At 39.8% G+C, this 57,671-nt stretch carries 52 protein-coding genes and 1 pseudogene (2 of these 53 running past the window's edge); 14 read left to right on the forward strand and 39 right to left on the reverse strand.

The features are described from left to right. Positions 1–725: the 5' end (the start) of a DNA gyrase subunit A gene (gene gyrA / locus IL355_RS11365; RefSeq protein WP_192462246.1), read on the reverse strand. Its footprint begins 1,813 nt before the window's first position; the window shows 725 of its 2,538 coding nt (coding positions 1–725); its start codon is at positions 723–725; the stop codon falls past the left edge of the window. A gap of 258 nt (positions 726–983) precedes the next feature. Here gyrA and IL355_RS11370 point away from each other — a divergent pair, with 258 nt between their 5' ends. Together IL355_RS11370 and IL355_RS11375 are read left to right on the forward strand one after the other, a co-directional pair. Next, entirely contained in the window at positions 984–3,539 is a 2,556-nt protein-coding gene (locus IL355_RS11370) for an ATP-dependent Clp protease ATP-binding subunit (protein ID WP_192462247.1), read from the forward strand. A 203-nt stretch (positions 3,540–3,742) separates the two neighbouring features. Then, positions 3,743–4,141, forward strand: coding sequence for an STAS/SEC14 domain-containing protein (locus IL355_RS11375; RefSeq protein ID WP_187459008.1), 399 nt, complete (start codon positions 3,743–3,745; stop codon positions 4,139–4,141). 57 nt (positions 4,142–4,198) lie between these two features. Here IL355_RS11375 and IL355_RS11380 read toward each other — a convergent pair whose 3' ends face one another. After that, positions 4,199–5,740: an NAD(P)H-hydrate dehydratase gene (locus tag IL355_RS11380; RefSeq protein ID WP_192462248.1), complete on the reverse strand. Its 1,542-nt coding sequence runs from the start codon at positions 5,738–5,740 to the stop codon at positions 4,199–4,201. Between the two features lie 265 nt (positions 5,741–6,005). Here IL355_RS11380 and thrA point away from each other — a divergent pair, with 265 nt between their 5' ends. The 3 genes from thrA to thrC are packed head-to-tail and all read left to right on the forward strand — an operon-like array spanning position 6,006 to position 10,679. Next, complete coding sequence (gene thrA, locus IL355_RS11385; RefSeq protein WP_192462249.1) at positions 6,006–8,450, forward strand: bifunctional aspartate kinase/homoserine dehydrogenase I; 2,445 nt, start codon at positions 6,006–6,008, stop codon at positions 8,448–8,450. Between the two features lie 3 nt (positions 8,451–8,453). Continuing rightward, on the forward strand, positions 8,454–9,383 hold the full coding sequence (locus tag IL355_RS11390) for a homoserine kinase (RefSeq protein ID WP_192462250.1): 930 nt from the start codon (positions 8,454–8,456) through the stop codon (positions 9,381–9,383). Then, entirely contained in the window at positions 9,384–10,679 is a 1,296-nt protein-coding gene (gene thrC / locus IL355_RS11395) for a threonine synthase (protein WP_192462251.1), read from the forward strand. Between the two features lie 296 nt (positions 10,680–10,975). On the opposite strand, the gene IL355_RS11400 is transcribed toward thrC, so the two are convergent. The 3 genes from IL355_RS11400 to IL355_RS11410 form a co-directional block, all read right to left on the reverse strand. After that, positions 10,976–11,215, reverse strand: coding sequence for a hypothetical protein (locus tag IL355_RS11400; protein ID WP_192462252.1), 240 nt, complete (start codon positions 11,213–11,215; stop codon positions 10,976–10,978). Positions 11,216–11,392: 177 nt separating this feature from the next. After that, on the reverse strand, positions 11,393–12,283 hold the full coding sequence (locus IL355_RS11405; protein WP_192462253.1) for a hypothetical protein: 891 nt from the start codon (positions 12,281–12,283) through the stop codon (positions 11,393–11,395). A 253-nt stretch (positions 12,284–12,536) separates the two neighbouring features. Continuing rightward, positions 12,537–14,156 carry an aminopeptidase P N-terminal domain-containing protein gene (locus IL355_RS11410; protein WP_192462254.1) on the reverse strand — a complete coding sequence of 540 codons (1,620 nt, stop codon included), beginning with the start codon at positions 14,154–14,156 and terminating at the stop codon, positions 12,537–12,539. 124 nt (positions 14,157–14,280) lie between these two features. On the opposite strand from IL355_RS11410, the gene gcvT reads away from it, so the two are divergent. The 6 genes from gcvT to IL355_RS11440 all read left to right on the forward strand — a co-directional run bounded on the left by gcvT (position 14,281) and on the right by IL355_RS11440 (position 19,606). Further along, the gene (gene gcvT, locus IL355_RS11415) at positions 14,281–15,366 is read left to right on the forward strand and encodes a glycine cleavage system aminomethyltransferase GcvT (protein ID WP_192462255.1); all 1,086 of its coding nucleotides are present in this window, start codon (positions 14,281–14,283) and stop codon (positions 15,364–15,366) included. After that, entirely contained in the window at positions 15,366–16,280 is a 915-nt protein-coding gene (locus IL355_RS11420; RefSeq protein ID WP_192462256.1) for a glutaminase, read from the forward strand. Before gcvT ends, IL355_RS11420 begins: the two co-directional genes overlap by 1 nt. A gap of 1 nt (position 16,281) precedes the next feature. Further along, the gene (locus IL355_RS11425) at positions 16,282–17,103 is read left to right on the forward strand and encodes a sugar nucleotide-binding protein (RefSeq protein WP_192462257.1); all 822 of its coding nucleotides are present in this window, start codon (positions 16,282–16,284) and stop codon (positions 17,101–17,103) included. Between the two features lie 91 nt (positions 17,104–17,194). Then, positions 17,195–17,482, forward strand: coding sequence for a 4a-hydroxytetrahydrobiopterin dehydratase (locus tag IL355_RS11430; protein WP_192462258.1), 288 nt, complete (start codon positions 17,195–17,197; stop codon positions 17,480–17,482). 100 nt (positions 17,483–17,582) lie between these two features. Beyond that, positions 17,583–18,293 carry a YebC/PmpR family DNA-binding transcriptional regulator gene (locus tag IL355_RS11435; protein WP_192462259.1) on the forward strand — a complete coding sequence of 237 codons (711 nt, stop codon included), beginning with the start codon at positions 17,583–17,585 and terminating at the stop codon, positions 18,291–18,293. Positions 18,294–18,415: 122 nt separating this feature from the next. Then, positions 18,416–19,606, forward strand: a complete 1,191-nt coding sequence (locus tag IL355_RS11440; RefSeq protein WP_192462260.1) for a site-specific integrase — start codon at positions 18,416–18,418, stop codon at positions 19,604–19,606. 46 nt (positions 19,607–19,652) lie between these two features. Here the strand turns inward: IL355_RS11440 and IL355_RS11445 are convergent, their stop codons facing one another. From IL355_RS11445 to IL355_RS11505, 13 genes are all read right to left on the reverse strand, one after another. Then, positions 19,653–20,231, reverse strand: coding sequence for a tetratricopeptide repeat protein (locus IL355_RS11445; protein WP_192462261.1), 579 nt, complete (start codon positions 20,229–20,231; stop codon positions 19,653–19,655). 700 nt (positions 20,232–20,931) lie between these two features. Further along, positions 20,932–21,654 carry a peptide arginase family protein gene (locus IL355_RS11450; RefSeq protein ID WP_192462262.1) on the reverse strand — a complete coding sequence of 241 codons (723 nt, stop codon included), beginning with the start codon at positions 21,652–21,654 and terminating at the stop codon, positions 20,932–20,934. A gap of 24 nt (positions 21,655–21,678) precedes the next feature. Next, positions 21,679–22,266, reverse strand: coding sequence for a hypothetical protein (locus IL355_RS11455; RefSeq protein ID WP_192462263.1), 588 nt, complete (start codon positions 22,264–22,266; stop codon positions 21,679–21,681). Positions 22,267–22,575: 309 nt separating this feature from the next. Further along, positions 22,576–23,697 carry an SIR2 family protein gene (locus tag IL355_RS11460; RefSeq protein ID WP_192462264.1) on the reverse strand — a complete coding sequence of 374 codons (1,122 nt, stop codon included), beginning with the start codon at positions 23,695–23,697 and terminating at the stop codon, positions 22,576–22,578. Further along, positions 23,687–25,573, reverse strand: a complete 1,887-nt coding sequence (locus tag IL355_RS11465; protein WP_192462265.1) for an ATP-binding protein — start codon at positions 25,571–25,573, stop codon at positions 23,687–23,689. The genes IL355_RS11460 and IL355_RS11465 overlap by 11 nt, the downstream gene beginning before the upstream one ends. Before the next feature lies 1 nt (position 25,574). Further along, the gene (locus tag IL355_RS11470) at positions 25,575–26,777 is read right to left on the reverse strand and encodes an SIR2 family protein (RefSeq protein WP_192462266.1); all 1,203 of its coding nucleotides are present in this window, start codon (positions 26,775–26,777) and stop codon (positions 25,575–25,577) included. A 785-nt stretch (positions 26,778–27,562) separates the two neighbouring features. Further along, positions 27,563–27,808: a hypothetical protein gene (locus IL355_RS11475; RefSeq protein WP_192462267.1), complete on the reverse strand. Its 246-nt coding sequence runs from the start codon at positions 27,806–27,808 to the stop codon at positions 27,563–27,565. Between the two features lie 26 nt (positions 27,809–27,834). Next, positions 27,835–28,863, reverse strand: coding sequence for a relaxase/mobilization nuclease domain-containing protein (locus tag IL355_RS11480; protein WP_192462268.1), 1,029 nt, complete (start codon positions 28,861–28,863; stop codon positions 27,835–27,837). Beyond that, on the reverse strand, positions 28,860–29,201 hold the full coding sequence (locus tag IL355_RS11485) for a plasmid mobilization protein (RefSeq protein ID WP_192462269.1): 342 nt from the start codon (positions 29,199–29,201) through the stop codon (positions 28,860–28,862). The genes IL355_RS11480 and IL355_RS11485 overlap by 4 nt, the downstream gene beginning before the upstream one ends. 172 nt (positions 29,202–29,373) lie before the next feature. After that, positions 29,374–29,859 carry a hypothetical protein gene (locus IL355_RS11490; protein WP_192462270.1) on the reverse strand — a complete coding sequence of 162 codons (486 nt, stop codon included), beginning with the start codon at positions 29,857–29,859 and terminating at the stop codon, positions 29,374–29,376. Next, complete coding sequence (locus IL355_RS11495) at positions 29,856–30,644, reverse strand: hypothetical protein (protein ID WP_192462271.1); 789 nt, start codon at positions 30,642–30,644, stop codon at positions 29,856–29,858. Before IL355_RS11495 ends, IL355_RS11490 begins: the two co-directional genes overlap by 4 nt. Before the next feature lie 526 nt (positions 30,645–31,170). Then, entirely contained in the window at positions 31,171–32,208 is a 1,038-nt protein-coding gene (locus IL355_RS11500; RefSeq protein WP_192462272.1) for a nucleotidyl transferase AbiEii/AbiGii toxin family protein, read from the reverse strand. Next, a complete protein-coding gene (locus tag IL355_RS11505; protein WP_192462273.1) occupies positions 32,201–32,803 on the reverse strand; it encodes a DUF6088 family protein in 603 nt (200 codons plus the stop codon). The genes IL355_RS11500 and IL355_RS11505 overlap by 8 nt, the downstream gene beginning before the upstream one ends. A 313-nt stretch (positions 32,804–33,116) precedes the next feature. Between IL355_RS11505 and IL355_RS11510 the strand changes: the two genes are divergently transcribed. Beyond that, positions 33,117–33,341, forward strand: coding sequence for a hypothetical protein (locus IL355_RS11510; RefSeq protein ID WP_192462274.1), 225 nt, complete (start codon positions 33,117–33,119; stop codon positions 33,339–33,341). A 58-nt stretch (positions 33,342–33,399) separates the two neighbouring features. On the opposite strand, the gene IL355_RS11515 is transcribed toward IL355_RS11510, so the two are convergent. Genes IL355_RS11515 through IL355_RS11535 form a run of 5 tightly spaced genes read right to left on the reverse strand, consistent with a single transcriptional unit; the run spans position 33,400 to position 36,663 of the window. Beyond that, on the reverse strand, positions 33,400–34,179 hold the full coding sequence (locus tag IL355_RS11515) for a PRTRC system ThiF family protein (protein WP_192462275.1): 780 nt from the start codon (positions 34,177–34,179) through the stop codon (positions 33,400–33,402). Beyond that, a complete protein-coding gene (locus IL355_RS11520; RefSeq protein ID WP_192462276.1) occupies positions 34,169–34,876 on the reverse strand; it encodes a hypothetical protein in 708 nt (235 codons plus the stop codon). The genes IL355_RS11515 and IL355_RS11520 overlap by 11 nt, the downstream gene beginning before the upstream one ends. 3 nt (positions 34,877–34,879) lie before the next feature. Next, a complete protein-coding gene (locus IL355_RS11525; RefSeq protein ID WP_192462277.1) occupies positions 34,880–35,920 on the reverse strand; it encodes a hypothetical protein in 1,041 nt (346 codons plus the stop codon). A 36-nt stretch (positions 35,921–35,956) separates the two neighbouring features. Beyond that, positions 35,957–36,175, reverse strand: a complete 219-nt coding sequence (locus tag IL355_RS11530) for a PRTRC system protein C (RefSeq protein WP_192462278.1) — start codon at positions 36,173–36,175, stop codon at positions 35,957–35,959. Then, positions 36,175–36,663: a PRTRC system protein E gene (locus IL355_RS11535; RefSeq protein ID WP_192462279.1), complete on the reverse strand. Its 489-nt coding sequence runs from the start codon at positions 36,661–36,663 to the stop codon at positions 36,175–36,177. The genes IL355_RS11530 and IL355_RS11535 overlap by 1 nt, the downstream gene beginning before the upstream one ends. Positions 36,664–37,275: 612 nt before the next feature. Between IL355_RS11535 and IL355_RS11540 the strand changes: the two are divergent. Both IL355_RS11540 and IL355_RS11545 read left to right on the forward strand, forming a co-directional pair. After that, positions 37,276–38,615: pseudogene (locus IL355_RS11540) on the forward strand (IS3 family transposase). A gap of 32 nt (positions 38,616–38,647) precedes the next feature. Beyond that, a complete protein-coding gene (locus IL355_RS11545; RefSeq protein WP_192462280.1) occupies positions 38,648–38,929 on the forward strand; it encodes a PQQ-binding-like beta-propeller repeat protein in 282 nt (93 codons plus the stop codon). Positions 38,930–38,964: 35 nt separating this feature from the next. On the opposite strand, the gene IL355_RS11550 is transcribed toward IL355_RS11545, so the two are convergent. From IL355_RS11550 to IL355_RS11625, 16 genes are all read right to left on the reverse strand, one after another. Then, positions 38,965–40,929 (reverse strand): heavy metal translocating P-type ATPase, encoded by a 1,965-nt coding sequence (locus tag IL355_RS11550; protein ID WP_192462281.1) that lies wholly within the window; start codon positions 40,927–40,929, stop codon positions 38,965–38,967. A 33-nt stretch (positions 40,930–40,962) separates the two neighbouring features. Further along, the gene (locus IL355_RS11555; RefSeq protein ID WP_192462282.1) at positions 40,963–41,754 is read right to left on the reverse strand and encodes a cation transporter; all 792 of its coding nucleotides are present in this window, start codon (positions 41,752–41,754) and stop codon (positions 40,963–40,965) included. 19 nt (positions 41,755–41,773) lie between these two features. Next, positions 41,774–42,196 (reverse strand): Fur family transcriptional regulator, encoded by a 423-nt coding sequence (locus tag IL355_RS11560; protein WP_116772171.1) that lies wholly within the window; start codon positions 42,194–42,196, stop codon positions 41,774–41,776. Next, positions 42,193–42,831, reverse strand: coding sequence for a cation diffusion facilitator family transporter (locus IL355_RS11565; RefSeq protein ID WP_192462283.1), 639 nt, complete (start codon positions 42,829–42,831; stop codon positions 42,193–42,195). The genes IL355_RS11560 and IL355_RS11565 overlap by 4 nt, the downstream gene beginning before the upstream one ends. A gap of 3 nt (positions 42,832–42,834) precedes the next feature. Then, the gene (locus IL355_RS11570; protein WP_192462284.1) at positions 42,835–44,034 is read right to left on the reverse strand and encodes an efflux RND transporter periplasmic adaptor subunit; all 1,200 of its coding nucleotides are present in this window, start codon (positions 44,032–44,034) and stop codon (positions 42,835–42,837) included. A gap of 4 nt (positions 44,035–44,038) precedes the next feature. Further along, positions 44,039–48,406: a CusA/CzcA family heavy metal efflux RND transporter gene (locus IL355_RS11575; RefSeq protein WP_192462285.1), complete on the reverse strand. Its 4,368-nt coding sequence runs from the start codon at positions 48,404–48,406 to the stop codon at positions 44,039–44,041. A 124-nt stretch (positions 48,407–48,530) separates the two neighbouring features. Next, the gene (locus IL355_RS11580) at positions 48,531–48,839 is read right to left on the reverse strand and encodes a DUF6660 family protein (RefSeq protein ID WP_192462286.1); all 309 of its coding nucleotides are present in this window, start codon (positions 48,837–48,839) and stop codon (positions 48,531–48,533) included. A 114-nt stretch (positions 48,840–48,953) separates the two neighbouring features. Continuing rightward, complete coding sequence (locus IL355_RS11585) at positions 48,954–50,225, reverse strand: PQQ-dependent sugar dehydrogenase (RefSeq protein WP_192462287.1); 1,272 nt, start codon at positions 50,223–50,225, stop codon at positions 48,954–48,956. Positions 50,226–50,297: 72 nt separating this feature from the next. After that, the gene (locus IL355_RS11590) at positions 50,298–50,861 is read right to left on the reverse strand and encodes a DUF305 domain-containing protein (RefSeq protein ID WP_192462288.1); all 564 of its coding nucleotides are present in this window, start codon (positions 50,859–50,861) and stop codon (positions 50,298–50,300) included. An 83-nt stretch (positions 50,862–50,944) separates the two neighbouring features. Further along, positions 50,945–51,175: a heavy-metal-associated domain-containing protein gene (locus IL355_RS11595; protein WP_317175496.1), complete on the reverse strand. Its 231-nt coding sequence runs from the start codon at positions 51,173–51,175 to the stop codon at positions 50,945–50,947. 127 nt (positions 51,176–51,302) lie between these two features. Beyond that, positions 51,303–51,668, reverse strand: a complete 366-nt coding sequence (locus IL355_RS11600; protein ID WP_192462289.1) for a four-helix bundle copper-binding protein — start codon at positions 51,666–51,668, stop codon at positions 51,303–51,305. Between the two features lie 339 nt (positions 51,669–52,007). Beyond that, the gene (locus IL355_RS11605; protein ID WP_192462290.1) at positions 52,008–53,339 is read right to left on the reverse strand and encodes an MBL fold metallo-hydrolase; all 1,332 of its coding nucleotides are present in this window, start codon (positions 53,337–53,339) and stop codon (positions 52,008–52,010) included. Positions 53,340–53,714: 375 nt separating this feature from the next. Continuing rightward, a complete protein-coding gene (locus IL355_RS11610) occupies positions 53,715–54,290 on the reverse strand; it encodes a ferredoxin reductase domain-containing protein (protein WP_317175494.1) in 576 nt (191 codons plus the stop codon). A 148-nt stretch (positions 54,291–54,438) separates the two neighbouring features. Next, entirely contained in the window at positions 54,439–54,657 is a 219-nt protein-coding gene (locus tag IL355_RS11615) for a heavy-metal-associated domain-containing protein (RefSeq protein ID WP_192462291.1), read from the reverse strand. 20 nt (positions 54,658–54,677) lie between these two features. Beyond that, a complete protein-coding gene (locus IL355_RS11620) occupies positions 54,678–56,936 on the reverse strand; it encodes a heavy metal translocating P-type ATPase (protein WP_192462292.1) in 2,259 nt (752 codons plus the stop codon). Positions 56,937–57,090: 154 nt separating this feature from the next. Next, on the reverse strand, positions 57,091–57,671 hold the 3' portion of the coding sequence (locus IL355_RS11625) for a mercuric transporter MerT family protein (RefSeq protein WP_192462293.1). 34 nt of this gene lie beyond the right edge of the window; only the last 581 of its 615 coding nucleotides appear in the window; its start codon lies beyond the right edge, outside the window; its stop codon occupies positions 57,091–57,093.

Below are 57,671 nucleotides of genomic sequence, written 5' to 3' on the forward strand. Positions count from 1 at the left end.
CGCATTTTTACGCGCCCTCTACCGGTATGAAAAGCCTCTTTTACACCTTCATAGCCATAGATAATTCCACCTGTTGGAAAATCCGGCGCTTTGATATGGGTCATGATTTCGTCAACCTCAATATCATTATTTTCAATGTAAGCCACCGTACCATCCACCACTTCGGATAAGTTGTGGGGCGGCATATTGGTAGCCATACCTACGGCAATCCCGGAAGCTCCGTTTACCAATAAATTGGGTATTCTGGTAGGTAGAACCGTTGGTTCCTCTATTGTATCATCGAAATTTAGTTGGTGATCGACCGTATCCTTATCGATATCGGCCAACATTTCTTCGGAAATCTTACGCATTCTGGCCTCGGTATAACGCATGGCCGCAGGGCTATCGCCATCCACGGAACCAAAGTTACCTTGACCATCTACCAACATATAGCGCAAACTCCACTCCTGCGCCATTCGCACCATGGTATCGTAAACAGAAGTATCCCCATGAGGGTGATACTTACCCAAAACCTCCCCTACAATACGGGCCGATTTCTTATGTGCACTACTGGCGCGTACTCCCAAATCATGCATACCGTAAAGAACCCTACGGTGTACGGGTTTTAGACCATCCCTGACATCTGGCAAAGCACGTGACACAATGACCGACATCGAATAATCGATGTAGGCAGATTTCATTTCCTCTTCTATGTTAATAGGAATCAATTTTTCTCCTTCCGCCATATTAAAATCCTAGTAAATTATTTTAGTTAAAAAACATGCCAATATACGTAAAATCATGGCTTTGAACGTACTCATACGCCACTTTATTAAACATTTTATCAACACTATGAACACCCATAAATTTCATCTACCAATTGTAAAAATGTTTGAAAACCAATCCTTTTTTCATTATTTCAATAAGGTAATTCTAATAATAGGTACACTATTTGCGTTAGATTACTATAGTTTTACTAATTTTATAGATGAAAGGATAAGTTTATGGATGATAATTTCTCACCACGAGTAAAAGACGTAATTGCTTATAGCAAGGAGGAAGCACTGCGTTTGGGGCACGATTTCATCGGCACTGAACACCTTATGCTTGGGCTTTTGCGCGATGGCAACGGTAAGGCTATTAGTATTTTGGATGCATTGGAGGTTGACTTGGACCACTTAAGAAGAAAAGTGGAAATTTTAAGCCCTTCCAACCCAAATCCAAACAATATACAAAAGGATAAGAAAAACTTGCATTTGACACGTCAAGCAGAGCGTGCCCTAAAAACAACATTTTTAGAGGCCAAACTTTTTCAAAGTTCTTCTATTAATACCGCTCACCTGTTGCTATGTATTTTAAGGAATGAAAATGACCCTACCACCATACTACTTCATAAGTTAAAAGTAGACTATGATGGGGTAAAAGAACAGTTTAAGTTCATGATCACAAGTGACGATGATATTGTAGATGCACCAACTTCGGAATCTTTTCCAAGTGACAATGACGATGCCAATGATGGAAAGGACTCCGGTTCTTTTGGGACCACTACAGGGCAAAAAGGAAGTAAGAAATCCAAAACCCCTGTGCTGGACAATTTTGGCCGAGATTTAACACGGCTTGCCGAGGAAAATAAATTGGATCCGGTTGTAGGAAGAGAAAAGGAAATTGAGCGTGTATCGCAAATTTTAAGTAGAAGAAAGAAAAACAACCCTCTTTTGATTGGGGAACCAGGTGTTGGTAAAAGCGCCATTGCGGAAGGTTTGGCTCTTAGAATCATCAACAAAAAGGTTTCTAGAATACTTTACAACAAAAGGGTTGTTACCTTGGATTTAGCTTCCTTGGTCGCAGGTACCAAGTACCGCGGTCAATTTGAAGAACGTATGAAAGCGGTCATGAACGAGTTGGAAAAGAATGATGATGTAATTCTTTTTATTGACGAGATTCATACCATTGTTGGTGCTGGTGGCGCAACTGGAAGTTTAGATGCTTCCAATATGTTTAAACCCGCCTTGGCAAGAGGCGAAATTCAATGTATTGGTGCTACCACTTTAGATGAGTATAGACAGTATATTGAGAAAGATGGTGCGTTGGAGAGACGATTCCAAAAAGTGATTGTTGAACCTACTTCAGTTGAGGAAACCATTGAAATTCTTCACAACATAAAAGGAAAATATGAAGACCATCACAACGTTAATTATACAGACGAGGCTATTGAGGCTTGTGTAAAATTAACGAACCGATATATGACCGATCGTTTTCTTCCGGACAAAGCTATTGACGCTTTGGATGAAGCTGGGTCTCGGGTCCATATTGTAAACATGGATGTTCCAAAACAAATTTTGGAACTCGAGAAAAAACTGGAAGACGTACGTGAGCTTAAAAACAGCGTTGTTAAAAAGCAGAAATACGAAGAGGCGGCCAAGTTACGTGATGATGAAAAACGTATAGAAAAAGAACTGGCTACAGCCCAAGAAAAATGGGAAGAAGACAGTAAAATGCATAAAGAAACCGTTTCTGAGGACAATGTAGCCGATGTTGTTTCAATGATGAGCGGTATTCCCGTTAACAGGATTGCACAAACGGAAAGTAATAAATTGGCCGGTTTACCAGACCTTATCAAATCTAATGTCATTGGGCAAGATGAGGCAGTTGCCAAGGTTGCCAAGGCAATCCAAAGAAACCGTGCAGGTCTTAAGGACCCCAACAAACCTATTGGTTCCTTTATTTTCTTGGGACAGACCGGTGTTGGTAAGACCCAATTGGCAAAAGTTCTTGCTAAAGAACTTTTTGATTCTGAAGATGCCCTCATTAGAATTGATATGAGCGAATACATGGAAAAATTCGCCATCTCAAGATTGGTTGGTGCACCTCCGGGATATGTTGGCTACGAAGAAGGCGGCCAACTTACGGAAAAAGTGAGACGTAAGCCTTATTCCGTAGTGCTTCTGGACGAGGTAGAAAAAGCTCACCCAGATGTGTTCAACATGCTGTTACAGGTGTTGGACGATGGTTATTTAACAGATAGTCTAGGAAGAAAAATTGATTTCCGAAATACGATTATCATTATGACCTCCAACATAGGTGCCCGTAAATTGAAAGATTTTGGACAAGGAGTTGGTTTCGGAACCTCGGCGATGAAAGCACAGGAAGAAAGCCATCAAAAAAGTGTCATTGAAGGAGCGCTTAAAAAGGCGTTTGCTCCAGAATTCTTGAATAGGATAGATGACGTTATCGTCTTCAATCCCTTGGAAAGAGAGGATATTCATAGAATTATTGATATTGAGCTTCGAAAGTTGTTCGCACGTATTAAAGATATAGGATACGACTTAAACCTCTCTGAAAAGGCAAAGGACTACATTGCGGATAAAGGCTTTGACAAACAATACGGAGCGAGACCTCTTAAAAGAGCCATTCAAAAGTATATTGAGGATGCTCTTGCGGAAGAAATCGTAAATTCAAAATTAGAGGAAGGCGATACCATTAACATGGACTTTGATGAAAAGAAGGAGGAATTGACCATAGAGATTAAAAAGCCGGAAGAATCTCCAAAAACGGAGTAATTTCGTAAGAATTTATAGATAAGGGAGTCGTAATAAACGACTCCCTTTTTTTGTTACTTGTAATCCTCTGGTAAGAAACAAGATACAACTAAACGGTAGGTACGGTAGATTAAACGATATTTTCGCCTTTAATCTAATAATTTTCCGAATCCTCAGCACTACATCTACTTTCGTTTTGAACACACTATATAATCTTATTGAAAATGAAAGTGAGGCGACCAAAAAAGACAGTCATTGTCCGGGAGTATCAGTTGGATGTTGGAAAAGTACAGGTATATGAGAACTACATGGTAGCATTATTTGATGAGGGAGCTACACTTACCCTTGAAAGAATGTACCAGATTATCGGTATCTCGGAAATTCACTTCAGAAACAAAAACTTTGGCTATATAAGTTTACGCAAACACTCTTTTGCCGTAGACCCTACTATTTACACCTATTTAAGGCAGTTAGATAATTTAAAGGCATTTGCCATTGTGAGCGTTAAGGAAATTGATATGCACAATTTTAAAATTGAAAAACTATTCTATAAGAAACCTATGAAATTCTTTATAGAATACGAGAACGCCCTTAAATGGGTAAAAAGAAGGGTTCTTGCTTAATGAGAAAAGTTAAAAGCCCACAATCGAAATGTAGTTTTGGTTGTAGGCTTTTTTGTTTTAATTCTCCTGAGCGTTCTCTCCTTGAGATGGCTCCTCTACCTTAAACAAGTCCATATACGCTGGTCCAATACCATTTATAACATCGGAAGCCAATAGAGACTGATATCCGGTATTATTGAGCATGATATCACCTGCACAACCGTGCAAATACACACCGAAAATGGAAGCCTCCAGAGGCTGATAGCCTTGGGCCATCAATCCGGCAATCAATCCTGTAAGCACATCACCTGTACCACCTGTGGCCATCCCAGGGTTACCTGTGGAATTTACATACCCTTTATTTTGATATACTGTAATGGTATTCGCTCCTTTGATGACCAAAATACAATCATATTCATTTGAAAATGTTTTTGCTTTCTCCAGCTTCTCAAAATCATCTTTCCATGAACCCACAAGCCTTTCCAATTCTTTGGGATGCGGTGTAAGTACCGACTTTGCCGGAAGCTTTTTTAACAAAGCCTTATTTTCAGCGAGTATATTAAGGGCATCGGCATCTAGAACCATCGGTACCTGAATTCGGTTCAAAAGATCTTCCAATGCTTTAACAGAAGCTTTTGCTTTTCCCATGCCAATACCAATTCCTATAACACTGGGCTCAATATCAAATTGAATATCAGTAAGTTGTTTCTCATTAGTATCGGTCAGAACCATGGCTTCCGGGATATTTACCTGTAACGGAAGGTATCCGCATTTTGGCACAAAGGCAGTAACCAATCCGCTCCCGGATTTTAAACAGGCTTTTGTTGCCAATTGTACTGCACCAATTTTCCCATAACTACCCCCAATAATCAAGCTATGACCGTAAGTGCCTTTATGCGAATATTTTTCCCGTGGTATGTAGATAGGCAGCACTTCGTTCTTGCCTATGAGCTCAAAATCGGCATCGGCATTCATTAAAAATTCCACATCCAGTCCAATATCCAATACTTCCCACTGCTCGGTGTAAATACCTGTTTGTGGCAAAAAGAATACCAATTTAGGCACCTGAAAACTTAGGGTGTAATTGGACATGATTGCTTTGCCTCTCTCCGGAACGGCATCCGTAAAAAGTCCGCTTGGGATGTCCACCGAAAGAATAAATGCCTTTGAGGTATGTAAATGTTCAAACAGCTGAACCACCCAATTATCAGGAGCTCTGTTAAGACCTATTCCAAAAATGGCGTCTACTATGATTTCTTCCTGTGAAATTTCGGGCCAGTCGCTGCCCTCCTCCAAAAAATCCGGCCAAATTTTTCGGTCTTTGAGTCTTTCAAGGTTGACCAAAAAGTCTTTGGAGCGCTTCTTACTGTAATTGACCACATATACTTCAATATTGTACCCATGTTCTTGCAAGTGCCTTGCCAAGGCAAGCCCATCTCCCCCATTATTACCGATACCACAGAACAAATGGATTTTTACCTGCGCCCCTTGCATGCGTAAATGCAGCCAATTAAACAATTGAATGGCAGCTCTTTCCATAAGTTCATCACTGGAAATATTTTGTTTTTTAATTGTGAATTTATCAGCGTCGTATACCTGCTGGGCCGTAAAAAGTTTCATTTATTAAGAATATTTACTAATTCGTGAAGATTACACAAAAATTGATCGTTTCATTTGATTAGGTTACCAAAAGTACTACTTTTGAGACTTTGATTTAAGTATGTTCTTGAGCAACACACATAGAATTAAAACCCTTACGCCATTTTACAATGGATTCACCGCAATTACCGGTACCACAACCCCTTTGGGGTAAGCAGCTATATTTTCTCCGTTTTCGCGCTTGTATGCGCCCATTTCAAAAAAGTTTCTTTTTAAAAACATGTAGATGAAAGTCTTAAAATTTGGTGGCACTTCTGTTGCCAACGCAAAAAATATCAATTTAGTCAAGAATATCGTTGCCAATACGGAAGCAGAAAAAATAGCCGTCGTAGTTTCCGCTTTAGGAGGGGTTACAGATTTATTGTTGAATGCCGCCTATTTGGCTTCGCAACAAAGTGAGGGTTACCGGTCCGTGTTACTGGATATTGAGGAAAGACACCTCAACACTGTTAAAGAACTCATCAACATCAACTCCCAGAGCAAAGTTCTGAGTAAGGTGAAAAGTGAACTGAACACCTTGGAAACTTTGGTGGAAGGAGCTTACCTCATTGGCGAAATTACCCCTAAACTCTCCGATAAGATTGTAAGTTTTGGCGAACTGTTATCCTCCTACATCATCAGTGATTTTTTTGCCCAAGAAGGCCTGGATGCCCAGTATGTGGACAGTAGAAAACTCATCATTACTGATGAACATAATGAAAAAGCGACCGTTAATTTCACCATCACCAATAGCAATTGCAAAGGCCATTTTGACAAAACCGATGCAAAAATTACGGTTATGGGCGGTTTTATTGCCAGTTCTGAAAAGGGCAACTCCACTACCCTAGGTCGCGGTGGTTCTGATTATACCGCTGCCATTGTGGCTGCTGCCGTTGATGCCGAAGTGTTGGAAATTTATACCGATGTAAGCGGAATGTATACTGCCAACCCTAAATTGGTGAAACAGGCCAAGGCTATACCGCATATTTCCTACGAAGAGGCCATGGAACTTTCGCATTTTGGCGCCAAAGTTCTATATCCTCCTACTATTCAACCGGTATTGAGCAAGGGTATTTCCATTCATATAAAAAATACTTTTGAACCGGAAAATGCCGGAACTCTTATAACCAAAAGCAAGAATCAAAAAGGAAGAACCGTACGAGGTATCACCCATGTTGGCAACACGGCCTTACTTTCTTTAGAAGGACCGGGAATGGTTGGTATTCCAGGAATTTCCAAACGTTTCTTTGAAATTCTTTCGCAGCACGGAATAAGTGTAGTTTTTATTACCCAAGCCTCTTCTGAGCACTCTATTTGTGTGGGTATTTCTGCCAACGACATTGAAAAGGCTGTTGAAATTGTGAACGAAGCTTTTGAGGTAGAAATAGAACGTGGAAAAATCAAGCCTGCACTTGCCGAAACCGATTTGGCTATCATTGCTTTGGTGGGCGACAATATGAAAAAGCACCAAGGCCTGAGCGGTAAAATGTTCAGCACCCTTGGTAAGAACAATGTAAATATCAGGGCCATTGCCCAAGGTGCTTCTGAAAGGAATATTTCTGCAGTCATCAATGAAAGTGATGTTAAAAAGGCGCTGAATGCCCTCCATGAAGAGTTTTTTGAAGAGAACGTAAAGCAGCTCAACCTATTTGTGATGGGCGTTGGTAACGTGGGTGCCAAGTTTTTGGAGCAGGTAAGACAACAACGTTCCTACCTGAAGGAAAAACTAAAACTCAACATACGGGTTATTGGTATGTCCAATTCAAGAACTATGATTTTTGATGATGGAGGGATCAATTTGGACCAATGGAACGAAAAATTGGCTTCGGGCGAAAAAGCCGACAAGGCCAAGTTCTTCGAGACTATTCAAAAACTCAATTACCGCAATAGTATTTTTGTGGACAATACCGCCAGTGGCGATGTAGCTTCTACCTATGCTTCCTACCTTGGAAATAGCATTTCAGTGGTTACCTGTAATAAAATAGCTTGTTCTTCGGAGTTTGAAAATTACCAGCACTTGAAAGATTTGGCAAGGGCCTATAATGCCCCTTTCCTGTTCGAGACCAACGTAGGCGCCGGTCTACCCATCATCGACACCCTCAAACATTTGATAGCTTCCGGAGATAAGGTTTTGAAAATTCAGGCGGTCCTTTCGGGGAGTCTCAATTTCGTTTTTAACAACTTTAACGACCAAACCACGTTTCATGATATCGTAAAACATGCACAGGAGGAAGGTTATACCGAACCTGATCCGAAAATTGATCTGAGCGGAATCGATGTGATGCGTAAAATTCTGATTTTAGCCCGTGAAAGTGGTAACCGATTGGAAATAGACGATATTGCCAACAACAGCTTCCTTCCGGAAGAGAGCCTGAAAACCGCCAATAACGAGGATTTCTTTGCTTCCCTAGTAAAATACGAGGATAGTTTTCAGGAAATGTACGCCAAAGCGGCCGCTAAGGATAGCAAGCTGAAATATGTGGCGCAATATGAAGATGGTAAGGCCAGTGTAGGACTTCAGGAAATTCCTAAAGGTCATGATTTTTATAATCTAGAAGGAAGCGACAACATTGTGCTTTTTTACACCGAGAGATACCCTAACCAGCCCATGATCATCAAGGGTGCCGGTGCCGGTGCGGATGTAACAGCCTCCGGAATTTTTGCGGATATTATTAGAATCGGAAACTTCTAAAAAATGAGCAAAAACGAAATCAGAATATTTTGCCCCGCTACCATTGCCAATGTTTCCTGCGGTTTTGATGTACTTGGAGTTGCCTTGGACAATGTGGGCGATGAAATGGTCATTAGAAAATCGGCCGAAAAAGGCATTCGCATTACCAAATTGGAGGGGCAAGACCTCCCTATGGATACCCATCAAAATGTGGCGGGCGTTGCCGGATTGGCCCTTTTGGCCGAAAGCGGCTCTCCAGAAGGTTTTGAAATTGAAATTTATAAGAAAATTAAGGCCGGAAGCGGTATCGGCAGTAGTGCCGCCAGCTCCACAGGTGCGGTTTGGGCCATGAACGAATTGCTAGGAAAGCCTTTTTCCACGTTAGATTTGGTAAAATTTGCAATGGAAGGCGAACGATTGGCCAGCGGGGTTGCCCATGCGGACAATGTGGCTCCCGCTCTATTCGGTGGTTTTACCTTGGTCCGCAGCTATGAACCTTTGGATGTTATTTCCATTCATTGTCCCAATGAACTGTACGCGACGGTAATCCATCCGCAGATAGAAATAAAGACTTCCGATTCCCGAAAAATATTGAAAACCCACCTCACCTTGGCCGATGGCATCAAGCAATGGGGCAATGTGGGCGGATTGGTTGCCGGACTTTTCACCGAAGATTATGATCTGATCGGTCGTTCCTTACAAGACCATATTGTGGAACCCATAAGATCTATTCTTATTCCGGGATTTGATAAGATAAAATCGGTTTCCAAGGAAGCCGGTGCCCTCGGTTGCGGAATTTCCGGGTCAGGCCCCAGTATTTTCGCCTTTAGCAAAGGAAAGGACACCGCCCAAAAAGTGGCCGAAGCCATGACCCATGTGTATCAAAAAATAGGTGTAGACTATGATGTACACGTCTCAAAAATAAATACAGAAGGAATTAAGATCATCGACTAAATGAAATTTTACAGCCTACATAAAGAAGCCCCAGCCGTATCTTTTAAAGAAGCCGTAGTGAGGGGAATTGCACCGGACAAGGGACTTTACTTTCCGGAAAGTTTTACGCGCCTGCCCGATTCCTTTTTTGAGCAGATCGAAGAATTGAGCAATCACGAAATTGCCTTTAACGCTATTCACCAGTTCGTAAGCGAGGAAATCCCTAATGAGGAACTCAAGGAAATTCTAAAGAACACCTTGGATTTTGATTTTCCCGTCGTAGAAATCGAGGACAAGGTGGGCACTTTGGAGCTTTTTCACGGACCTACCATGGCGTTTAAAGATGTGGGTGCCCGTTTTATGGCGCAATGCCTGGGTTATTTTTCGCGAGGCGAAAAAAATGAGGTGACCGTACTCGTAGCCACTTCAGGAGATACCGGGGGTGCCGTTGCCAATGGTTTTTTGGGCGTTGAAGGTGTCAACGTCGTTATTCTTTACCCAAGCGGTAAAGTGAGCGATATACAGGAAAGACAACTCACCACTTTAGGGCAGAACATTACCGCCTTGGAAGTGGACGGTACTTTTGATGATTGCCAGAAAATGGTAAAAACTGCCTTTTTGGACGAGGGTATTTTACAGCAAATGCAGCTGACCTCCGCTAATTCCATTAACGTGGCCCGTTGGCTACCGCAAATGTTCTACTTCCTATTCGCCTACAAGCAAGCGAAGAAAGCAGGCAAGGAAATTGTATTCTCCATTCCCTCAGGGAACTTTGGGAATATCTGTGCCGGCATGGTGGCCCAAAAATTGGGCATGCCCGTAAAGCACTTTGTGGCCGCTACCAACGTAAACGATACGGTACCGCAATTTATGCTTACCAAGGAATACTCCCCAAAACCCTCCACCGCCACTATTTCAAATGCCATGGATGTGGGGGATCCCAGTAATTTCATAAGGATTCGTCATTTGTACAATGACGATTTTGAGCTGTTGGAGAAAAATCTTTCTTCCTACGCTTTTGATGATGTGACCACCAAGGAAACCATGGCGCAATTGTACGAACAAAGTGGCTACATTGCGGATCCTCACGGTGCCGTTGGCTATTTGGGACTTAAAAAGTATTTAAAAGAACATCCGGACCACTATGGTATTTTCTTGGAAACGGCCCACCCGGTAAAGTTTTTAGATGTAGTAGAAGAAACCATTGATAAAAAAGTGGCCATTCCAGAGCAGATCAAAAAGGTGATGGACAAGGAGAAAAAATCCATCAAGATCAAAACCTATGATCAACTTAAAAGTTTTCTTTTAAACGAATAAAAAAGACCCCGTTTGGGGTCTTTTTTTGTATGAATTATTTAAAATTTTGTTTTTGATGTAGTATTCTCAATATCCTTACTTGTTGGTCGTAAATCGTAAAATGTAGGGAATAAAGAAATTCATTGAATTGCCCCCTTCACACATTTCGATAAAATATTTGAAATAAAAATAGGTTTGCCTTTAGGTAGCTTAATTGCTTGGCAAAATCGGATTTAAAACTCTCCTCAAGACCTGAGATTCTATAATGGCATATCGCATTCATTAAATCGATTTCAGCTTCTTTGGAGATGACTATATCATAAGCCATTTCTTGCCATTACCTCCTCCAGACCGGAAAATTCAACTTCTCCATTTTCAAGGCGCTTTAACATGCCATCCATCATGTCTCCATACTCCTTAGAGGGTGTTTCCAACTTTTTGGCTTGTTCAATGGCCAAATGTTCCAAGTAATTTTTCAGGCTTCGATTTTGCCTTTTGGCCTCAGCTTCAAGAGTTGAAATTACGTCCTTATCCAAATAAAGTTCTTTTATGACCATATCATCATTTTATATCGCAGGGCTGCACAGCCTTACCCTTTTTGTAGCCTACCAAATCAATCATACTGTATTACTTTGCCAAATATATTAACTCCGCAACTAGATCGATAAAGTCAAATTTTATATTTCCCATAAACTCTCATACAGCGCAAATCAACTAAACCCTCAATTCATAACCTATTTGAAATATCCAAAATTAACAACTGGTTTTTCTAGGTTTATTCTCTTTAAATGAATAAAGTCCTTAAACCCTACACCATTTTTAACAGCTTTACAAAAGTCCCTGAATATTAAATTTTGGCTTTCCTTAGTTTTCCGCAAGCCATAATATTGAATCGAACGTCTGATTTTATCCTTAAAAGACAATTCAAAAAAGCCTGTAAATTTCTTACCTTTTAATATGATATAATTTTCACATAAATGCTTTTTTAATTCTTCTAGCATCTTCGGAATCAATTTTTCATACCCAAATTGCCTATTTTTAATAAAGTCTTCTTTCATCGGGTACAAATCTCTAATTCCTCTTTCCCAAATGATAGTATTATTAAATTCAGGAATACTGACATTTTCGAAAAGTGGATGTATTATACTATAATAAATATGAAGGTAATCCTCGTCCCCTACTTTACTCTTATAATTAATACTTAATTTAATATCAAACTCGTCTAAATAGTTTGTTATGTCCAATTCTTCAACCTCAAAAAATCCCAGTTGTTTTAATTCCTTTATTTCACCATCAAAATTTTTACAAATATCATCTATATCTTGGTTATAAGAATCTTCAATGAATTTAAAACAATGGATTTTTAGATCCAAATCAAATTCATCAATATTACTTTCGTAAAAATTCTTATCCAAAAGTTTTATTTGACAGACTTTTGTTTTATTTCCCACCAATTTTGTTTTAAAAAACACAATGTCATCGGTTTTAAATAACAAACCCTCACATACTTGGGAATCATAATAGTATTCATTTTTTGCTAAATGGACATATGTATTGTCATATACAAAGCCAAAATTTTTCTTTTTCGAAAAGAATTTTACCTTACCTATTTGCCATCTATCCACGATTTTAATAATCACATGTTGGGTTAATACAATTTACAAAATTTGGCAAGGCTTCTAATTCGGATGAAGAAGTACTAATTGTATTACATTTTGGGCATTTCATAATGTGTATTTCTTCATTTAAGGTTATCTTTTTAAAAATTTTCATAGTATATATCCATCATTACCGTAAGTGATTCCTACGATTAATTCCGCAATTAAAATTACAAAACTTCCAAATACCTAAACCACTTGGTGATAAAACTTTACCCCCCTAATCCAACTCCGGCAATTTAAAATCATCCAAGGGGCTGGACAGGGCCATGGTTTTTTCAATATCGGCAACGGTTCTGGGTGCCATGGCCGATAGGTTCACCGGTCCGTTTTCGGTAATGAGGATATCGTCTTCAATACGAACGGCAATGCCCCACCATTTTTTATCACAATCACTGCCTTCCGGAATGTAAATTCCCGGCTCTACCGTAATTACCGTATTGGGTTGGAAAGCGCCGTAGGTACCCCTATCATGTACATCTAAACCTAAATAATGTGAAGTTCCGTGAGGGAAATAAATTCTGGAGTCCTCCTCTTTTTTAATAATGCCTAGTTTCATTAAACCTGCTGTCACTACTTTGCTCGCCGCCTGCCCAGGAGCTTGAAAAGGCGCTCCTACCACACTGGCTTTGATACCCGCTTCTTGGGCCTCGTATACGATTTCATAAATGAGCTTCTGCTCTTTGCTAAATTTTCCGTTTGCGGGAATAGTTCGAGTAACGTCCGCCGTATAACCGTGGTATTCGGCACCCAAATCCATCAACACCAAATCATTGCCCACCTTGGGCTTGTTGTTTTCAATGTAGTGAAGGATGCAACCGTTATGTCCTCCGCCCACAATGGAAGGATATCCTTCATATTCGGCATTGTACTTTTTGTACACGAACTCGTGAACGCCCTGAATTTCGGCTTCGGACATGTCTGGGTGCATGGCCTTCATCACCTCTATTTGTCCGACCGCCGATATTTCAATGGCCTTTTTTAGCAGCACCATTTCTTCCTCGGTCTTGGTTTCCCTGAGTTTGGCCATGATTTCCGTAAGGGAAGAAGAATCCAAATTATTTCCTTCCATCTTAAGTGCCACCCTATCCTTAATTTCCAATCGCGACTGTTCATCCGCGGCATTTACAAAACCTGATAGTAGCTCATCTTTCTGTAGGCTTTCGTCCCTCGTCAAATACCTACCTAACACTTGGGCCACATTGGCGCTATTTTCAACCTCGGTGGAGGTAATCATTTGGTACAACTGCTGTTTGTTGGCATTATAATCCGAAGGATAGTTTACCTTTTCCTTAAAAGAACCAATCAAACTAAAGAGATCGGACTCTTCCCTTGAATCGCGCACATCGTTCTTAAAATCGAAAAACAACACTTTATCAAAAGACTTAAAATCGATATCCGAAGAAAGAAAATCCTTCCCATTGAAAACGGTGGTAAAACCTAAATTGGCTTTTGCGCCTTCAATACCGAGTCGTTTTCCTGTCCATTGTTCTGCTCTCGGGTTCCTTTCCTGAACAAAAAGTATTTCATCATAAGCTTGATTGTCATCGGTATATTGCTTTTCGGAGAATACCAATAAAATGGCATGGGGTTCATGGTAACCGCTCAGGTAATAAAAATCGGGGTCTTGGTGGTACACATAATCCACATCGTTGGCACGATTACGAACGGGATTGGCAAATAATATAGCCACACTATTGGCCGGCATCATTTCCCTTACCATTTGCCTCCGCTCTTTATGAAAATCTGCCGGAAGAAAATCCGTTGGTTTATCCTGCGCCTGTAAAACGGCGATCATTAGTAAAAATAGTCCAAAAATCATTTTTTTGAAGGCTCCCATACGCTGCTGTGTTCACTAAGTTTGTTTTAATGCATCCCAAATATTATGCTAAACATAACTATTTGCCATTATACTTTCCCTATTAAATTCAATAGATTTGCAAAATCAATTATTCCAAATTTACATGAAAAACACAGCCTTGACCAGTGTACATAAAGATTTAGGTGCTAAAATGGTTGCCTATGCGGGGTATCAAATGCCGGTTAGCTATGCCGGTGTAAACATAGAACACGAAACCGTACGCAAAGGCGTAGGTGTTTTTGATGTTAGCCATATGGGCGAATTTTTGATTGAGGGGACCAAAGCATTGGAGCTGATCCAAAAGGTTACTTCAAACGATGCCGCTAAATTGTATGTGGGTAGGGCGCAATACAGCTATATGCCCAACGAGACGGGAGGAGTTGTTGATGATTTAATCGTTTACCGAGTAAAGGACGAAACTTATCTATTGGTTGTGAATGCGGCCAATATCGAAAAAGATTGGGCACACATCTCTAAATACAATGAAGAAATTGGTGCCGAGATGCGAAACATTTCAGACGGTTTTTCATTGTTGGCCATTCAAGGTCCCAAGGCGGTGGAGGCCATGCAAAGTTTGACTTCGATTGATTTGTCGGCCATCAAATTCTACCATTTTGAGGTGGCCGATTTTGCAGGCATCGAGCACGTAATTATTTCCGCTACCGGATATACAGGTTCTGGTGGATTTGAAATCTATTGTAAAAACAGTGAGGTGCACCAAATTTGGGAGAAGGTTTTTGAAGCCGGTAAAGATTTTGGTATTGAACCCATTGGCCTTGCGGCGCGCGATACTTTACGTTTAGAAATGGGCTACTGCCTGTACGGAAATGATATTACCGAAGAGACTTCGCCCATTGAGGCCGGATTGGGCTGGATCACCAAATTCACAAAAGACTTCGTGAACAGTGAAAATATACAAAAGGAGAAAGAGGCCGGACCCAAAAACAAACTGGTAGCCTTTGAAATGAACGATCGGGCTATTCCACGTCATGGGTATGACATAGTTGATGGTTCAGGAGAGAAAATAGGCAGTGTAACTTCGGGAACCATGTCTCCTTCTTTGAATAAAGGAATTGGCTTGGGGTATGTACCGTCCAACGTAGCGAAAGTAGGCTCCAACATAAAAATACAAATAAGAAAAAAAGCGGTAGATGCCACCGTGGTTAAACTACCGTTCTATAAAGGTTAATGATAGATTTTAAGAGCGTTCTACATAAAATCCACTATGAGATAGGCAGCCGTAAAGACCGCGGCACGGTGGCTACCTATATTCCAGAGTTGGCGAAGGTGGACATCAATAAGTTTGGGATCCATCTCTTGGATAAGGACAAGAACAGTTATTCCGCAGGAGATTCCACAACTCCATTCTCAATTCAAAGTATTTCTAAAGTGCTCTCGTTATCCTTGGCTTTGTCTCACATTGGAGAGAAACTTTGGGAGCGTGTGGATGTGGAGCCATCGGGCGATCCTTTCAACCATCTTTCACTCTTGGAGCAAGAAAACGGAATTCCCAGAAATCCACTTATTAATGCCGGTGCCATTGTAGTGGCCGATGTGTTGGTAAGTGTTTTGGATAATCCCAAGAAAGACTTTCTCGAGTTTATACGTAATATAGCCAACGATTCTTCCATAAATTATAATGAAGAGGTAGCCAAAAGTGAAAAAGCCACGGGCTTCAGAAATTATGCGGCCGCTAATCTTTTAAAATCCTACAAAAACCTTCATAATGAGGTGGAGGAAGTTCTCGATTTTTACTTTCATCAATGTGCTTTGGAAATGACCTGCCAGCAACTGGCGCGAACATTTTTTCTTTTTAGTAATCGTGGGCACTGTTTACAAAATCAAAAACACCTTAGCATCAACCAAGTCAAACGTATCAACGCATTGATGCTAACTTGTGGGTTTTATGATGAAGCGGGCGAATTTGCTTTTGAAGTAGGACTGCCCGGCAAGAGTGGCGTTGGTGGGGGAATCGTTGCCCTGTTACCCAATCATTTTACCGTAGCCACTTGGTCTCCCGGACTTAACAAAAAGGGAAATTCAAAATTGGGTATGGAGGTTTTGGAGAAATTTACGACTGAAACAGGATTATCTATTTTTTAATTTGGAGGGAAAGAAGATTTTAATCCTGGGAGGAAGCGGGTTTTTGGGCAATGCTATTTATAAAGAGCTTTGCAATTACTACGATACCTATGGCACCTACTTTTCTGCCAGGCGTTCTTTTGAGAACAATCAGCAATTTTATCGATACGATCTAGAACAAGACGATGTCTTTGAAATTCTAGAAAAAGTGCGACCACAAATCATTATTTCAGCCTTGCGGGGAAATTTTGCATCACAGATATTAGCACATCAGCATATTGTCGAGTACCTGATGACCAACAAGTGTACCCTGTATTTTTTGTCGTCTGCCAATGTTTTTGATGCCTACAGAAAATATCCCTCCTACGAATATGATAAAACTCTGTCGGAAAGCATTTATGGCAGGCTAAAAATTAAGATTGAGAATATGCTTATGCGTATTCCCCAAGAAAAAATGGGAATCCTAAGGCTTCCAATGGTTTTTGGCAACAGCTCGCCCCGTATCAAGGAAATAAAAAAGAACATTTGGGAAAACGAGCCGGTAGAGGTATTTCCTAATTTGGTGTTGAACGTAACCAACGACGATAAACTTACACAACAGATCCATTACCTCATCAACCGAAATAGAAAAGGTATTTTTCATTTGGGAAGTAAGGATTTGGTTCACCACGAAGATTTTATAAAGGAAACTATAAGTCGGATTGGTAACTTCAATCCAATATATAAAAGAGTTTTCACTTCCAACGAGGAACGTTATTTGGCCGTTCTGCCCAGGGACAATAAACTGCCCAAAAACTTACAGGTAGGCTATCAAGAAATAATAGATCACCATATTTCTAAATAGGTCGATACCGACAACATCTTTGGAGAAATGACACTTTAAATACCCTACATTTGGATAACATTAGATTTTTAACTTGTTAAAAGACATACCGATGAAAAAATTAAGCGAAGCTGAAATATCCAAAGAATTAGAACAATTAGACGGTTGGGAATATGTAGATGGGGCCATTGAGACCACTTTTGAGTTCAAAAATTTTAAGGAAGCTTTTTCCGTAATGACGCGAATAGCCTTTGAATGTGAAGCCCAAGAACACCACCCGGATTGGCAAAATGTTTACAACACCCTAAGCATTCGCCTTAATACCCACGATGCGGACGGGGTAACCCAAAAAGATTTTCAATTGGCCAAAAGTATCGAAGACATCATTGAAAGCGAATAAGCCTTTCTTTTTGCGCTATAATAAAGTACAAATTAGAAAATTGCGACAATGGCAAAACATTTTTAAATTTGCCACCACTTAAACATTAGCATTTTAAACTATGGGAAGAGCTTTTGAATTTAGAAAAGCCAGAAAAATGAAGCGCTGGGCCGCAATGAGCAAAGCATTCACCAGAATTGGCAAAGACATTGTAATGGCCGTAAAGGAAGGTGGTCCCGACCCCGATTCCAATGCGAGGCTAAGAGCGGTGATTCAAAATGCCAAGTCTGTAAACATGCCCAAAGACAATATAGAAAGGGCCATTAAAAGAGCTAGTGACAAGAGTTTGGGCGATTTTAAGGAAGTGCTTTTTGAAGGGTATGCTCCCCATGGTATTGCCATTTTAATTGAAACGGCCACTGACAATAATACCAGGACCGTCGCCAATATTCGTAGTTACTTTAACAAGTGCAACGGTAGTTTAGGAACATCTGGATCGGTAGAATTTATGTTCGACCACACTTGTAACTTCCGAATCAATGCCGAAGGATTAGATCCAGAAGAACTGGAATTGGAAATGATTGATTTTGGTGCCGAGGAGGTTTTTGTGGATGAAGACGGAATTTTAATCTATGCCCCTTTTGAGAGCTTCGGAGATATTCAGAAAGAGTTGGAATCAAGAGAAATAGAAATATTGTCCTCCGGCTTTGAAAGAATTCCGCAAGTAACTAAAGAGCTTAATGAAGAGCAAATTGCCGATGTAGAAAAACTTTTGGAAAAAATTGAGGAGGATGATGACGTACAGAACGTATACCACACTATGCAGGAATAATCAACCATAAACCTTACACTTGTTGCTATAACACTGTTTTTCAATAACTAATAAAAAGTTTATATTCCTTTATTTTTGTTTATATTTGATTAGATTTCGAACTAATATCGAACTAATTAAAAATGAACCTTAATTTCTATCTTTCTTCTTACGTCAAGAAAAATGGCACGCAATTGATAAGGCTCAAGATGGAGACCTCGAACAGGGATGTGCAATATTTGGATTCGGGAATCTCCGTTAAAAGTACTCAATGGGACGATAAAAGAAAAAAAATCAAACGTCATCCCATAGAGGAAAAACTCAACGCTAGTTTGAACACCCTTTTGCTTTCACTTCAGAAACTGTATTATGAAAATGAGGGCATTTCAGCTAAAAGACTTCTTTTTCTTTACAAAAATTCCCAAAAGTACGACTCCAGTTCATTCTTGGATTTCTATCAACAAATAGTGAATGAGGCCAGGCTAAAAGGAAAAATACGCACGGCCAATACACAGCAGAAATACATAAAAAAACTGAAGAAGTTTGCAAGTCACGTTTCATTTTCAGATTTATCAGTTCAGTTTGCTAAGGATTATGAGCAATGGATGCTGGAAAAAGGAAATAAGGTAAATACTGTTGCCTCCAACTTTAAATCATTTTATGCAGTTCTGAACAAGGCCGTTGCCATTGGTATCATTAAAACAAATCCAATAAAAGGCTACCAAATTGTTACCGAGAATACAGAAAAGGAATCCCTTACATTCGATGAAATCAGCAGGCTATCTGACTTAGAAATTCCAGCGCATCACAAAGGAATGTCTAAGGCGAGGGATATGTTTTTATTTTCTTTCTTTACCGCTGGCATGCGCTTCTCCGACGTATGCCGACTCAAATGGGAAAATATCATCGGTAACGAGATTGTCTACACCATGGGAAAATCTAAAACTCGTGCCGGTGCAAAAAGAACTTTACCAGTTGCCCCTAAGGCAATCGATATAATAGAGAAATACAGAGGAAAGGATGAAACGTTCGTCTTCCCCCCACTCTATGGTATGGCAGACAAATCAGTAGAAGAAATTGAACATCGGCTCTATATTTCAAACAATGCCGCCAATAGGTCGCTCAGAATTGCATGCGAAAAAGCGGGCATTAAAAAATGGGTAAGTATGCACATGGCCAAACACTCGTTTGCAGATTTCGCAGTAAAATCCAATACCGGAATATTAATGATTTCCAAACTTTTGGGACATACCAAATTATCAACAACCCAGCATTATTTAAAAGACTTCTATCACAAGGAAGAGGCTGAAGAAATGAATCGATTGTTCGGATAGCATGGCTCAACTAAAAAGCCTCTGCATAATCATAATACCCCATTCCTTAAAGAATTCTATCCTCCCAACTAAAGACTTCTAATAAAAGGTCTTCCCCAGAATATTCTTTTTCAAGAGCTTTAAGTTTCCTTTTCTCCTTAGTATATTGGTAAATTTCGGCTAATAAATAGCGTATGCCTTGATTGTCGTTTGGGTTATATAAGATTAATTTTAGAAAAAGACTTTCGGCTCTTACTAAATCACGGCGTCTCATGAACTCTAAACCAAGTATCTGAAGTGTCCTAAGAAAAGGACGGTTTTCAAGAATTAGCCATATCAATTTATCTTCATCATGATTAAATGAAATGGGGAAGGAATCCATACCAATCATATATGCTGTTATAGCATACTGTAGCGCTTGTTCTGTTTTGCTCTGGTTTCTATTGCTGATACTCAAATGATTATAAGCATCAATATGACATTCTGGAAATATTTTAATTATTTTATTCAGACCGACTTGAGCTAAGTCCTCATCATGGTCAATTTGCTCCACGCTTTCATAATAATCATCCATAACGGAAACCATTTCTTCCGGAAAATAAAACCTCCAATCCCCTGAGAAATCTTTATGCACATCGGGTTTCATATCAATCGATTAGTATAGCATTTTGAGAAAGTTACTAAAATTTGTTTCATAAAATAAACTCTTTACAAAAGGTGCGATTTGTAAAGAGTTGATTTTCATAATTATAAAAGTCCAATTATACATACGAAAAATTATAGTACAAATATGTTTGTAGCGTAAAACGGCGCATACCGTGTATTTGATATAATTGTAGATATAGCGACACGCCAGTGTTCTATATCGTCAACAATTATGTCAAAGCCGTTTTACAGGAAAGTTTGTTCATATTCATAAGCTATAATTCTATTATATCAAATATCCCTCAACGTTTCGTCAATTAAGCGAATTATGAACAGGGTCATTAAACTTGTTCAGCGGTATGCTGCGCATGGCGAAATAATTTATTTGTAGCCATAATTTGTCGTTATGTAAAATAGCCGCTACCAACCGCTTGATTGTAATGTATAAATAAAATGCTCAGGCATTTTTTTCTACCCACAATTATCCATCGCTTGCCAACGCCATTTGAAAGCTAGCCTTTTAGGTTTGTTTAAAATTCGAATATTCGAGGAAATTTGTAAAAGATCTTTTTCTACGACATTCTTGTCAGCTTTCCGCAACAGCTAAAAATTACTCTGCGAGATAATTTCTTAGCCCTTGCTAACCTCTCGTCTTGTTTGAAGATTTTCTTTAGGCGCATATAACATTATGTCAAATAGAATTATTTTGACTCCTCTATTAGCTTCATTAATTTATCTAATAAAAATCTAACACTTATAGTTTCGTCATAATCTCTTTTCCAAATATTAACCCATTTACTTTCTTTTGCTATTGTAATTGTAACAGCTTTGTGAAGCAAAAACTTAAAAAAAACATTATTGCTTGTTTCTATTGATTTTCTAGTTTTGAAAAAATCCAAATCAATATCTAGAACGAAATTATTAATCCAAGAATCTCTAGGCATGCATAAATCAAATTTCCTAAAGTGATTTTTTAGATTCTCATCAGAAATACCTAAATCATATTCATCTTCGAGTCTAGAGTTAACTATTATTGGTTCATCGTCATAATCTACATCTCCATTTATACAATATATCCTATTGGGTTTAGAGTTATACGAGTCATCACAGAATACCAAAGCTTTTTTAAAGAACCCAGCTTTTATAGCAGCATCAATATGTTCGTCATGTTTTAATTTTAAAATAGTATCAATATCATTTGCTTTTATTTTCTCTATTAATTGAAATTTTTCTTCGTCATATTTATCTTGCCTTGCATTATAATATAGAAAATTCTGAAAACAATTATGTAAATCTGTATGATGGTCGAAGGTCAGTAAATAAGGTTCTATATCCTTATATTTATACCAATGAATTAAAACATGGTGATGCTCTTCACAAACAAAAATCTCTTTTTTATTAATTACTAAATTTTGTATATCCATTACTTAACTAAGACTATTTAATAATTATTTTGAATTGAACTTTTCCAGCTTATATCCTTTTTTCTCCCCAGTACTTTTTCTGTAGTAGTTCATTCTTACTTTGAATAACTTCGAAAGTTTATTGATTTTTTCCTTCAGGTTATCATATTTCATTTTATCATCTTCCATAATTAAATGATAGAATGATGCCCAAAATATTGCCGCATCACCAAAATAGATTCCTTTTTTGGGACCAATAATTGAGTAGCATTTCTTGTTTAGAAAAATTTGAGAAGCTAAGGCTTCGTTAACTGTTGAACAAGCGGATATAAATAGTCTTTTGTAGTCTAGATATGGATTTAGAATTTCGCCTAATCTTTTAAATTTAATATCATCTAGAGCCAAATCAAGACTTTTTTTACATCCATGAGAAGATATATGTAAATATCTATATTCTGATTTTTCAAAAAGGTCCAATACTTCAATTAGTTCTTTTTCGGTTCTAATGAAATAATATTTTGATGGAATATTACCTAAATGGAGAATTTGGGAAATAAACTCACCCTCTAACTGTTTCTCTTCTTCGTCTTCAAAGGTTACGCTCTCTATTATAAAAACCCCTCTTTTTGGCATATTTAAGTATTATCAAAGTTTAAAACTCTCTTCTTTTTTTCTTGATAAAAAAAGAAACAAAAAGATACTCATTACTATCTATTGTTTTTTAATGGTATTCGTGAATCTGCGATTTCAAGGCTTACAGACAATTTTAGAAACAATGTACGGCTCAGTCGCTATATTCTAGAAAGCATTCTAACTATTAAGACAGCTTTAAATTTCTTGTATCGTTATATCGTTCAACAAACTGTATTGCGAGCCCTCTAGAATATGGCCACGCCTCTCGCCTATTGTTTAGCTAAAATTCTCTTAGGCCAAAAAAAACGACTAGCTTAATCCTTGTATTTTCAATTCTTCAATATAGGGTTCCACGCCATTTCCAAGTGGATTAAGTTGTCGTTTACCGAAGAAATCTTTATATCTTTTAAAAGTTGGATTTTCTTCTAAATTATCCTTTTCTCGCAAAACGACATCTATTACTGCATCATGTCTTACCATTCTTGATAGTAATTGACGTAACTCAAAGTCTGCATACGGTAGAGAGTAACCAATGAAAACTATTTTATTCGCTTCTGAAAGTTCAATACCAGCATTTTGCCATATTAATTTCACTTGAAAATTGTTTAGGTCTTTTAGAAAAGTTGGCATGATTAAGTTGCTTTCTAAAGCATAGTTGTTACCATTATAATTTTTTCTGCAATGTCTACACTTAGAATTTCCAAACCTTCTATAATCAACTAACTTATTGTTAAACTTAATATATAATCTTTGACAATTAGTGCATTGTAACCAGTTCATTGAACCATGAAGTTTAAGTAATTTAACATTATACTTGCCCTCCCCCAAAGCTTGTAAGCCAGGTTTTATTTTATGATCATGCTCATCATATGAACTGACATGGCAACAATAATCCACTACTCCATCTATAAGACTATCTTTTTTATATAGTGTCCTAATAGCCGAGTTTAATGAATTATCCAATAGGATATCCCAATTAGTAGATAATATTGAAATTGTATCTCTTTTTATGTTGCTTACTCTTTTTTGGGCTTCACTAACGATAATTTTAGCAAAATCGTCAATATATCCTTTGTTGTCATTTTTATCTAATCTCTCTTTAAGCGCCACGACTATTAAATTATAAATGTCTTCTCTTAATGATTTAAGCTTCTTTGGTAATATTCCTCTATAAGATACATTGTCAATGATACATCTGTCTAGAGGTGTGAATACATCTTCTAGAGTGACTTTTTTAAAATTAGCTTTATCTATAAACAACTGATTTTCTAAAAAGTTTTCAAACTTGTTTAATTTGTTAATTATTGTGTCCTGTTGACTAAAATTCTCATTTCGCAAGTTTATTATATCTTCTACTAATTCGTTTTGTAATGGTGCCCCAGCAGGTTTAGAAAACCCTGCTCCCAGTACATAGACAGTTTTATTGTTCATTATCATTTATATTATCAGACCATTTACTTACTAAATCAATGGTCTTATTATTAGGTTCGTGCTTTTTAGCTATTTGATTGACTTTAATAATAACTGGTATTTGAGCAGCTAGACCAGCAACAACGCACGTACCAGTAGCTAAAACTGGTAAAGCTTCAAATGAAACTTTATCTAAGTACGATACAGTTTTTTCAATTGCATTTATGTCTTTACTATTAATCAACCTATGCAGGAAATAATTGTGCAATTGGGAAATAATTGTCGAGGAAATATCAGAAGGCCTTTGGCTTGCAATTGTTAAGAAAACTCCGAACTTTCTACCTTCTTTAATTATTTCTTCAAATGTTTCTAAACGATAGTCCTTCCACGTTTCGCTTTCTCTTTGAGATGCGTATGACAAGATATTATGCGCTTCATCTATTATTATATTCAACGAACTGTTGGTCTGTTTAATTTTCTTTTTTTTATGTTCTGAATATAGTTTGTAGGATACCAGCAAAGGGACAAGTTTCTTAATATTTAAATTCGCATTGTTTAAATTAATTATGGTAAAAAACTTATCATTCCAGAAATCTGAAGTTTCATCCTTAACAACTCGAATTACTTTACCAATATCCTTTTGAAAACTCTTTAATTTATTGATAGCTGGTGCTATATGCTCATTTTGAGCTCGGTTACTTATAACATCATAGATTAATTGTAAATAAAGGAAATCAATGATTTTTGATATGAAATTATCTCTAAACTCATAGCTATCAACATGTCGATATATTAAAGTATTCTCTATTTCATTAGGATAAGACCTTAAAAAAACTCCATCCAACATAAACTCTGCCGACTTGTTATGAAAATCTAAATCGTCGGTTAAATCTCTTTCAATACCATTGTCATCATAAGATTTCGGTAGTATCTCCTTTAAGTAATCGAGTAATAATAATGCTCTAACTTTATCAGACATTTTAAGTATGTCAACGACTCTTTTACGAAGCATGTTTTTAAAGAATCTCAATGCATCATCAGATCTTGAAACAGTTTTATAAAAATTTAATGTTCTTGCCAAAAAGGGACGTTGTGTTTTTTCCGTTGCACTTGCCATGATAGAAAATAGTTCAACATCTAATAAATCAGCCTCACTAAATTCTAATTTCTCATTACCCTCCTGTGTTTTGGTTGAAAGATTAATTACGTGCTTTTCTTCAATTATAGCATCATCGTCATTGTACTCACCGTTAAAATCAAATAAGAGGAATTTTGCATTTTTCCGAAACTTTTTTTCGCTTTCAAACCGCGTAAATAAAGTACGATAAAGTTTTGCTAACGTATACGATTTACCACTTCCTGTGTTACCAAAAATGCCTATATGACTGGCAAATAGGGCATTTACTCCCAAATTAATTGTCTGGCCAGTCTCTAAAGCAAGCGTTCCTAATTCAAGTGGAACATCCTCTTCTGGAACAAAGTTGTGAATACTTTGAGCTTCTTCTTTATCAAGTAAATAACATTCATTATCTATTAACGGTAATTCATTAATACCTCCTATAAACTTGTTATTTTCAATATAGCCCAGGAGTTTTACAACCAAAATTCTATGAATTTTGTTTTCTGCTTTAGAATATTTCCCGTTAAATATTTGGTCTTCCCTGATTTGCTCGCTTTCTACTTTAGCTATTATTGCAATAAAACCTTTAACTATTTTTAAATTACTACCAACACTTACATTTTTTAATAATTCACCTTTATATAGTAAATGAGATGCATTTTTTTGTTTATCAACGCTTACCTTAATTACTCTTCCTTCTACAGAAAAAACCTTACCTATTCTAAAAATAGAATCCTTTAATAGAGTCTGTTCTGTAACCCCAGTTTTCTTCGACATTTTAGATGATTTTTGGAGTTACTTTATTTTTAATATGAGAAAAAATCATTTCATTAATTTCCGAGAAACCAAATTCGGTAAAACTTTTTATATCCATATCTTCTTTATTATTAGTATAAAAATCAACCGGGTCAATAATTTTTAAATTATTATTATGCAAGTGATTTTTACTAATTCCTAGAGTTTCGGATATATCTTTTTTAGAATTTTCACTATATGCTACAACATAAACTTGTAAAGTTGGATTGGAATTTGCTGCTCTTATCGTAATTTCTCTAATGTGCTCATCAGCAAATGAAAATCCAAGTACAAATAAGACTGAATTTTCTTTTTCCATTTCATTTGCAAACAACCTTAACAGTTCATAGTAGTAATTATTTAAAATAGTAGTTTTGAATTTTTCTTTAGTTGGATTTACAATTTGAAGCTCGTCATATGTACTAAAAAAATCCATTATTTTATTCAATACATCATCCTTTTGAGTCTTGCCTAATCCCTTAATTTTCGTCTTTGCTTTTGGGACAAGATTAGATAAACCATCTTTTTTATCTATGGCTATAAAACAGTTAGTATTGAACTTTGCAAGAGAGTTACGAACATCTATAAACTCCTTTTGATTAGAAAAAATTATTTGCTTTTTTTCTTGTTTCCAACTTAAAGAACCATGTAATTTATTTAAGTTAAAAACAGGAATTTCGGAAGTGTTTTTATAGTGCAGACTTGTTTTATTGTAGGATTTTTGAAAGTTGCTTAAATTAAAAATAGGTTTTAGTCTGCCTTTAAAGCCATCATTGAATTCAACCATCGTAATTTCTAATGCTTTCTCAAAAAATAAATCAATATTAGTTGTAAATAGATTAACCTGTTTGTTTAAAATTGGTGTATATCTATTCAATAAAATCACATTAATATTTAGTAAAAAATCTTCATAATTTCCAATAACTTCTTTGTAAAGAATTTCCTCATCTTTTGTTTTTACGTAGTCGTCAAGACACTTATTCATCACTTGTTCAAAGTAAACTTTATAAATTGAGGCTTTTATCAAATAACATTCGAGGGTATCTAAAGTATCATCTTTATCGAGTTCTTCAAGTAATGATTCAATATTGCCAAGAGTAATAAGATAAGGTCTTGACAATCCTGAACCAATTAAAAAATTAATATTGCTTGACTGTATTGTATTTTTAATTATTTCTAGTTTCATTATTTTATTTTATAAATTTTTTGCTCAATAAGAGTATAACAAATTCTCTCTATGAAACATTGATTAGTGTTTAAGTCAAGTATTAAATTCAATCCAGGGAGGAATTAAATATACTGATTTTTAACAAGTAACTAATTACGTATATCTGTCAGGACAATAAATATTTGTAGTAAAATACCATTCCACACACATTACACTCCCCTCCTACCGTCGGGTCGCATAATAAGTGTTCCATTACTCTTTAGAGAAAGTTTTTAGAAAGAAAAAAATCAATGAAGATGGTAACAACTTTCGCTTTTAATCAAAGCTCAAGTTACATAACGCGGAACATTATGATTCTAAAAAGAATCATAATTTGACGTTATATCAAATAGCGAAAAGTTATTGAGAATTTAACCCAATTCAAAGACTAATTGTATGCAAGGTATTTTCGTTTCGGATATCTTGTTTTTTTCAAGCTTCCAAAAGGTTTTCATTTAAGAATCGCTCAGGTATTCCTTCCCCTTTTCATGGGAGTTCTTGGTCCCTTTTTCGGAACTCTTTACATTATGCCTCTTAACCATGGTTTCAGGATTGCAAATGAACTCCCTAGAATATAATCAAAAATAGTCGCACTCTATACAAAATCCGCTTTTTGTAAAGAGTCTAAATCTATCAACAGTCATGAAATAAATGATCTTCAAGTCAGAACTAATGGAGAGTTTAGATAATTGAAATCGGTAAAAAATTCCAAAAAATCATTTTTGCGAAATATTCCCTAAACAATCCTGAAACCGCCTTACCCACTATTCATTCAAAGTGATATAGTAGCCATTATTAACCTTTATGGAAATTTCCCCTTTCCTGAGTTTTTGATTGACGGCATCAATATCCTCATAGGCATACAAGTATTTTTTACCCACTTTGAAAAAACTGACCAATCCCAGTTCCCTCAAAGCCTGCATAATTTGGCCATTGTAAGATACGCCAAGCCTTTCGCAAAATGCCTTTCCAGTTAGGTTAAGTGGTTGTATGTTTATCTGATTGCCCATTGAATCCAATAGTGCCCAACGCCAGTTTATCTCTTTTTTAGTTTCCTTTTCTTCCTTCGCTTCCAACGGTCGAAATCCTCCAGCTCCATCTTGAAAGGAGTGAAAGGTTCGTCATCTAGGCCATCTTTTTGAGTGCCTCCCAAATCGTATTTTGGTTTTTCACTAATTTGGATTGTCCCTCCCTCAGCATCTTTTGTTTCTCCGCTAACGTTCCTTGATGAGCCTGTATCTTGAGCAACAGCTCCTTTATTTCCTTGTTCTGGATAATTATTTTCGAGAATAACTGTACGGTCTCTGATTTGTTCATAATCGATTTGTTTTATGATGTTGTTCCATGAATATTTTCGGCCCAGACTGCTCCCCTTATAAATAATCCCCTCATATTTGAAGGAGATGCCTGAGACCCTTCCCGTTGTTTTGCTGATATTGAACTTTGGGCGAATATCCCTAGACCGCGATTGATGGATGAACTCCGCTGTATTATTCGAGCGTTTCAATGCTTCCCTCAGTTGCTGTTGAAGTATACTTTTGATTGGTGCGTTACCCGTCCGAAGCGATTTTTCGATTTCTTTTTGAGTGAGTGCCGCCCTTCGCTCCAAAGTTGTGTCCGGTAGCTCGGAAAGACCATATTTCTTTTCCAGTTTTCGTACCAAACGTTCACTACGCTCATAATCCTTGCTATCGCTGACCAGCGCGCCGGATAGTTTTACCCTGTTGGCAACGATATGGATGTGTTGGTGGCTTTGGTCGTTATGGCGGTACATGATATACTGGTTGTCATCGAATCCCATTCCTTGGAGATAATCCAGTCCCATCGAAACGAATCCCTTATCGCTCATTTTTTCATCCGGCGGAAGATTCAAGGAAACATGATATACCGCTTTGCCCAACCTAGGGCGTAGCTGCCGGACCAAATTGAACTCTTTGGTCATCTCGACCGTAGTATCCAAATCTATGTTGGCATCCAGCACAACGGCCTGGCCCATCTCCACCTTTTTTTGATTGTAGGCCAACAGTCCGTAAAAATCCTTTCCTTTAATCTGTTTGGCTATCATTTGTTTTTAATATTCGATTTTAATTCTTGCAAAAGATGCCGTAGCTCTGCCAATTGCCCGTGCAGAATTTTTGGCGAGTGCATCCGCAAATGGGAATTTCTCGTAAGCTGGTTAATGTTGTTACCGATCCGGCTTAGTTCGACGAACAATCTTCTATCCTCCGGTGTCACTTTGGTCCTTGGTAGCGGTCTGCCCGCTACCTTTTTCCGGATGTAATCCGGTATGCCCATGCCCAATGTTGCCGCATTTCCGGAAACGATCAAATATTCGTTGACCGTCATGCGCACATTGACACGTATCGCCTTTAGTGATTCAATATCTTTTTTTGGCCGTGCCATAATTCCGGGGTTTGGGGAGGATCCCCAACAAGCCTCGCGAACGAAGTGAGCGGTTTTTGCTTGCAAAAACATGGCTTGCTACGTGACCTCCGATTAACTTAGGCCAAACCTAAAACATATCGCAAGTCAAGAGGGGCTTTGGCGTACATGGAGTGTTGTACGGTAAATGGATTCAGCAGAGTTTTACGTCCTCGAACAGGACTTTAAGGGAAGTTTCAGCTTCGGGAACTTCAAAGTACCTGTGCGATTCCAATACAAGGTGTTGCAATGCGGACCTGTAGCGTGCCTTGGCATGGGCATTGTCCTCATAATAGGTGCAGGGGTCTTTGGGGTGCACCTCCGTGGGGGTGGCAAAGGATTTTACATCCCTGTTCATGTACTCGAACCGTTGGGAAGCCCTTCTATGGATACCATCAAGGGTTAGGTCATCGGGATATTTCGGGACATCGTAATAAAGTTCTTCCAAGATTACGATAAAAGCCCTTCTACGGGAAAGTTTCGGCTTTTGTGAAGCGATGCCGATTGCTTTTTCAAGATCTCGCACCAAACGTTCGGCCAATATTATCTGTGATCGAGAATACTGTTTCCCATTGATTTCCGGATGTTCTTCCTTGGCCAGATATTCCAGATACTTGAGCAGTTTTTCGGATGGAATCACAACTTTGGACCGCCCCTGCGTTTGTTTATGGTTGGGACATTCTCCAAAGCATTTTTCAAGGTCGAGGCAAGTTTTTCAGACCGTAAGGAAAGACCCAATAGGTGTTGTTGCGTTATCGAACCCGCCAACAAATAATCTGTTAGGGAAGTTTTATCTGGCCACAGCTTGGACTTTACGATAAGATGCAGCAATAATTGTTCATGTGCATCGAGATTATAGCGGGAATTTTCTAATTCCTTGCCAAAATTTTTGAGATAAACCTCGGGACGTGGTTTCTTTTCTTTCACGGTTTTCTCCATATTTTCCAATACGACCTGTATTGATAAATGCGCGGCCAAATAAGCCACGGAGAATCGGCCATATTCCCATTTTCGGTACGATGTGGTCTGATCCAACAGTTCTTCCTCTACAAAATCTACAAGCGGTTCATTGGACAATGGACGTTTCAGATCATATTCGCTATTTTGGAGTGCTTCCAACTGTGATTTCGCGTCACCATCCAAATTGTTTATCAGATGTCTTGCAAATGTTTGGGACAGGTCGAACAGCGGTTGTTTACCTTCCAGAATTGCCTTTAAAAGCAGCTCCCTTTGTTTTTCAGGGACTTCATCATAATGAAGCCCATAAGTAAAGATGACAGCGATGAGGGTCTTCAGTTGATCCTCCGAAAGTGTAAATCTATTGTGGGAAGGGGAAGTATTATCCAGCTCTCTGATGACCCCCTTAAATGACTGTCGGCCGATGGGCCGACCGAAATCCAATACTTTGTACATGGTTTCAGACATAGTATAAAATTAATCAATGAAACGGGATAGATTCAAAAATTCGATCACATTATATTCGATCTTCTCTAAATTGCCTTTTTCTTTTTTTCGGCAAATAAGATACCAATAATAGAAAGGTGGTCTTATATATCCTAATTACTTCCGAGACGTAATTTATCTCCTCCCTAGTTAATTTTGGCATCGTTTACTTAGACTTGGGTTTTTCAATAGAGAATAGAATTAATGGAACAATGGTCATTAATGTAAAAATAACCAGAGTGAATATTCTTATCACAAAAACCACTTTAGTCTCTTGAACGTCCAATTTTGCAAAAAGCGGCACTATGAACGAAAACAGAGATATAGACAGTAGTAAAGCCATTACGCTTAAATACTTCTTCGAACTGACCTTCATAATTTTTCCCATTTTGTTTACAAATTGATTATTGTCAGATAAACCCGGTAACCTCACAAAAATTAATCATGTGATTCTTTGTTATTACTTTTTAATATATAAAGTTATGACCAAAACCTTTCCTGACTATTCTCAACTTTTAGGTTTTGGAAATTCCAGTTTCATTCTCCAATCCAAGGCGTTCATTCTTTGTAAAAAGGCTTGGATTCCCTTGACCAAATCTTCATAGGCTGGGGAATCTCCATAAATCATCTGCTCCTGCATTGTTCTATAATCCGACTTCCATGCTTCGTCAAAATCTTGAGATGGAATGGGCAGTATGTGCTGGGGCTGATGCAGATTATAATCGACTCCACCAAGTTTTGTAAAAACAAACCTATGATTTACAATTATCTCATATAACCCTTTATCGCGGATGGCATTGTTCGCAAATTCCGTTTTCGATAATTGGAAAATATCATAAAGATGACGGCTTAACCTATCAACTCTTATCTTTTCCTTTGGACGTTGGAATTCCTCGTGCAACAAGAACAGTTTTTCCAAAAAAGTCCTTTCGGGAGTTACGGAAGGAACGGATACGGGAGGTTCGACAAATTTTGCATCAGGATATTGTTCGTCTACAAAAGAGTATATCGGTTTAAAATCAAAAGGTTCTCTTAGGGAGCGGCAACCGATCTCGACCTGCACCCTCGGCTGGATATATCCGGGAGATTTCGTGATATAAGGATAGTAGATTTCAATAATGCGCGGATCTTGGTCGCTTGATTCAGCGGGAATGATGTTGAAATCGACATCCTTAAATCCTCTTTGCTTAAATCGCTCTTGTAGCTCCAGATAAAATTCCCCAGAAATATAGGAGCTTGTTTCTTTCCTCAGCTTGGTGAGCTGTTTTTTTGATAATTCCCCGGAATATCCAAAAAATCCACGGTCAACAGCAAGGTCAATGTCCTCGGAGAACCGCTCGATAAGTTTCCATGCCTTGCTTAGCGAGGTCCCGCCCTTAAAGACTAGGTGTTGCGCTATCCCCATTTCAAAGATGATCTTCAATGTCTGAACGACCCACCAGTCCTTTTCAACGGCAAAATCAGGTATTCCCGTTTTGTTCTCAACATTTTTATAAATGGCAAGCCTATCTTCTTCGGGTATATTATAAAATTTCGTTTTATCCATTGTTCAAGCCCTTTTCCATAATCTTCCTAATCCATACCGGTGCCAGAGCAATATCGTGAAGCAGGTCTTTTCGGTCTTCTTTTTTCAAAAGGGCCACGATTTTTGCTTCTTCATCATCGGTCAGTCGTCCTTTTCCGATTTCACGCAGGGCCTGTATCACCAATCCACTTATCTCTCCCCTGGCAGATAAATTCTTTGGGGTGGTCTTCTTTAATTTTATGCTCCGTTTTCCCAGCTTTATCTCGCGGGGAGCTCCGTCGGTTAGAAAGACAAGCTTCATGGGGACTTGCGTGCTAAGCCCCAAAGCACTTAGGGCATATACCCCAGTAGGCACCAATCTGATCTTGTCCCTTTTGGCTATGGCCATAGCGATTTCCTCTGCAGTTGGCAACACCTCTCCCGCGTATTCGCTTATCTTTGGGCGAACATAGATTCCTTGGGCCACTCTTTTTATAAAGCCTTCTTTTTCGATTCTATGAAGGGCCAAACGTATGGCTTCAGGCGAACCCAATGCCCTAAAATCATCGGGAAACAATAGTTCCCCCCGCTTCTTTTTGGAAACGACCTTTTTTATTTTGGATTCAACACTCTCCATACACGCAAATCTATTTTGTAACAAATTTAGTAAATATTTGTTACAATTTTAATGCCACAATTATGAAAACAGGGTCGAACAGAATAGCATAAACCATTTGAACCGATAATACGAAAGGAAATGTATGGAATCCCTGTAGGGGGACTTCCATACGTTTCCGTTACGTTTCGAGGGGGTTGTGCGAAAGCAAACCGCTCGGCCCCGACATCCCGTAGGGATTTCGGAAGGCCGATAAGGTGCGGTTTTTGTACAACTCCCGCAGAAACCATGGGAAGGGAGAGAAAAAGATGGGTCAATAAAAATAGAGGTTACTATGAACTGTCAAGAATACAATATCGGCCATCGTTTGGCAATAAGATATCCCCATGCGGATAATTCCAATGCCCCGAAGAGCCACACCAAATCTTTGATAAAGGGAATACCGACCAATATGAAAAGAAAAAGCAATAACGGTATTCCAAAAAAACGTTTGATCCTTTGCATGCCCCTGAAAATTATGACCATGAAAATGATAAAACCTAAAAAGGGCAATTTTTGATATAGAATTTCAATAGATAGCATATAGGCTTGGTTTTACTTTCGCTTGGTAATTTATTTCAGACATTAATCGAGTTTACCTTACCGCTCTCCAAATTCACAAATGCCCCGTGCTTCTGTATTTGCTTATGATACAACAACCGAAACAGACAGTCGGACGCATGGGCGACCAATACATCGTTGATAAACAATGACTGTTCTTGCAATTTGTCAGAATAGGCGCATCCCGCCCCCTGTAAGTTCGGGGTATCGTGCGCATCCAAATCGGGGAAAAAGTCGATTATGTTTTTCAGTTTATCCACCATTTCAAAATCTTCCCGTTCCATTTTTCGCTTCTCATCGAACAATGTTCCCAGAACAAACTGCCCTGTATTCCAACTGTTCCCCAAATCCAACCAGTAGTATCTATTGGCGTAATCGGAATCTTTGTGGTGGTGTTGAATCGATTGCGCCAATTGCACCCGAAAACGGGCATTGTCAACGCAAGTGATGATGATATTCGCCCGTACATCCTCTCCTTCGGGCAGGGCATCCATCGGAATCCCCTGCCATTGTAGACCAAAAGCCATATTGACTTTGCACACGGCATTGACCACTTTGTATTCCCCGATATCCGATAGGGTATAAAGTTGCCGTCCTACATTGTTCGGCTCTACCTTGTCGGAATCATAGGCAATGACATGCAACCCTGGGTGTCCCACTTGCCGTAGGGCATAATCTATCCTTGCCAATCTTGCGAGCATCAATGAGCCTGTACCACCCACCCCTATCAACGCAACCTTAATGGGATGTGTCGGGTTATAAAAATAGTTGGGGGCAAAGTGTATCCTAGTTTTCATACAATTGGTTTAAGGTCAATTTGTTGGCTATCAATACTTCATCGTCAAATAACGGTTTTTCAAAATTTTGCTTCATTACGTTCACTATGTTGCCATCTACCAATTGGTTATGGTGCGTTTCGGTGAAAACGGAGCGAAAAAACTGTTGTTCCACAAATCCCATAACGTCCTCGTAGTATTCAAATCCATCATAATCCATCGAAACGTTGCCCATACAAACATTGCCCTGCCTACCTATATTCAGCAACGGGGCATGATATAGTGGGGTGTCCTCCGTTAGGGATTCCTTTCGGTTCAGGGCGAATACCTTTAAGGCGTTGCCCTCCAACTTGAAAATCAATTTGGGCAAGGGATATTTTCCCGATGGGATGCCCGTTTTGGTATCGAAGTAAAGCATCCGTTGTTTGGGATGTACGTACCATATCAGTTGAAAATTACCCTTAAAATCGAAGTGTATCAGGTTCTTTGGAAGCATTCCCTTGAAGCTGAACTTTATCAAATCGCCCTCTAGGCAGGTAAAGATGTTTCGGGCGGTGTCCTTTGTCAATGGCATCCCTGCGGTCAATTTTGTTCCTGCTACCTCGTGATACGAAAAGTAGTGGTCGTTACGATAGTTCTCGTCCTCCCGTTCATATCCGATGATCGCGAATTTTGGCAAGAAGTGATCTTTGGCGTTCATTACTGTTGTTCGTTCCATGTGCTAGAGTTTATTTAAGAGTTCGTTCAGGTCGTTGATAAATTCTTCCAATTGGTTCAATCGATGGGGGATGCCATCATCGAAGGGTTCTATATTTCCGTTTTCGGCAACGGTATGTTGATAGGCGGAAATAATATCGTAATCGTTCGAGCAGTCGTTGAGCATTTGAATGTACCCATTGGCGAATGCGCTATCTTCCCTATCGACTACAAGAAACGATTCCCAATGCTCGAACATACAGTCATACCCGTCCTTTATACTTAAAAGGAACGGCACCTGAAAATCGATGTTTTCCGCCTTTAGCAACAATTCCTTGATTTGTTTGTAAATCGGTTTTTGAGGTTGGTATTTGTCCAATAGGGTTTTCCAATCCCTGATTTCGTAGGATTCCAAAAAGGTCTTATACCGTGCGTAGAACTTGGTCGAATGGTTCTTCATGACATTCTTGTTATCCTTGTAGTACGCTACATCCTCAAAAAGAAATTCCCATAGCCAGTCGATTCTCGATTCACAGCTTGGGAACAGACCGCCATAAGGCAGGCTTTTGACGAAGGACAGCAGAATGTGGAAGAGTGGTCGGTTTCGATGCCTTAGTTGGATAATAGGACGGACGGGAATGAAATATACCGTACTGCGATTGCCGATGAACTTTTTCAAAATCAACCTTAAATTTCTATCGCCTTGAAGCACCTCTATATGGTCGATACTGCCCCTTGTCCTCAATCTATCGGCACACCGAAGCACTACATCGTTCAAACTATCGGATGGCGTAAATTCCCAATGGTCGATGCTGCCCGTAAACTTTCTGGTTATAACCACCATCAATCGGGCAAGCTCCATAATGTCTGTATAGGAATCCTCTTCTATTAATGGATGGGATAGAACGGGCAACAGGTTTATGTCAGAAATGGAAAAACCTTTGGTTGAAGTACCTTCGGTCTTTGCGTTCCCCGTTGGTAGTGTTTCTGCTGTACCGCTCGAAACAATCGGTCGTGAAATGTTGTTAAATCTTTTGGGGGGTTCAATCTGTATTTCGGCTTGCATCGGTCTTGTTTTAAAAAATCGTCTATGTTCATCGTTCTATCCCTTTGTTCCCGCCAAGGTCTTGAAGTGGATTTCATGGAAGCCGTTTACGATACCCTTGTCCATGATGTTAGCGTTGGTCAGTTCTGCATATAACTGTGCATAGTGTTCCATAATCTGCTCATGGGTCAAGTTGTAATCGATGTCATCCAATTCTATGGAGTTGTTGTTACCATTTTGATAAACGTACTTTCGTGTTATAGTAGCTACTTCCATTAGTTGAAAAGTTGAGGGTTGTCGTATGCTTTCATATCGTCAATGACCTTTTTGGCTTCCTTGTGTTCAGGGTCTATCTTCAAAATTGCCGTGGCAAGGTCCGTAGCTTTTTTGTGGTCTTGCATCGGGTTAAAGCCCTTCTCCTTTAAGAGTTGCTTAAGCTCGGTCGCTTTCTTGGCGGTCGATTCCTTTTTCTTTTTCGCCTGTTGGGTCTTTTGTTCGGTTTCCTTTAAGGATTTTTCAAAGGCCACTGTATTCCTAAAAAGGGCTTTGGTCTGCTCCAAGGGTTTTTGGAGTATTTGAAAGAATTTCTCGTCCACTTCCGTAACGTTTCCCCGTAGGGTAAGTGGTTTGAGGGATTGGAGTGCCTTGTCCTTGGCGTTCGATTTGGGAAGTACGGATACACTGACCGTCTCATCATCGAACAGTATACTGATGCCGTACTGTTCGACACCTATCTGTTTCAAGGTCGAAAAAAAATTGCTCATCTTGAAGAGTTATTTATCTGTTATACAATCACTTAACTACCTTAAAGATACGCCCAAACCTTTGGGAATACCCGTAAAATCGGACCAAATGTCACCCTTGACTTCTTCTTTCCCTAACCACAAAATACGCCCCGAAGGGGCGTTGGAACAGGTGTTTGTATGTTGGGATTGGGCGGGGCTAATTTAACTCTTTAGATGAACTCTAGGCGGCCTCACAACTATTTATTGGATTAGTTGGCTATAACTTCCAAGATAGGAGAAGTGATATAGTGATTGGTTTATTAAGAAGTGCATTAATTTAAAAGTCCAATTTTGTATACACACAATGTTCTATAAAATGTCAATCAACGAAACAACTAAAAAGGACCATATTTGCGCCACCCTTGCCAAGGATTCTCATGTCTATTGGTATGTACATTAAATGGACGCTTTTATAGTCCTAGCTAAATTTATGAGAGTATATATAATTGATTGTCCTTAAAGTATCCTTAATCATTCAGTGTAAATCTTCAACTAAAAGTGGACTGAACTTGGTCTAAAGATAAGTGATGGTTTTGTTATCTTCAAGGCTAGCCTTGAAGATGGATTCATTAACCATTTAAATCACTTAAAATGACAAAGAAGAAGAACACGGAATCAATCGTAAAGGACATCAAGAGAAAGACAAGGCGCAAGTTCTCCGCCGAGGAAAAGATCAGTATCGTACTGGAAGGCCTCAAGGGCGAGGAATCGGTATCCGGCATATGCAGGCGAGAGGGAATCGCCCCGGCACTGTACTACCGTTGGAGCAAGGACTTTTTGGAGGCTGGGAAGAAACGCCTGATGGGCGACACCATGCGTGAGGCCAATACCAGTGAGGTAAAGGAACTGCGTGGGGAGAACTCCCAGCTCAAGGAAACGGTGGCCGAGCTTCTGCTCCAGAACCGGGTGCTCAAAAAAAGTACGAATGGCTTAGGGTAAAATGGAGGAAGTACATGCGATTTACCCAACAGGAGAAATATGAGATCATACGGCTCGTGGAGACATCCGAGATAGGCGTGAACAGGACGTTGAAGGAAATAGGCATCAACAAGAGCACCTTCTACAACTGGTATGGTAAGTACCTCGAAGGCGGCTTTGACGGACTTGCGCCCAACCATAGGGCACGCAATACCTATTGGAACAGGATACCCGACAAAATAAGGTCGGAGGTCGTGGAGATGGCCCTGGACTTCCCGGAGGAATCCTGCCGTGGACTTGCCTGCAAGATGACCGATGAACGGGAGTACTATATCTCGGAGAGCAGTGTCTACCGCATACTGAAGTCCCGTGGACTGGTGACATCCCCTGCCTTTGATACCATGGCCGCCTCACAGGAGTACAGGGACAAGACCACAAGGGTTCACCAGATGTGGCAGACGGACTTCACCTATCTGAAGATCGTGGGATGGGGATGGTACTATCTCTCGACCATCCTGGACGATTACAGCCGTTATATCGTCCATTGGGAACTCTGCCCCTCGATGAACGCGGGGGACGTGAAGAAAACAGTGGGAAGGGCACTGGAAAAAGTGTCGCTGCCCAAGGGGAAAATGCCAAGGCTCCTGTCCGACAACGGGCCCTGTTACATCAGTGGCGAACTGAAGGAGTTCATAAAGGAAAGGGAAATGGAGCACATCCGGGGAAAGCCCAACCACCCACAGACACAGGGCAAGATAGAGCGTTACCACCGTTCGATGAAGAACATCATCAAACTGGACAACTATTATCTGCCGGGTGAGCTCAAGGAAAGGTTGGAAGAGTTCGTGGACTATTACAACAACAGGAGATACCACGAATCATTGGAAAACCTGACCCCTTCAACCGTATATTTTGGATTGGACAAAAAGATATTGGAAAACCGTAAATCGATAAAGAAAAGAACGATGCTCAAAAGAAGGAAAGAGCACCAAATTCAAAAGTTGAAACTATGACTTAACTTTGGACCGGGTCAGTTCAGATTCGTTTGAAGACGTACACGAACGAATCGCAACCGGCATCCCTTGTGACAGGATATTTGGCAAACGATGTTTATATTGTCGGGTCTGTCGAAGGAACTATACAGGCCTACCATGCCAAAGACGGAAAAAAGATATGGTCGCACAAAAATCCCGCTCCAATTATTTCTTGGCTGATTTTAGATGATGACTCGCTCTTTTTGGGGGGTGGCATTCCTAAAATGTTCGGGGAATGGGCTGGCTCAAACAAGAAAGGACATGGCCTATATGCCTATTCGCTAAATCACTAAAAATCACAGTTCATTCTGTTTGTAATAGAATCGAATTAATCCCACTTCATTCTTTGCAGTCTCACTGCGTTGAAAATTGCCAAAAGCGCCACACCCACATCAGCAAAAACAGCTTCCCACATCGTCGCAAGACCACCTGCACCGAGAATGAGGACTATAACCTTTACACCAAAGGCAAGCCCAATATTTTGCCAGACAATCCTGCGGGTAGAACGACCAATTTTAATCGCTCTCGCAATCTTGCTTGGCTGGTCGGTCTGTATAATGACATCGGCTGTTTCGATGGCGACATCGCTTCCTAAGCCACCCATCGCAATTCCTACACCACTTGCTGCCAAAACGGGTGCGTCGTTTATGCCATCGCCGATAAATGCGACTTTCATATCAGGTTGTTTTTTGAGTTCTTCGACTTCGTTCAATTTGTCCTCGGGCAACAATCCGCCTTTCGCCCAATCAATATTTAGTTCATTGGAGACTTGCTGCGTAATGGAATCTTTGTCGCCAGATAGCATTATAATTTTTGTAATTCCCGCATCCCTAATTTGTTTAATGGCTTGGTGCGCATCTTCCTTCAGTTCATCTGCGATGGTTACATAACCTGCAAATTTCCCGTCAATGGACACCATAACGATTGATTCTACAATGCCATCCGTTTCCGAAGGGACTTCTATGCCATTTGAGGTCATCAAAGCTTTGTTTCCTACCAACACTGTTTTTCCGTTGACTGTTCCTTTCAATCCCTTTCCGGCAACTTCCGATACATCAGTCGCTTCATAATCCGAGCCGTCAGCTTTATATTCGAGAATCGCCTTGGCGATAGGATGAGTGGATTGCTCTTCCATCGCCATCAAATACTTCATAAACTCGGTTTCCTCAAATGTGATGGAATTGATTTCCTTGATTTTAAAAACCCCTTTAGTAACAGTTCCTGTTTTGTCCATTACGACCGTGTTCACTTGGGTCATTGCATCGAGAAAGGAAGCACCCTTGAAAAGAATACCGTTGCGGGATGCCGCACCCAATCCGCCAAAATAGCCCAGCGGTATAGAGATGACTAAAGCACAAGGACAGGATATCACAAGGAATATTAATGCTCGATAGAGCCAATCCCTAAAAACATAATCATCTACAAAAAAGTAAGGTAGAAACGTCAGTCCGATGGCAAGGAATACAACGATTGGCGTATAAATCCGAGCAAATTTTCTGATGAACAGTTCGGTCTTTGATTTTCTGGCAGTTGCATTCTGTACCATATCCAGAATTCGTGCAATGGAACTATCCTTGAATTCCTTGGTCGTCTCGATTTCGATTACACCATCAAGGTTGATGCTTCCAGCAAAAACGGTATCGCCTTTAGCAATTGTATCAGGTTTGCTTTCGCCTGTCAAGGCAGCAGTATTAAAAGAACCCTTTTCAGAAAGTATAATGCCATCAAGAGGAACTTTTTCGCCTACACGTACCTGTATCTTTTCACCGATTTCAACAGTCTCGGGATTTACTGAAACAAAATCACCATCACGATAAACCAAAGCCTCATTTGGTCTTACATCGAGTAAGGCTTTTATATTTCCCTTCGCACGGTTAACGGCCGCATTCTGGAACAGTTCGCCCACAGCATAAAATAACATTACGGCTACGCCTTCTGGATATTCGCCGATAGCGAACGCCCCTAAAGTGGCTATGGACATCAAGAAAAATTCGGTAAAGAAATCACCATTTTTAATACTTTTCCAGCCTTCTCTTATCACCGGAAAACCAACAGGGATATAGGCTACCGTGTACCATACTATGCGAATCCATCCTTTGAAGAAAGGAAACGCATCAAAGTAATCAATAGCAATTCCGGCTATCAACATTACAAAGCTGAAAATAGCCGGTAGATAGGTTCTAAAGTTTGAAATTTCTTCAGGGCTGCTATGGTTATGGCCATCATCGTGACTGTGCTCGCCCTTATGTTCTTTTGGGTCAATGTCCCGTAAATTTACTTTTTTCTTTTTCATATGTTCTAATCAAGTTTGATATCATTTTAAAAACTACTTCGATAATTTCAGTATTCTCAATGCACCGCGCATTACAAAAGTGAAAACGATCCCGCCAATCACTAAATCGGGCCATTTACTATTCAGAAAATAAACCAGCACCCCAGCTACTATAACACCACCATTGACAATAATATCATTGGATGTAAAAATGGCACTTGCCTGCATATGAGCCTCTTGGCTCTTTGCCTTGTTGATGAGCCAGAGCGATATCAAATTACCTGCCAATGCGAAAATTGAAACTATAATCATCCATTGAAACAGGGGCGTTTCGGTATTGCTAAAAAACCTTCTCAAGACCTCTGCAAACCCAAGTATTGCCAATGCCATCTGAAAGTATCCGCTGTATTTCGCAACCTTCTTTTTTCTTGAAATGGCACCGCCTACCGCAAATAGGCTTAATGCATATACGATGGAATCTGCCAGCATATCTAATGAGTCTGCCACTAGACCCATCGAAGAAGAAATCCAACCAGTGGTCATTTCGATAACGAAAAAGCCAAAGTTGATGCCCAAGACCCACCATAGGATTCTTTTTTGTTTGGATTGGTCTTCCATTACGGGTGGTTCGGCTTCTGTGGTTCCTTCTAAGGAATCCCCAAGTTTTAAGCTGGCTATAGACGTTTGTATCGCCTTGACGTCGTCCACGTGATATACTTCCAATTTTCTGTTAGGAATATCAAAATCCAAGTGTTTTACTTGAGCATAAGACTCTAACTTCATCCGAATCATCTGCTCTTCTGAAGGGCAGTCCATTTTAGTTATTATAAAAGTGCTTTTTTTCAAAATCAATCTAATTTGTTTGTTAAAGTAAATTACTGCTACATTTTTCACATATTCCCGTAACCACGAGATTAACATCCTCTGCCAAATATCCATCGGGCAAATTGATATGCGGGATTTTTTGTTCCGTTAAACAAACCGTTTCGTCACAGTTAGTGCAATGGAAATGTAAATGCAAATCCTGTTCTATTTCACAATTACAGCCTTCTTCACAAAGTGCGTATTTAGAGATTCCAGTTCCGTCATCTATGTGATGCACCACGTTTTTTTCTTCAAACGTTTTTAGGGTTCGGTACAATGTGGTTCTATCCGCTTTTGCGAAAGCATTCTCAATATCAGTCAGGGCGATGGCGGCATCCCTATCGGCCATATACTTATAAATCAATATGCGCATTGCCGTTGGGCGAACCCCATTGTCAATCAATCTTTTTTCTATTTCTTTCATTTCTTATCGATGCTGTTTTTGATTTTTTGTGCTTTGGAATAGGCTTCCCAACCTTCTTTTGCCGCGTATGGCACTATCAATAATGCTGCAATAGGGTCAGCCCACCACCAGCCCAGCCATTTTACGAGCAATAGGCCTATTAGGACCACCACAGTCTGATAAAGGCAAATAAAAGTGTCCTTGGCATCGGCCAACAGGGCAGGGCTATCCAATTTATGACCGTATTTTCTTTTGTAGTAAATCAGAATGGGGTTCACTACTAAGGAAACTATCAGTATCCCAATGCCCAACGTGGACCAAGATGCTGTTTCTTGACTTATTAATTTTGAAATGGAATCATAGGATATAAAAATGCAGATAAGGGCAAATGATATGGCGATGACGTAAAGTGTTGTCATCTTTCTTCGCTCTACACGCTTTTCATCCAGACCCTTGATTTCGCCGTGCAATCGCCAACCGAGTGTTCCCGCACTTATGACTTCAATAGTGCTGTCCAGTCCCCAGCCTATCAAGGCGGAACTGTTTGCCGTGAATCCCGCTATAAGTGATACGACCACCTCGATAATGTCATAGATGACATTCCAAATTTGAAGTGTTCTTGCTTGTTTTAGATTTTGTTTTCTTGTTTCTTTCATCTCTTAATGTGCTTCTTCCTCGTTTTCCCCTTTTTTCATTTCCGCCATTAAATAGTAGGCGTTATTAAAGGCATACTTGGTATTCGGCTCTTGTTCGGTCAAAAAATCAATGGCAATCCATTCGCCATCGTGAGTTCCTTTTGTGATTTCCACGGGCATAAACTTCCAATCCTCGCCTTCATTTTTTGCTGTAAACACAAAGGACTTTTCGCCATCGGCTGCGATGGCACTTTCAGGAATTGCCGTGGTCATTGTATTGTCGGTTTGGATGCGCCCTTGAATGTACATTCCCGGTATCAGGTTGCCTTCCTTATTTTCGATTTCGGCGTGTACGTGTATCGCTTTGGGGTTCTGCTCAAAAGTTTTTCCTACGGAATAGATTTCGGCTGTAAGTTCCTTTCCCGGAATGGATTGGACATTGAACCGCACGGTTTGTCCTTCCTTTACTTTGTACACGTCTTTTTCAAATACCATCAAATCGGCGTGTACGTGATGGATGTCCACGATTTCCATTAGGTCGGTTTGAGGTTCTACATATTGTCCTGTTTTAACGGCTACTTTTTCCACAAAGCCTTGAATAGGACTTCGTAGCGCAACCCTTTGATAAATAGTGCCATTTCTCACACCTGATGCACTAACATTTAATTGTTGTAATTGTGCTTCCAAACCGTTCACCATACTTCGTGAAGCTTGATATTCCGCTTCTGCTTTTTGGAAATTGGCACCGCTGCCCACACCTGCATCATAAAGAGTTTTTTGGCGTTCGTATTCTTTTTTGAGAAACTGACTATTGCTATGTGCATTGAGGTAATCCGTCTGTTTCTGTATGATATTGGGATGAGACAAATAGGCCACAGTCTGACCTTTATTGACCTTATCGCCCTCGATGACCTCGATGGAAACTACGTTGGTACCAACAACCGTAGTGATGGTCGCTTCATTTTGTGGCGGAACTTCCAGTTGTCCGTTGGCTTCCACATATCCACTCATATTGCGCTGGGCAAGCGTATCGACTTTCATTTGTAGTGCATCATACTGTTTTGCAGTAAGTGTAACTATTTCATCTTCCTCTTCAGAGTGATTTTCTTCTGTTTCTGAATGTGTTGCATCAACGTGGTCGCTTTCGGTTTTTGACTCGCCACAACTAATTATTGTGAATGCCGTAAGCATTGCGGTAATCGGTAAATATTTTAATTTTTTCATCTTTTTAGTTTTGAAAGTATTGTAGTTCAAACAAGGCATCTAAATAATTGTCAAGCGCATCGAGCGCATCCATTTCGGTGTTTATGGCATCACGTATAATCTGTGTGAATGAAGCATAATCCACCGCACCTTCCTTGTAGGCGAGTAACGCGCCCTTACGCTGTTCTTCTGCAAGTGGCAGAGCTTTATCCCTGTAAAACTGCCAAGATGTTTTCCACTTCTGGTAGCCTTGTACAGCCTGCTTAAATTCAGATTGCAGTTGGCGTTGGATAAAATCTGCATTTGTCCTTGCGATTTCGCTATCGATTTTTGCTGCCTTGGCCTGACTACGCTGTGCGCCCGAAAACAACGGGACTGAAATGCCTGCCTGATAGGTGTAAAATCCACTATCGCCGTTTACCTGTTGCAATCCACCTTGCAGGTTTAATTTAGGAAGTAGCTCGGCACGAGCGGCATTATAGTTTGCTTCGGCTTCATCGATGCGCCTTTGCGAAAATTCCAGCTCGGGATGTCTTTCTAAATCCGCATCCAATCCCAATACAGCCACCTCACTTTCTTCAAATGCATCTGGTACAGAATAAAAAATGTCTGTTGCCAGCCAAAGATTTAGCTTTTGCAACGCAATAGCATAATCGCTTTCTGCTTGTTGCAATTTATTACTGATTTGCAACGCTTGGTTTTTTGCCGATGAATATTCCAATCTTGAAATGGCTTCCACCTCAAAGTTGAGTTGGATTGCCGTTTCAAACTGTGAATAAATGGAATCCAGCTCGCGGTACAGTTCAAATTTTTGTCGCTGTTGGTATGCCTGCGACCACGCCTTTTTTACTTCCTGTTCCACTTGCAATTCAGACAGGTCGAGAGCGGTTTCGGCCAAAGCAATTCGTTGTTTTTGCAGTCGCTTATTAGCACCTATACCCAAGAGGTCGATATTTTGTTGCCCGACACCAACTAAAGTATAAATACCCTGACCATCTGCAATTTCTTCGCCGCCCGTAAAAACTTGCGTTTTTCCAAAATCATAAGCAACACCTTTAAGTGCATTCTGTCGTTGAATTTCCAACTGTTTCGTCTTCAATAACGGATAGTTTTCCTTGGAAATTTCTACAGCTTTATCCAATGAAATAACCGGTAAAGAATCTTGCGGTCGGACTTGTTGTGCTTTCCCTTCGACTGCGCTCTGGGCAGGCGCGATAGCGGAAGTAAACAAAAGACAGACCACGGCTGTTGCGGTAACAAATTTTGGATTAAATTTCTTCTTCCGTTCCGAACGTTTCTCGACCCATTGGTAAAAGATGGGAAGGATAAATAGCGTCAAGAGTGTTGAAGTTATCAATCCACCTATAACCACAGTTGCCAAGGGTCGCTGCACTTCAGCCCCTGCCGATGCTGATATCGCCATCGGAAGAAATCCTAAGATATCGGTAAAGGCTGTAAGCATAATGGGGCGTATCCGGCGTTTCGTACCTTCCACAATACGGTCTTTCAAGTTGGTCACGCCTTCTTCCTTCAACTCATTCAGGCCGCTAATCATTACCAGTCCGTTCAGGACGGCAACACCAAAGAGGACGATAAAGCCGACCCCTGCGGAAATACTGAAAGGCATATCCCGGAGCCATAGTGCGAATACACCGCCAATGGTCGCCATCGGGATTGCCAAGTAAATCATCAAGGTTTGCGGAAAAGATTTTAATGCGAAATAAATCAAAATGAAAATGAGCAGTAAAGCAATGGGGACCACAGTCTGTAATCGCTCGCTTGCTCTTTCGAGATTTTCAAATGCACCACCATACCGAATAAAATAGCCTGGTGGTAATTCAAGATTTGCGTCCAGTTTATCCTTAATCTCGTTGACCAAGGATTCCACATCACGTCCGCGCACATTTACACCTACGTAGGTTCTTCGGTTGGTATTGTCCCGACTGATTTGCATAGGACCAGGTGTGTATTCAATAGCAGCCAGTTCTTGAAGCGGAATCTGTGAGCCATTGGGCAAATTGATGTACAGATTTCTGATGTCGTTGATGTCAGTACGGTTTTCTTCATCGAGTCTAACGACCAAGTCAAAACGCTTTTCGCCTTCAAAAATGACCCCTGCATATCCGCCCGCAAAAGCGGACTGTACCATTGTATTCAGCTGGTCAACACTCACCCCATACTGAGCCAGCTTGTTACGATTGTATTTAATGGTCATTTGGGGCAGTCCAGAAGTTGCTTCTGCCCTCATATCGCCTATACCTTGAGTACCTGCAATGATTTTTGTAATCTCATCCGCTTTTGCAGCAAGCACATCGATATCCTCACCATAAATTTTGATGGCAACATCTTCTCGAATACCCTCTAACAGTTCATTAAAGCGCATTTCGATAGGTTGGGTAAACTCATAATTGACGCCCGGGATAATACTTACCGCTTCCTTCATTTTATCAATAAGTTCATCCTTATCATCGGCAGACACCCATTCGTCTTGGGGTTTTAGAATAACAAATACATCAGCGAAATCCATTGGCATCGGGTCTGTGGGCACTTCGGCCACACCGATACGGCTTACAATTTTCTCAACTTCCGGAAATTCGGCCTTTATGATACGCTCAACTTTAGTAGTGGTCTCAATCGTTTCGCTTAGTGAGCTTCCGGGTTTAAGTATGGTGTGAAATGCAATATCGCCTTCATCCAGTTGGGGAATGAATTCGCCACCCATTCTTGTAAACATAAAAACGGTTAGGGCAAATATGGCGACGGCAATACCCACAATCCATTTTCCCTTGTTTAAAGTCTTGACCAAAAGTGGTTCATACTTCCGCTGTACCCAATGCACGAAACGGTCGCCCCAAGATTTTTTTTCCGTCTTGGGCGGTTTTAAAAATAGTGCGGACATCATTGGAACGTATGTCAGGCAAAGAAACATAGCACCAATCATTGCAAATATGAATGTGAGCGCCATTGGTTTAAACATTTTGCCCTCGATGCCTTCCAAAGCCAGTATGGGCAAGAACACAATTAGAATTATCAATTGCCCAAAGAAGGCGGCATTCATCATTTTCTTTGATGCATTTGCGGCTATCTCATCACGTTTTTCCTTGTTTAAAGACTTCTTTTTTAGGATGTAGCTTCCCATTAAGAATACGCTGGCTTCCACGATGATGACCGCCCCATCTACGATGATACCAAAATCGATAGCACCTAAACTCATCAAGTTCGCCCATACGTCAAAAACGTTCATTAGTATAAAAGCGAACAATAGCGATAAAGGGATAGTCGAAGCCACAATAAGACCACCACGCCAGTTTCCTAAAAGGAAAACAAGTACGAAAATCACGATAAGCGCACCTTCGAGTAGATTGTTACGCACCGTGCCGGTTGTTTCACTTATAAGCTTACTTCTATCCAATAAGGGCTGAATGACAACCCCTTCAGGAAGGGATTTCTGTATTTCGGCCATCCGGTCTTTCACACGTACAATAACCTCGTTTGAGTTTGCCCCTTTGAGCATCATAACAAGACCGCCAACGACCTCACCTTCGCCGTCCTGCGTCAAAGCCCCATAGCGCACGGCAGAACCAAAGCGCACATCTGCAACATCACTTATGGTAATGGGCACACCATTTTCATTTTTAATGACGATTTTTTTAATATCATCAAGGCTTCGCACCAAACCTTCACCTCGAATGAAGTTCGCCTGATGGTTTTTCTCAATGTACGCACCACCTGTATTTTTATTGTTCGCTTCCAATGCTTCGAACACATCGGTAATAGTAAGGCCGATTGCCTTTAATTCATTAGGGTCGACGGCCACCTCATATTGCTTTATTTTTCCGCCGATGGCATTAATTTCTACAACACCAGGCACCATTGCCATTTGCCGTTGCACAATCCAATCTTGCATTGTACGTAAATCGGATAATGAATATTTATCTTCAAATTCAGGTTCTACCTTTAAGGTATATTGGTACACTTCCCCCAAACCTGTTGAAATTGGCCCCATACTTGGCTGTCCAAAACCCTCTGGGATTTGTTCACGTACTTCGGTCAGTTTTTCAGAAACAAGTTGACGCGGTAAATAGGTACCCATATCATCGTCAAAAACGACGGTTACTACGGAAAGGCCAAAGCGGGACACCGAACGAATTTCCTTTACATTGGGCAAGTTGCTCATTGCAACTTCGACGGGATAGGTTACGAATTGCTCAATATCTTCCGTTCCCAGATTGGGCGATTGTGTGATGACCTGTACCTGATTATTGGTAATGTCGGGTACGGCATCGATAGGGACCTGGGTCATACTGTATATGCCAGCACCAATCAATGCCAGCGTGAGCAGACCGATTATAAATTTGTTATTGATTGAAAAATCAATGATTCTGTTAATCATAGATAAGGATGTTAATTCAGTTGAAATTCTTGTTGAGCACATTGAATAAAATGCAATGCACAATGTTGACGAATCCAATAGATGGACACGTCAAAACAGGATATAGTTATCCTATAAAACTGAATTATACCTGTGGTGGCTGAAAAAGGGAAAGTGTAATATCCTTGCCCAAACTATCGGAGTGGACAAAATTTTCATGCGAAATAGTAGGCTCGATGGGTTCAAAAATAGCCAAACCGAAGTCGATGGTGTGTGAATGGCAACAATGGCATTGACAGAATGGGGAACACAGTTGGCAGTCTTGACCGTGTTCGCCATCGAAGTCCATTACAGAAACTGTTTGCGTATCGTTTTCTATAACACCTGTATCACTGCAAGGCATAAAATTGAGTGCCAGAAAGTAGATGGATAATATGATCGCTAAAAATTTCATGATGCAAAGATAAAAGAATTATAGTGCAACTGTGTTGCAAAGAAGTCTTCAAAAAAGGGTAATGTTGGTAACACCGCTATTAATTTAAAATATTAGACATTAAAGGTAAAAACTTTAGTCGTTAGCACTTATCCGCCAGATCGTATGCGTTTTATCATCGGTTACCAATAATGACCCGTCTTGGGTAACTATCGCCCCCACTGGTCTACCGTACACTTCATCCTCTTGGGGATCGACGATAAAACCGGTCAGAAAATCTTCTTCGGGTCCTGAGGGCTTTCCATTTTCAAAGGGTATAAACACAACTCTGTACCCCGATAGTTTCTTTTTGTTCCAAGAGCCGTGCTGAACGACAAAGGCCCCTCCGTGATATTTTTCCGGAAAACTATTTCCGTCATAAAAGACCAATCCTAAGGAAGCAGTGTGAGATTTTAAGGCATAATCCGGAATCAAGGCTTCGCCCCTTCTCGTGGGCTTTTCGATTTTAACTCTAGGGTCTTCGTGTCCGAAGTAGGTATAAGGCCATCCGTAAAAACCATCTTCTTGAACGCTGGTCAGGTAGTCGGGCACCAGGAAGTTGCCCAATCCATCGCGTTCGTTGACAACTGTCCATAATACTTGGGTTTCGGGTTCCCAGTCCATACCTACGGGGTTTCGAAGACCAGAAGCAAATACTTCCAATTCTGAACCATCGATATTGCAGCGTAAAATGTTGGCTTTCAACAATTCTTTTTCTATACCTTTCTCCGCAATATTGCTCCCACTTCCCACAGCAATATAGATTTTCGATTCGTCTCCGTTCGTTATGATGTTTCGCGTCCAATGTTGATTGGCCTTTCCAGCGGGCAGCGTTGCTATTTTTTCTCCTTTGGCTGCAATGCTCATCTGTCCTTCTTTATATGGATAACGCATCAATGCATCGGTGTTCGCCACATAAAAAGAACCTCCAATAAGCAGCATACCGAAAGGTTGGTTCAAGCCATCATGAAGAAAGGTTTCCCGAACATCGGGCTTTCCGTCGTTATCGGTATCACGGAGCAGGGTAATCAAGTCGGCACTACGGGCGAGATTCTTTGATTTTCCAACACCGATAAGCCATGCACCGATGCGTTTAAAGAAACCATAGTTCGAATTGCCCTGTGCAACCAAAATATCGCCATTGGGCAGTTCGTACAACCAACGCGGATTCTCGAAACCATCGGCGTATTTAGTAACGGTAAAACCTACCGGTGCTTTGGGCGTTCTCCCATTTTCCCAGCCTAGAACATTTGAAAAGTTCGAAACGGATTTCGTAGCGAACGGTTCGGGAAGCGAGTCTATCGCTTTATCCTGCCCCAAGCCGTAAGCGAATATAGTAAGGCTAAAAATTACTGCTAAAGTTCTCATAATGTGCGAATTTGCCTGTTGGAAGTCAAATCAAAATCAACCCTCCTCGTTTTCCAAGCCAAAGTAATCTAGCTATTCAGTCAGGTTTCGTGTTTCTTCGTCTAACTTTCCTTCAAACTTTGGTAAGGGCCTGTTTTTCCGTTCGTCCTCTGTTTCTACTAGACCATTTTCTTTGATATCGTTGATCAGCCATTCCATTTCCATAATTTCCCTACGTTGTGCCTTTATAATTTCGTCAGCAAGTTTCCTTACGCGTATATCCTTAATTTGAGACCGCTCACTTGTCAAAATGGCGATGGAATGGTGAGGAATCATGCCTTCCATATAATCAACGCCAGTGACGGTAACCTGACTTCTGACCAAACCGATACCACCGGCTATCAATAGGATACCCAATCCGATTATTGCTATGTTTACTCCCCGCTTTTTGTACATATTCAACATAAAGAGGAGCATTATGATAATCATGGAACCGGCCATGATCAACGTCATGAAAAATCGGGTTTCGCTGTACCAGAAATGATCAATGATTTGGTACGAATGGGTATACATTAAAAAGAACATTGCTACCATTGCGGTAGCGATCATCGCGAAAAATTTACCGTAGTTGTTGCCGTTTTGTTGTTTGTTTTCCATCTTTTTAGGTTCTATCAATTAATAGTTAGGTTCTTGAATATTTAAAATTAAATTCTTAAAAGCGTTATGTGATGACTTTTTCCTTATCCGACTTTCTGTGGCTTTATCGAATACTGGCTATCTTGCAGTGCCTCCTGTAAATTATTCAGTGGCACCTCATACTGTGACTCTACGGTTGCTTCTGCGTCTTCCAAATCGACCGATACATCGGCAACGCCCGTTACGTTTAAAAGTGATTTTTCTACATGGCCGCGACATCCGTTGCAGCTCATCCCTTCGATTGAATATGTTTTTTTTATTTTCTTGAATTTTATTTGGTCGTACCGTCTTTAAACTCTTGATTGAACTGTGCGCGTACGGCCGCTTTCCCACACCTTGTTTATTGCTGTGTATTTACCTATTCGTTCCGCTTCTTTTTACCTTCCAAACAGGAGATCAGCATTAAAAATAATTTTCATCTTGCTGTATATTTGAGGTTTCATATTTCACTAACATGTCCTTGCAGGCAGCCGCACATTTTCTACAGGCTTCCGCACATTCCAAACAATGTTGGTGTTCGTGTTTTTCACACTCTGTGGCACATGACATACAGAGCCTATGGCAATATTTTATCAGGTCGCCAACGTCTTTGTAGGTAGTGGCCAGTATCTTCGCGGTCGTATTGCAAATTTCGGCACATACGCGATTGGCACGAATGCAGTCTACCATAGAGGCGATGTCATCTTCATCCAAGCAGGCATCGGCACAACGATTACACTTAACAACGCAATTGTTAAGGGTTTCTATTACTGTTATTGAATTATCCATAATTGTTTCTAAGATTTATCCGATGTCTGGCCTAACGAATTTAAATAGACACCTATCCTAAAATTTTATTAAAAATATCATTCGAACCCGCACAGGGTTGCCGTAAAAGAATTCATTTTTAATTCTATTAAAAAACCTGCTAAGAGATATTAAAATAGTTCTGCCGTGGAGGTCAGGATCGAATTTGATGTTTGAACTATTCTTTGGGGCGAGGTAAAAAGTTGGGAATATATTTTTATAAAGCTTTGGGGAAATAACTGCTCTTCATAAGATTATCAACAGAATTGAAAAGCTTTTATCTAGACAGGTTCATTATTTTAAAAATTATCAGCAACAACATCAATCCTGAAAACCTTCGACGGCATCGCCCAAATCGTAGACTTCTACGTCCTTAATCCGTTTTAAAAGGATGCTGCTCGCCGCTGCGCTCCGATATCCGCTCGAACAATGAACCACCACTGGTTTGTTCGTTGGTATTTTCGCTGCGGTATCGCGCAACTTGTTTAATGGATGGGATAATGCGCTTTCAAAAATTTTCCCTTCGTTAACCTCACTTTTGTTCCGAACATCCACAATTGTATAATCATCGGGCTGCTCTTTAAAATGTTGAAGGTTCAGTTCTTTGCTTTTTACCAAGTCTTTCTTTTCTAAGGTAATGACCGATATGAGCTGTGCTTCATAACCGATTTTTGCGACTCGATCAAGAACGGATCCCAAAGTTGCTGGTTCGTCGATGACCAAATGAAATTCTTCCTTCGGTTCAACAATGGAACCCAGCCAAGTCTCGAATGGATTGTCCTCCGAGGCAGCCTGTACATTTATACTGTCTTGAAGATGTCCGTCCTTAAATAGCTTTGCCGACCGTGTATCCACAATTAGACCTTTTTTGGATTCATGCATTTTAAAAGGAACCTTCGCAATGGCTTGCCGTACATTTTTTGCACCGGATTTATTGATATCCACGTTAAATCCGAAATAAGAGGGAATAAAAGGTGGATTGTCCAAAATCATATCAATGAATTCCTCCTTGGTCTGCTGCTTGAAGGCCCAGTTATCTTTTCGTTCATCGCCCAATGTGCTGCTACTATCCTCACTTAAATTCTTGCCACAAAGCGAACCGGCACCATGTGCCGGATATACCACCGCATCATTGGGCAGGTGGCTGAATTTGTCTTGTATGGTCTCATACATCATCTCAGCGAGGTCTTGTCGTTTGGCGGTAATATTACCCGCTTTTTCGCGCAAATCTGGGCGTCCCACATCGCCTATGAACAAGGTGTCGCCGGTAAACAAAATCGTTTCATAGCCTTCTTCGGCAACTAAGGTAATACTATCGGGCGAGTGCCCGGGAGTATTGAGGACTCGCAGCCGTATATTGCCGATTTTGACAGTATCGCCTTCATCCAATGGTTTGTAGGGGTAATCGGCCCCCGTCTTCTTACTGGTATAAATCGTTGCTCCTGTTTCTTCATGGATTTGTAGATGTGAACTCACAAAATCGGCATGCGGGTGCGTTTCGAAAATGGCGATTATTTTTGCATTTTGCTCTTTGGCATAACTATAATATTGCATCGGATCGCGTTCTGGGTCAATAACAGCCATTTTCCCTTGGCTTACCAGCGCATAGGAATAGTGTGCCAGTGGTTTGTATTCAAATTGTTTTGTTTTCATTTTTAGGTTCTTCGAGACATATCTGTACCAAAAACCGAGGTGGTACAGTGATTTTAATCTTCACTTTCAAATTGATTATAATTCGGCTTTGAATGCATTATTCAATATTTTCCCTGAACCAGAAGCATTTTGAGCAAGATAATGTTCAAGGTATATGATAAGGCAACGCTTTAAAATAGAGTTTTGAGTAGGTATCGTTTATCGCAAATGAGTTGATTTTTAATGCGATGACACTACTTTAAAAACTATCAATACAGTATCATGGTACAGGAAAACTTATACCGAACCACCGCATTAAAAATTAATCATAATCCTCAATAACCACCTTCTCGGCAGCAACGCCTAAACTTTTTAAATCTTCAGTAACACTCTCTATCATTTTCCGGTGGGCCGCAAACATAGAAATACTGTGAAAAATCTGTTATGGTAGATTTCAAAAAGTCCTCGTCTATATGACCTGTGGGATACTTTTGAGTTTCTTCTTCCAAGTAACGTCTCAAATTCTTGCTTAAGAAAAATATCCTTTTCTGTTTTATTGGCAAAAATCAATGAATTACGATTCATTTCGTTTTGATATTCTAACGATTTGAAAATCGCAATAAACGGAGTTATCCCAGCACCACCTGCCAAAAAAGTACCTTTTCCTTTGAACTGGATAGCTCCGAAAACTTCTCCCAGAACAAGTTCGTTCCCAACTTTCAGTTTTGAGAGCTTTTCGGTTACTCCGTCATGTGAGGGATATACTTTAATAGTGAACTGCAAATCGTCTTCCCTTGGCAAATTTGTAAAGGTAAAGGGTCTTTTCTCTTCCTTCCAATCCTTTTGGTTAATTGCTATTTCAGTGGCCTGTCCTGGTTCAAAATCATAGTTTTCCGGCTTTTCCGTAACTATTTGAAGAATATTGTAATTGATGAACCCTATGGACTTGATTTTTACGATATGCTTTTTCATTTCTCCTGTCTTCAAATTTCTTTTCCAATTTTTAGTGGGAAAGCTTCCATTGGAAGATAGGTTTTGAAAAAAACCAAGATTGATTGTATACATCTAATTGTTGACGCACAAAAATTGTATCTATCAGGTAGATACTTTGTTACTGAGGTTAATTTGAATTTAAGCATTCCGCCTTAAATCCCACTTTTTGCAAAGTTGATTTTACGTCTTCTTCGGTTGCACCATCGCTTTCAATGGTTAAGATTTTATTAGGATTGGCGGTATCTACTTCCCAACTTTCTATACCTTCTTGTTTGTTTAAAAAAGGGGTTACTTTTGATACACACCCACCACAATTGATATTTGTTTTAAATTTTAAAGTTTTCATAGTATTGAATTTATTTATTATTAAAGTTTTACTCGTTTAAGTCTTAAGCTATTTGCTACTACGGATACACTACTGAATGCCATTGCTGCACCTGCAATCATCGGGTCCAATAAAAACCCATTTACGGGATACAGAACTCCCGCTGCAATTGGAATACCGATGATGTTATAAATAAATGCCCAAAACAGGTTCTGACGTATGCCCAAAACTGTTCTTTTGGATAGTTCCAATGCTTTGGGGATGGATTGTAAATCTGACGTTATCAAGGTCATTTTTGCTACATCCATTGCGATATCGGATCCTTTACCCATTGCAATGCTTACATTCGCCTGTGCCAAAGCGTGGGAATCATTAATCCCATCGCCAACCATAGCTACTATCTTTCCATCCGCCTGTAATTTCTCGACAAAAGCCGCTTTGTCCGAAGGCATTACTTCGCCTTGGTAATTTGTTATTCCTACCTGATTTGCAACAGCTAATGCGGTTTTACTGTTATCTCCCGTGAGCATATAGACCTCAATGCCTCTTTCTTGAAGCATAGCTATAGCTTTTTTTGAAGTTTCTTTAATCTTGTCTGCAATGGCCAGTATCGCGAGCACTTGATTTTCGTTACCAAAGAATATGACTGTTTTTGCTTTTTCTTCGAGACTTTCTGCTGTTTGCATTAAAGTAGTTTCGATTTGAATATTCTTTTCGACCATTAGTTTATGGTTGCCCACATAATATTTTGAACCATTCTGCTGTTGCGCCTTTACACCTTTTCCGGTAATGCTTTCGAAGGAAGTAATTTCTGCTTGTTCAATATTTTCCTCTTTCAAATGATTAACGACTGCTTCTGCCAAAGGATGTTCTGATTGCCCTTCGATAGCCAAGAGAATTTCCTTGTATTCATTTTGATTTTCAAGCTTATCGTTCCAGAGTATATCGGTTACCAATGGTTTTCCTTCTGTAATGGTACCTGTTTTATCCAGGATTACTGCATTCACTTTATGGCCGAGTTCTAAACTTTCGGCATCCTTTATCAAAATATTGTTTTCAGCGCCCTTGCCGATACCCACCATTATGGCAGTAGGCGTTGCCAAGCCCAAGGCACAGGGACAAGCGATAACCAGTACGGCCACAGAAGTTAATAAGGCTTGTGAAAAGGCATTATCGCCTCCTACTGACATCCAGACGATGAAGGTGACAATGGAAATACCGAGTACCACAGGAACAAAAATACCAGCAATCTTATCGACCAGTTTTTGAACGGGTGCCTTACTCCCTTGTGCTTGCTGAACCATTTTAATAATTTGGGAAAGCAGGGTTTCCCCGCCTACTTTTTCAGCGGTAAACTGAAAGCTTCCTTTTTGATTAACCGTACCGGCGAATACCTTTTCCCCTTGGGATTTCTGAACTGGAACAGGTTCTCCCGTAATCATACTTTCATCTACATACGAGCTTCCCTTGGAAACTTCGCCATCCACCGGAATCTTTTCTCCGGGACGCACCAAAATGGTCTGACCCACCTGTACGGATGAAATAGGGATTTCCCTCTCTTCCCCATTCTCAATAATTTTAAGGGTTTTAGGCTGAAGCCCCATTAGTTTTTTAATGGCTGAAGATGTATTTGATTTTGCCTTTTCTTCCAATAGTTTCCCCAAGGAAATAAAGGTGATAATCACGGTAGCCGCTTCGTAATATACGTGAGGCTCGATGCCACGACTTAACCAAAATTCAGGAAAAAAGGTATTGAATACACTAAAGAGGAAGGCGATTCCGGTACTCAACGCCACCAAGGTATCCATATTTGCTTTACCGTGTTTGGCCTGCTTGAAGGCATTGATGAAAAAACTGCGCCCAAACCAAAAAAGAATTGGAAAGGCCAATACCAATGAAATCCATTTGCCTGGTTCCCATTGCATATAGAACATTCCCAACACAAAAATGGGTAGCGTAAGTATCGCCGACCAGATGGTTCGGTTTTTTATGTCCTGATAATGCTTTTGCTGAAGTTCTTGCTGTACTTCCGAAGGGTCTGCGGCATCAATTATAATATCGTAACCGACCTCACGAAGCGCGTTTTGAAGTTGATTTGGACTCAACTCCTTGTCATATTCCACAAGAACGGAACTATTGGCAAAATTAACACTTGCATCAAACACACCTTCTGTGTGTTTTAATACAGATTCAACACTCGCTGCACAAGAGGCACAAGTCATTCCTGTAACAGGGAATGATTCCTTTATTCCTTTTTTAGTATTCTTTTCTTTGGTTTCAAATATGTTGATTGTCTCCATAAATCCGTTCTTATTTGTATGTTACAAATTTCAGGATTAAAAGACTGTAATGTGTTACGTTATATGCTGAATGATTTGTAGAATTTACTCTTCACGAATTATTACTACCCAATTGGAATAATTTATGTCTCTTATAATCATAATGGGGACGTGTCTATCGGTCTTTAGTATTTGTAATCAAATACCCTTTTGATTGGATGACCTTTTTTATCTCATCGATATTCGTTTTAGTGGTATCAAATTCTATAATTGAAGTCCCTTCTTCAAAAGACGTAGATACATTTGCAACCCCGTCAATTTTGATTACCGAATGGTTGATGTTTTCTTCACAACCCGAGCATACCATCCCTTCAATATTCAACTTTACAGTTTGAATATCGGTATTGTTTGATGCAACAATTCCTACTTTCTCCGTTGAATGAAATACTTGTGGATAATAAGAAACCAATGTCATTACAACAACAAACACTGTAACCAACCACAAATATAATTTCGACTTAAAAAATGATGGCTTAGCCATATCACAGTTACCACAATCGTCCACCTTCTTTTTTTTATAAACCTGATAAAAGGCCAGTCCCAATGACAAAAATGCTATAACCAACAGATAAGGTTTCAAGGCAATAAGCCAAGAAAAATAGACAGAACTTCCACTAATACCAGCTACACTTGTAAGTAGCAAAGGACCCCAGCAGCATAGTTTAAGGGAAACTGCTAAAAATACAGCAGTCCCCA

It is taken from the genome of Euzebyella saccharophila (genome assembly GCF_014855495.1).
Lineage (GTDB): Bacteria > Bacteroidota > Bacteroidia > Flavobacteriales > Flavobacteriaceae > Euzebyella > Euzebyella saccharophila.

Excerpts from the sequence above, each read along its gene's own strand:
- IL355_RS11370 (WP_192462247.1), top strand. The coding sequence starts at position 984 with ATGGATGATAATTTCTCACCACGAGTAAAAGACGTAATTGCTTATAGC.
- IL355_RS11375 (WP_187459008.1), top strand. The coding sequence starts at position 3,743 with ATGAAAGTGAGGCGACCAAAAAAGACAGTCATTGTCCGGGAGTATCAG.
- IL355_RS11380 (WP_192462248.1), bottom strand. The coding sequence starts at position 5,740 with ATGAAACTTTTTACGGCCCAGCAGGTATACGACGCTGATAAATTCACA.
- thrA (WP_192462249.1), top strand. The coding sequence starts at position 6,006 with ATGAAAGTCTTAAAATTTGGTGGCACTTCTGTTGCCAACGCAAAAAAT.
- IL355_RS11390 (WP_192462250.1), top strand. The coding sequence starts at position 8,454 with ATGAGCAAAAACGAAATCAGAATATTTTGCCCCGCTACCATTGCCAAT.
- thrC (WP_192462251.1), top strand. The coding sequence starts at position 9,384 with ATGAAATTTTACAGCCTACATAAAGAAGCCCCAGCCGTATCTTTTAAA.
- IL355_RS11400 (WP_192462252.1), bottom strand. The coding sequence starts at position 11,215 with ATGGTCATAAAAGAACTTTATTTGGATAAGGACGTAATTTCAACTCTT.
- IL355_RS11410 (WP_192462254.1), bottom strand. The coding sequence starts at position 14,156 with ATGGGAGCCTTCAAAAAAATGATTTTTGGACTATTTTTACTAATGATC.
- gcvT (WP_192462255.1), top strand. The coding sequence starts at position 14,281 with ATGAAAAACACAGCCTTGACCAGTGTACATAAAGATTTAGGTGCTAAA.
- IL355_RS11420 (WP_192462256.1), top strand. The coding sequence starts at position 15,366 with ATGATAGATTTTAAGAGCGTTCTACATAAAATCCACTATGAGATAGGC.
- IL355_RS11430 (WP_192462258.1), top strand. The coding sequence starts at position 17,195 with ATGAAAAAATTAAGCGAAGCTGAAATATCCAAAGAATTAGAACAATTA.
- IL355_RS11435 (WP_192462259.1), top strand. The coding sequence starts at position 17,583 with ATGGGAAGAGCTTTTGAATTTAGAAAAGCCAGAAAAATGAAGCGCTGG.
- IL355_RS11440 (WP_192462260.1), top strand. The coding sequence starts at position 18,416 with ATGAACCTTAATTTCTATCTTTCTTCTTACGTCAAGAAAAATGGCACG.
- IL355_RS11445 (WP_192462261.1), bottom strand. The coding sequence starts at position 20,231 with ATGAAACCCGATGTGCATAAAGATTTCTCAGGGGATTGGAGGTTTTAT.
- IL355_RS11450 (WP_192462262.1), bottom strand. The coding sequence starts at position 21,654 with ATGGATATACAAAATTTAGTAATTAATAAAAAAGAGATTTTTGTTTGT.
- IL355_RS11455 (WP_192462263.1), bottom strand. The coding sequence starts at position 22,266 with ATGCCAAAAAGAGGGGTTTTTATAATAGAGAGCGTAACCTTTGAAGAC.
- IL355_RS11460 (WP_192462264.1), bottom strand. The coding sequence starts at position 23,697 with ATGAACAATAAAACTGTCTATGTACTGGGAGCAGGGTTTTCTAAACCT.
- IL355_RS11465 (WP_192462265.1), bottom strand. The coding sequence starts at position 25,573 with ATGTCGAAGAAAACTGGGGTTACAGAACAGACTCTATTAAAGGATTCT.
- IL355_RS11470 (WP_192462266.1), bottom strand. The coding sequence starts at position 26,777 with ATGAAACTAGAAATAATTAAAAATACAATACAGTCAAGCAATATTAAT.
- IL355_RS11475 (WP_192462267.1), bottom strand. The coding sequence starts at position 27,808 with ATGGGCAATCAGATAAACATACAACCACTTAACCTAACTGGAAAGGCA.
- IL355_RS11480 (WP_192462268.1), bottom strand. The coding sequence starts at position 28,863 with ATGATAGCCAAACAGATTAAAGGAAAGGATTTTTACGGACTGTTGGCC.
- IL355_RS11485 (WP_192462269.1), bottom strand. The coding sequence starts at position 29,201 with ATGGCACGGCCAAAAAAAGATATTGAATCACTAAAGGCGATACGTGTC.
- IL355_RS11495 (WP_192462271.1), bottom strand. The coding sequence starts at position 30,644 with ATGTCTGAAACCATGTACAAAGTATTGGATTTCGGTCGGCCCATCGGC.
- IL355_RS11500 (WP_192462272.1), bottom strand. The coding sequence starts at position 32,208 with ATGGATAAAACGAAATTTTATAATATACCCGAAGAAGATAGGCTTGCC.
- IL355_RS11505 (WP_192462273.1), bottom strand. The coding sequence starts at position 32,803 with ATGGAGAGTGTTGAATCCAAAATAAAAAAGGTCGTTTCCAAAAAGAAG.
- IL355_RS11510 (WP_192462274.1), top strand. The coding sequence starts at position 33,117 with ATGAACTGTCAAGAATACAATATCGGCCATCGTTTGGCAATAAGATAT.
- IL355_RS11515 (WP_192462275.1), bottom strand. The coding sequence starts at position 34,179 with ATGAAAACTAGGATACACTTTGCCCCCAACTATTTTTATAACCCGACA.
- IL355_RS11520 (WP_192462276.1), bottom strand. The coding sequence starts at position 34,876 with ATGGAACGAACAACAGTAATGAACGCCAAAGATCACTTCTTGCCAAAA.
- IL355_RS11525 (WP_192462277.1), bottom strand. The coding sequence starts at position 35,920 with ATGCAAGCCGAAATACAGATTGAACCCCCCAAAAGATTTAACAACATT.
- IL355_RS11530 (WP_192462278.1), bottom strand. The coding sequence starts at position 36,175 with ATGGAAGTAGCTACTATAACACGAAAGTACGTTTATCAAAATGGTAAC.
- IL355_RS11535 (WP_192462279.1), bottom strand. The coding sequence starts at position 36,663 with ATGAGCAATTTTTTTTCGACCTTGAAACAGATAGGTGTCGAACAGTAC.
- IL355_RS11550 (WP_192462281.1), bottom strand. The coding sequence starts at position 40,929 with ATGAAAAAGAAAAAAGTAAATTTACGGGACATTGACCCAAAAGAACAT.
- IL355_RS11560 (WP_116772171.1), bottom strand. The coding sequence starts at position 42,196 with ATGAAAGAAATAGAAAAAAGATTGATTGACAATGGGGTTCGCCCAACG.
- IL355_RS11565 (WP_192462283.1), bottom strand. The coding sequence starts at position 42,831 with ATGAAAGAAACAAGAAAACAAAATCTAAAACAAGCAAGAACACTTCAA.
- IL355_RS11570 (WP_192462284.1), bottom strand. The coding sequence starts at position 44,034 with ATGAAAAAATTAAAATATTTACCGATTACCGCAATGCTTACGGCATTC.
- IL355_RS11575 (WP_192462285.1), bottom strand. The coding sequence starts at position 48,406 with ATGATTAACAGAATCATTGATTTTTCAATCAATAACAAATTTATAATC.
- IL355_RS11580 (WP_192462286.1), bottom strand. The coding sequence starts at position 48,839 with ATGAAATTTTTAGCGATCATATTATCCATCTACTTTCTGGCACTCAAT.
- IL355_RS11585 (WP_192462287.1), bottom strand. The coding sequence starts at position 50,225 with ATGAGAACTTTAGCAGTAATTTTTAGCCTTACTATATTCGCTTACGGC.
- IL355_RS11590 (WP_192462288.1), bottom strand. The coding sequence starts at position 50,861 with ATGGAAAACAAACAACAAAACGGCAACAACTACGGTAAATTTTTCGCG.
- IL355_RS11600 (WP_192462289.1), bottom strand. The coding sequence starts at position 51,668 with ATGGATAATTCAATAACAGTAATAGAAACCCTTAACAATTGCGTTGTT.
- IL355_RS11605 (WP_192462290.1), bottom strand. The coding sequence starts at position 53,339 with ATGAAAACAAAACAATTTGAATACAAACCACTGGCACACTATTCCTAT.
- IL355_RS11610 (WP_317175494.1), bottom strand. The coding sequence starts at position 54,290 with ATGAAAAAGCATATCGTAAAAATCAAGTCCATAGGGTTCATCAATTAC.
- IL355_RS11615 (WP_192462291.1), bottom strand. The coding sequence starts at position 54,657 with ATGAAAACTTTAAAATTTAAAACAAATATCAATTGTGGTGGGTGTGTA.
- IL355_RS11620 (WP_192462292.1), bottom strand. The coding sequence starts at position 56,936 with ATGGAGACAATCAACATATTTGAAACCAAAGAAAAGAATACTAAAAAA.